A 55,504-nucleotide genomic window follows, 5' to 3' on the forward strand; every position below is an offset into this window, starting at 1 on the left:
GCACAGCATGCGGCCGGTGGCGGGATAGGCCAGCTCTCCATCGGCTTTATCGGCAGCGCCGGGTATGGCTTCATGCCGGAATTGATCGGCTGTTTTCGCGGCCGGTATCCGCAGGTGCGCCTGCGGGTAGTGGAAATGACCACCCGGGACCAGCTGGAGCAGCTGAAGAGCCGTGCGCTGGATGTCGGCCTGTTGCGCACGCCCTTGCCACAGGAAGGGGCGATGATATGCACGCGGCTGCACCAATATGACCGCCTGATGGCAGCCTTGCCGATGCAACATCCGCTGGCCGGGCGCAAGCGGATCGCGTTGCGCCAGCTGGCGCGGGATTCCTTCGTGGCGTTCTCGCGCGACAAAGTGCCGGCCGCGCATGCGCAGCTGATCTCGGCGTGCGCGGCCGCCGGCTTCCAGCCCCGCATCGAGCAGGAATGCGCCCAGGTAGCCAGCGTGGTTTGCCTGGTGGCGGCGGGCCTGTCCGTCGCGCTGATCCCCGCCAATCTGGCCTCGCTTATACACCCCAAGGTGCGCTACGTGCCGCTGTCCGATAAGACGGAGTACCTGCGCCAGGAGATCTCGCTGGCGTGGCGCCGGGACGACGATAATCCGGCCCTGGCTTCTTTCCTGAATGCCGCCCTGCCGCTGTCGGCGGCGCATTCATAGGCAAGCCGGCGCGCACGCGGCCTTGCGCCATGCCCCGAAGGGGTAAGTGGTTCGCAGGAATCGCCCGGTGGGAATACGGGTTTTCCGCTGTCGGAAAAGCGGAACGCGTGCCTGGCTAACTCCACGTACCACGGCAAGGGCGGCGCGCCCTGGTTCTCATGGAGGCAGCCTTATGCAAGTGCAAGGATCCCACGACATTCCCATTGCGGATCCGGTCGCGCCTCCGCGTCCGCCCCAGCCACAGCGCGATGCGCTGGGGGGATCGATGACGGCCACGCTGGCCCCGGCCGTACAGCCTTATCGGGAGCGGCTCGTCGATATCCTCCATGTGCTCGATAGGACGCAGATAGGGCGGGAGTTGCTGCACGACATCCGCACGCTCGCGGGGCGGGGCCACTACCCGTTTGTCGACCTCGCCACGCCCCGGGAGGTGCCGCTGCGGGAGGCCTCCAAGCCCCATGGCCTGTTCCTCAGCGAAGCCACGCTGACGGCGCCGGCCTCTGAAATAGGCCTGGCACCGGAGGTCGAACATGCTCCCCCGGTCGTGCTGCGGCTGGTGCAAATCCGGAACGCCCTGGCGGCGCGCGAGCAGGGCAATCACGCCCGGCCTGTGCGGATCGAACCCATCGATGTCCCCATGGATCCCATCGCCACGGTCGTGACCTTCCGAAAGGAACTGCAGGCGTCGGGTGCGTTCGGGCCCACGCAGGGCGCCACCGATGCCGAGGACGCCCATCCTTACGAGGCGGTCACGGAACCCGGCGGGGACGCACGGCCTGCCGCCGCCGAGCCGACAACGCGGCGCGTGTTCCGCTGGACCGAGCAGAAGGTGCAGGCGTTCAGGAACTTCGTGCTTCGCCGCCGCGGCGGCGCCGACGCCCATCCCAAACCTTCCGCCCCTGCGACGCCGGACAAGCTTCCTTCGCAATGCATCGCGGACGTGTCCGGCCAGGCCGCGCCGGCGGTGAACGAATCGCGGGAGCCGGCGTCCGGCACGCCTGAGCGCCCCGTCATCAGGCAAATCGGACGACCCGGGATCCTTCGCCATCAACGTTCCCCTTCAGGCCGCTGGCCGAAGCAGGGGGAAGCGTGGAAATAGCCGCGGGACGACGAGCCTGTTCGCCCGCATGTCTGCAAGCCTTACGCACACCCAAAGGAGACGCCATGACGATTACCCCAGGCGGCATCGCCAACACCCATCCGATCCCGCAGGACACCGGCGCGCCCGCACGGCCGCCGGCGCCGGCACTGGACCCGCTGGATGGGTTCCTGGACGCGTATCTCGCGCATGCCGTCAAGCCGCACCGTGAGCGCCTTGTCGATATCCTCCGCGTGATCGAAAGCACGCCCACGGGGCAGACACTGCTGGATCATTTCCGGGATCGCGCACGGCAAGGCAATGCGCTGGTTGTGAATCTGCTGGCGCCGGGAACGCCGCTGCCCGAAGGCGCGGCCGCGCAAGACCTGTGGCTGAACGAAGCGGACCTGGCCTCGCATGCGCAGCAGATCGGCGTTCCGCCGGAGGTCCAGTATGCGCCATCGGTTTTCCAGAGCCTGTCGATGGCCCGCCTGGCCTCGCTGGACGCACAGCATGTCGATTCCGCCCCGCTGCATTACGACGATCCCGCCATGCAAGCGCTTCAGGAGCGTTTCCGGCAGGAAATGTCCGTTCACGACAATACGCTGTCCGGGCGCATGGATCGCGCGCAAACCTTGCAGGCGATGCAAAGCGCCGGATCGATCTCGGACGTGGCGATGCGGATGCCGCGCATCGGGTCGGCGCCGCCCTCGTTGGGCGCGGATCCGGCAACGAACTCCCGCAAGTCGTCGGTCACGTCCCGAGACTTTTTACCCCTCCCCGCTGCGCCCGCCGCGTCCAATGACCAGGACAACCCGATCGATACCGCTTCCGCCGCCAAGTCGCGGAAGCCGCGCCGCCGCCTGACCCAATGGGTAAGCAAGCGCTTCTCGGGGCTGATCGACGCCGTGGCCAGGTTGCGCCGCGACCGCCAGGCCGCCAGAATGGCGCCCGTGCCGCAATCGGACGTCTATCGCGGCAGCTCGGCCAGCAGTGTGTCGCAGACGTCCACCGGCCTGCAAGACATGGCCGCGCAGGCCGACGCGCAGAGCGGGACGCCCAAGGCCGACGACGGCATCGGGCGCCGCGCCTCGGCAGCGGGCCAGGCCCAGTCGTAAGGCAGCACCTCGCTGTTGACCATTTGCCCGGCGTCGCACGGCCGGGCGAACGGCCCAGCGGCAGTCCGGCCCGTTTGGCCACCGCGTGAAGCGGGCCGGTTAGGCGGGCCGATCCGCATGCGACCGCAGGCGTGCGCCAAAGGTATTGATCAACAATCCTGCCATCACCATCAGGGCACCGCCGATTTGCGGCGCCGTAGGGATTTCGCCCAGCAATGCCGCCGCGGCCGCCAGGCCGATAACCGGGATCAGCAACGAGAACGGCGCCACCTGGGCCGCCGGATGGCGCGACATCAGCCACGCCCATAAGCCGTAGCCCACCAGCGTCGCGATGAAGGACAGATAGAGCACTGCGAACACCGACGACCCGTCGATCGATGCGAGTGCTCCCTGGATGCGATCGGGTCCCTCCAGCCACCAGGACAACGCGAAAAACGGGATGGGCGGGATCAGGCTTCCCCAGACCACCAATCCCAGCATGTCCGCCTTGCCGGCCTTTTTGGTGGCGATATTTCCCAGGCCCCACATCAGCGCCGCGCACAGCGTCAGGATGAAGCCCATCAGCGTCATGCCGGCGCCACCTTGTTCGCCGATCAATGCCAGGCCGCAGGCCGCGACGACCAGGCCCACGGCATTATGGGCGTGGAAACGCTCATGCAGCAGCAGCGCGCCCAGCGCCACCGTGAAGAACGCCTGGGCTTGCAGCACCACCGACGCCAGGCCCGCCGGCATACCCACGGCCATGGCGGTGAAGAGAAAAGCGAATTGGCCCAGGGAGATGGTGGCGCCGTAAGCCACCAGCCAGCGCAGCGCGATGGCGGGCCGCTTGACGAAAAAGATGGCAGGAATCGCCGCCAGCGTAAAGCGCAGCCCGCCCAGCAGCATGGGAGGGATGCCATGCAGGCCGACCTTGATAACGACGAAGTTCATTCCCCAGGCCAGAATGACGACGAAGGCCAGGGCCAGATCGCGGAGTGGCATCGCGGCTTCCTGATGGATGACGGACATGAAAGGCAGACGCGATTGTCCTATATTCCGGCAACATGGGCCCGCCACGGCCGTCCGCCGCGGCCGCCGCGGACAGTTCAAGGGAAAACGTATGCGCGATACCGAATCGTTCGAATACCACGGCCATCTGGTCACTATCGAAATTCGCCAGCCTTCGGCGGAGTCGGATACCGGTGTCTATATGACGACGATTACGATCGCCGCTCCGGCCGCGGGCGGCTCGTTCGCGCCGCCCGAATACCTTTGCAAGCGCTCGCAGTATGTATTTCTTGACGATGCCGCCGCCCGCGAGGCCGCTGTTACGCGCGCCAAGGGTTTCATCGACGACCGGCTGGCGCGGTGACATGGCTCTGTGCCAGTGGCGAGGCTGCGTGGTTGTGCCGTGGCAGGGCTCGGTTACGGAGATGATGCGGTAGGGCTAAGTGGCCGCATGGCTTGGCTTGGCATAGCGTTTGCGGAAAGGCCAATTCATACGGAAACAAGGAAACCGCCATGACGCTTGCCTCCCCCATCGACCCGGTACAACCGGTTCGCCCCATCGGACCGATCGACCCTGGCCTGCCCGAAAACCCCGATATCCCGCCCAAGGACCCCGTGCCGGGGCCGGGCAAGCCGCCTTCCGATACGCCCGCGCCAGGCAAAGGAAGGGACGAGGGACTGCCGATGCCGGGCCCTAACGCCCCCGACGGCGGCTGGGTGGCCTGACCCAGGCTGCTATTTGCCCAACAGTTCTCCGAGGGCGCCGCCCAGCCCCTTGACCGCCGAGCCCACGCCTTCGGCCACGCCCTCGACGCTGACGCCCAGGGCCTTGGCAAAGCCGCCGACGATGCGGGTGGACAGGTCGTCGGTCAAGGAGAACTTCGGATCCTTCAGGCTGCCCTGCAGGGTGAAGTCGAAATTGACTTCGCCCTTGCGATTTTCCAGGGCAGCCATGACGGCCTTGCGCGGCAAGGCGCCGAGACCGCCGCTATTGCTGAACTCCACGTCGCGCAGCTTGGCCTTGCCCTGGGCGGAAAGCTGCTGGTCGCGTATGTGGGTGGTCATGTCCAGGTCCATCTGGCCGGCTGCCAGGATCGACGGCGCGTGCCTTTGCAGATAGGGCGACAGCAGGCTGACGTCGGCGCCGGAGACCGTGTTGCGGATATCCGCGTCGTGGCTGGGCAGCGCGAGCCAGCCATCCACGGTGACGGTGCCTCGCCGCTGCTTGCCTACCATCTGGCCGCGCAGCTGGATCTGGGTGTGCTCGTCGTTGGCGGGCGCATGCAGCGGGCCTATCTCCGCGTGCACGTTCTCGAACGGCACCCGATAAGGGGTTTTGGCGATGCGGCCGTCGAAGAAGTCCAGGCGGCCCTTGTCCAGCACGACCTTGCCGACCGAGGTTTCGCGCTTGGAACGGCCTTGTTCGTCGGTGTCTTCGCCGCGCGCCTGGGCGCGCTCGCGGGCGCGCTGGCGCAGCGTGGGCAGGATCTGCAGGCTGCCGTCTGCCGACCGCAGGACGGAAAGGTAGAAATCGGTGATTTCCACGTGGCGGATATCGAGGCGGTCCGAAAGCAGGGAGCGCCAGTCCGGTTCCAGCGTCACGCGCGCGGCGCGCAGGGTCTGGCGCGAGGGCCAGTCCGGCGGGGCGCCGATTTCCACGTCCTGCAGCACGATGCGCGTCCAGCCCACATCGATATGCGCGGCGTGGCCTTTGTCGCCCATCATGTCCTGGATACGGCTGACGACGAGACGCGAAGCAATATGCAATCCCCCGACGACGATCACGGCCAGCAGGACAAGGGCGAGGATGGCGATTTTGGCGGGTTTTCTCATGGGGCGGGCTTCTATCTATCTGTTCTATCCATCTATATATAGGCGGACTATAGGCGGACCTGCGGAACGACTCCGGGGCGGCCGCGGCCTTGGCCTCATGGCATCGATGGTGGCCTGATACGGCAAGGACGGCAAGCCTATCCCGATGGCCGATGCGGTATGGGGACCCGCGATGCGCAGACCCGGCAGCAGGGGGCGGAAAACGCACGTGCTAGCATGCGCCGCCTGGATAGGCGGACAATCGACGCAAGACCGCTACACCACCACGCACGTTCCGCCCGGTCGCCATCGCCGGCCGGGGAAGTCACCGCATACCGAGGCATAGTCATGGACACCGACGAAAAACTGGCTCTTATCGCACAAACCATCGCTCATCAGGGCGGCCAGATCAGCGCATTGACCGCGTCGCTGCTGTGCGTGCTGCATATCGCGCGTGGCACACCGGGCCTGCGCGAGGCCGTGGAAAGCCGCCTGGAGCAGAACTATGCGGGCTTGCTCGCACGCTCCGAGAGCCAGCAATACGTCGCGGGTTTCGAGTCGATGCGCGATGCCGTGCTGGCCGCCTTGAAGTCTTGACAGCGAAGGGCCGAGTGTACGGCCGCGGCGCCGGCGCCATCAGGGGCGCCTCCGCGGGCGGCCGCGCATAACCGGCCCGTGCTTATTCTCCCTTCAGCTGGCCGGCCGCGTGCGCGCCGTTCTGCAGTTTCGACGGCCCGGCCGCGGGCGCCCCGGTTTCCCGATTCGACCCTCCGGCCGCGGGCGAGCCGGTCCCTTGTTCTTCCGCCTGCCGCGCGCCTTCGCCGGGCAGGATCGCATCGACAATGGCGTCGCCCAGGCCCTCGCCCAAGCCCAGCGCGTTCCGGCCCTGGGGCGTGACGGCCAGATTTCCCTGTTCCCGGGCAACCAGCCCGCGTTCCAGCAAGTCTTCCGTCCCCGGGGCATTCCCCGCCAGTTCGCCTGCGTGAATTTGTTTAAGCAGTTGTAGTTGTTGCTCGGTCAACATGGCCGCCTCCGCGTGGCCGGCACTGATGTGCACGGCGCTTTTCGACCCATATATCTGCAAGTCGCATTCCCGATCGGTGCACCGGCGGACCCGTTTTCGCCCCTTTGGCGGGAAAACCCGGGTTAACTTTTTGTCATTTGGTGGTTACAAAACATTCCGCGACATGTCATGCGCCGGCGGTATGCTGCGCTGTGCAGCTTCGTACAGGGGAGAACGTGTGCATCGAAATAACGACGTCTACAAGGGTTACCGTTTGACCGCCAAGGTGGCACGGGATCTGCCGCCGCCCATGGATGGCGGGGCGCCGGTGTTCCGCGCGGTGGTGTGCGTGGCGCCCGCTTCGTTGCAGCCCACGGATGGCGACGAATATCCCATTCCACGCTTTATGGATGGCGGCTTCGTTTACAGCCCCGCCGAGGCCGTCCATGCGGCCGTGGCCTATGGACGCGAAATCGTCGATGGCCTGTGTGGAGCGCGCCTGGCCGCGTCATGACCGGCTTTGCCCAGTCCACACTGGGACGGCTACGCGCCCTGGTGGGGCCACGGCCTTTGCTGTGCCCATGCGTGCGGGTCGTATTGGAGCGGGCCGATGGGGCCATCCTGTTGCACGCGCGCGCCGACTTCGCCGGTATGTGGGGATTGCCGGGCGGACACATTGAAGTGGGCGAATCCGCGGCGCAGGCCGCGCGCCGCGAAGTGCGGGAAGAGACCGGGCTGGCGGTTGGGGACCTGCATCCTTTCGGGCATGCGTCGGACCCGGCAGTAGAGATCGTGACCCTGCCCAATGGCGATGTCTGCCACTACCATGCCGTGCTGTTCCACTGCACCGGATTCCAGGGGGAGATGCGCGGGGACCCGCTGGAAACGCCGGACCTGCGCTGGGTAGACCCGGCTGCCGCGCCTTTGCCGATGATGCCGCATGTGCGTGCCACCGTCGATGCCTTCCGGCGCTATCGCGCCGGCGCCGGGTTCCAGTTGCTGTAGACGGGCGCCCCACGGGCCGCGCAAGCGGCCATCCGTGGACGGCGTGCCCGCCGCCGGCGGGAGGCGGCCATCGCCTGCTAGAGTGCCTGCGCGCTGAAGGTATCGCACTGCCGCGGGTCGCCGCTGGCCAGGCCGCGCTTGAACCAGCGCACGCGCTGCGCCGACGATCCGTGCGTGAAGGCGTCGGGAACGACATAGCCCTGGCTTTGCTTTTGCAGCCTGTCGTCGCCGATGGCGCTGGCTGCGTTCAATGCTTCTTCTACGTCGCCGGATTCCAGGATGTGCCTGGCGCTGTCCGCCTGCTTGGCCCATAAACCCGCGTAGCAGTCGGCCTGCAGCTCCAGCCGCACCGACAGGGCGTTGGCCTGGCGCGGGTTTTCCTGCTGCAGCGAAGCCACGCGCTGCGAAATGCCCAGCAGGTTCTGTACATGGTGGCCGACTTCATGTGCGATGACGTAGGCTTGCGCGAAATCGCCGGGCGCCTGGAAGCGTCGCTTCATATCGTCGAAGAAGCTCAAATCCAGGTAGACCTTGCTGTCGGCCGGGCAGTAGAAGGGGCCCATGGCGGCGCGTCCCGTCCCGCAGGCGGTGCTGGTCGCGCCGCTGTACAGCACCAGCTTGGGCGGTACGTAAGACCGTTTGGCATGATCGCGGAAAATGACCTGCCAGGTATCCTCGGTTTCGCCCAGCACCTTCGCCACGAAGCGACGCTGCGGGTCGTTGGCGGCGGGAGCCGTGGCGGCCGGCGGCGCCTGCTGGCCGGCGGGTTCCTGCAGCATCTGCAGCACCACGGTGGGATCCACGCCGAAGTACATGGCGACCAGGGCCAGGATGATGGCGCCTATGCCCAGGCTGCCGCCGCCGACGCGCATGCCCATGCCTCGCCGATCTTCCACATTTTCACTTTCACGCGAATCGTCCAAGCGCATGAGTTTCTCCTTCGCGCCGCCCGGCGGCGTTGTCTTCTTGCAAGATGTTAGGATAGCCGCATGGCGCAATTCTTCACCGTACATCCCGCGAATCCACAGCCGCGTTTATTGAAGCAGGCTGCGCTATTGCTGCGCGACGGCGGTTTGGCCGCCGTGCCCACCGATTCCAGCTACGCCGTCATCGCGCGGCTGGATGACAAGGCCGCGGCGGATGGGCTGCGCCGGCTGCGCGGCCTGGACGAACGCCACCATCTGACGCTGATCTGCCGGGACCTCGCCCAACTGGGCCATTTCGCCCGCGTGGATAACCGCCAGTATCGTATGCTGAAGGCCGCCACCCCCGGGTCTTTCACCTTTATCCTGGAAGCCACGCGCGAAGTACCCCGGCGCGTTTCCCATCCTTCCCGCAAGACGATAGGCCTGCGCGTGCCCGACCACCCCGTCACGCTGGGCCTGCTGGAACAGTTCGGCGAACCTTTGCTTTCCACGACGCTGATCCCGGCCGGCGAAACCGAGGCCTTGAACGACGCACAGGAAATTCGCGAGCGCTACGAACACGTGCTGGCCGCGGTCGTGGACAGCGGCGCCTGCCCCAAGGAACCCACCACCGTCGTCGACCTGACCGGCGATGACGCGCAACTCATCCGGGTGGGGCGAGGCGACCCCGCCCAGCTCGGAATCGCCTGATCCATGGACGACATCATCCAGTCGATCGCGATATACGCGATCCCCGTTATTTTCGCCATTACGCTGCACGAGGCGGCGCATGGCTATGTCGCGCGCATGTTCGGCGATCCCACCGCGTACCAGATGGGTCGGGTCAGCCTGAATCCCGCCCGGCATATCGATCCGGTCGGCACCCTGCTGGTGCCGCTGCTTATCCTGCTGGCGTCCAAGCTGCTGGGCAGCCCCGGCATCCTGTTCGGCTGGGCCAAGCCCGTGCCGGTGGATTTCGGACGTCTGCGGCGTCCGAAGCAGGACATGCTGTGGGTGGCGCCCGCCGGGCCCGCGTCCAATCTGGTGATGGCCATCCTGTGGGGCATCATGCTCAAGCTGCTTTTCCAGAGCGGCGGCGCCGACGGCTACTGGTTCCAGATGGCCGTGGCCGGTGTGCAGATCAACCTGGTCCTGATGGCGCTGAACCTGTTGCCGCTGCTGCCGCTGGATGGGGGACGGATGCTCTATAGCCTGCTGCCCCACCGCCTGGCGTATCAATACTCGCGGATCGAACCTTACGGCATGATGATCGTGCTGCTGCTTCTCTTCAGCGGCGGGCTCTGGGTCTTCCTCCGACCGATTTTCGCGCTGGGGAATACCGTGGTCAGCTGGTTTCTATAGGTTTTTTCGCGCTATCCGGTAAACTCGCGGGATTTCCTGTTCAAGTCCCCCGCTGGCGCGCGTCGGCGGGCTCCGGAGCCCCTCTCACATGGCATCCTCGGCATCCGCCGCTGGCGTTACTTTTCAAGGCAGCATGGTGGCCCTCGTCACTCCCATGCACCCCGACGGCACCCTCGATTACGCGGCTTACCGCGCGCTGATCGACTGGCATGTGGCCGAAGGCACCGACGCCCTGGTGGTGGTCGGCACGACGGGCGAATCGCCCACCGTATCGATGGAAGAACATGCCGAGCTGATACGCGTGGCGGTGGAACATGCGGCGGGCCGCGTCCCCGTGATCGCGGGGGTTGGCGCCAATTCCACCGACGAAGCCATCCACCTGGCCCGCCACGCCAAGTCGGTGGGCGCGCAGGCCGGACTGTCCGTCGTTCCTTATTACAACAAGCCTTCGCAGGAAGGCCTGTACCAGCATTTCCGCCGCATCGCCGAAGCCGTGGACCTGCCCACCGTCCTGTACAACGTGCCGGGACGAACCGTGGCGGACATGTCCAACGAAACCGTGCTGCGACTGGCGCAGGTGCCGGGCATCGTCGGCATCAAGGACGCGACGGGCGATATCGGTCGCGGTGCCTTGCTGCTGCGCGAAGCGCCCGCCGATTTCCAGATTTTCAGCGGCGACGACCCTACGGCCGCCGCCCTGATGCTGCTGGGCGGCCGGGGAAATATTTCCGTAACCGCCAACGTCGCTCCACGGCTCATGCACGAACTGTGTGCCGCGGCGCTGGCCATGGACGTGCCCAGGGTGCGTGAACTCAATGCCCGGGTGGCCCGTCTGAACAAGGCTCTTTTTGTCGAAGCCAACCCGATTCCGGTCAAATGGGCCCTGTCCCGAATGGGGCGCATGCCCCTGGGCTACAGGCTGCCGCTGGTGGAACTCGGCTCGCAGCACCACGCCACGGTGGAAGCCGCGTTAAGGGACGCGGGCCTGCTTTAAAGCATTCAATGAGGATACGTATGAACAAGCGCCATGCCGGTTTCGCGGCATTGCTTACCCTGGTCATGCTGGCCGGTTGCAGCGACGTCAATCAAATACTCGGCAAGGAAGAGCCGATCGACTATAAAAGTGCAAGCAGCCAGCAGGCCCAGCCGCTCAGCATTCCTCCCGACCTGACCCAGGCCGCGGCGGATCCGCGCTATAAGGCGCCCCCGGGCGGCACGACCACCTTCACGCAATACCAGGCGGAAGGCCAGCAGCAGGCGGCCGCCCAGGCCCAGGGCAATCCCAACAGCGGGGTGTTGCCGCAGCGCACCGATATGCACGTCGAACGCGACGGCGACATCCGATGGCTGGTCGTCGACCTGCCGCCGGACCAGATTTTCGGCAAGGTGGTGGATTTCTGGACCAGCAACGGCTTCACGATCCAGACCAACAACCCGACCGCCGGCCTGATCGAAACGGACTGGGCGGAAAACCGCGCCAAGATTCCGGAAAGCTGGCTGCGCCAGGCCCTGGGATTCGTCCTGGAGCAGGCCTACGATAGCGGCGAGCGGGAAAAATTCCGTACCCGTATGGAGCGCGTCAACGGGCATACCGAGATATACATCAGCCACCAGCATATGGTGGAAAAGAACGTCGGACAGCGCGACTCCGGCAACCTGCAATGGCAACCCGGTCCCGAGGATCCCGGCCTGAATGCCGCCATGCTGGCGCGCCTGATGGTCTTCCTGGGTACCAGCGTCGACCAGGCCAAGACCATGGTCGCGAGGGCGGACGCGGCACCCGCGCAGCCCAAGGTCGTGCGCGACGTGCAAGCCGACGGCGCGCGCCTGAATGTGCAGGAATCCTTCGATCGCGCCTGGCGCCGCGTCGGCGTGGCGCTGGATTCCGGCGGCTTCACCGTGGACGATCGCGACCGTTCGGCGGGCGACTTCTACGTCCGTTACCTGGATACGGATACCGGCCTGCAGCGCGACGAGCCCGGCTTCTTCAGCCGCCTCTTCGGGACCGCGCGTCCCAGTCAGGCCCCGCAATACCGCATCCACGTAGTGGGACAGGGCGCGAGCACGCAGGTCACGGTGCTGGACACCAATGGCAAGGTCGACAGCAGCCCGACGGCCCAGCGCCTGCTGAGCGTGCTGGCGGACAAGATGTCGGCCGTCCAGTAAGGCGGCATATCGGGCGGTTCGTCCCTCGCGGGGCGGCCGCCGGGATGGCGCCCCCGGCAATCGCCGGCAAAGCGCTGCTGGAAGATGCCATCAAGTCGCCGCGCATCGGGCTGAAAACCGGAAGCGCAATAAAAAAAGGAACGCGATATGCGTTCCTTTTTTTATTGCCGAAGCCGCCAAGCAGCCTCGGGAATGACGGCGGATTACTGGGTGGTGCCGCCGGTGGTACCGCCGCCGCTGCCTGCGCCGGGCGTCGTGGTGGCACCGCCGCCGCCCGCCGGAGGCGTGGTCGCCGAGCTCGACGGCGCAGGGGTGGACGGCGCGGTGGAAGGTGCCGAAGTGGAAGGCGTGGTGCTGGACGAACTGGCCGGCGTGTCGTCGTTCTTGTTGCAGGCAGTCAGCGAAACCGCCAGAACGCTCGCCAGAAGCAGTGTTTTCGTCATCATTCGATTCTCCTTTGTGATGGCATCCATGCGACCCGGCCAGCCTGCCCGCGCAGGTCCCTAGCCGGGATGACGGATTCAGGCTACAGGAGATACCCCAATGATTAAGTATGAAAATTAAAGCTGGCGAATCACAAAGGAAACAAGCCTTGCACCCATGTATAGGGTTTTTCCTAATGTGTCGATTTAGCCGGAAAAGCGTCCGAATTGTGTGGTCTGGAAACTTATCGGGGTTTTCAGGGGACGTTGACGTGGGGCATACCCGCATTGGGCGGATGCAGGACTTTTGCCCGGCTTTTCCTTGCCGTGGCTGCCGGTGCCCGGCGCCCGGCGCCCGTGGGCGGGTCCGTTGCCGTCTGGCCGGAGCCGGCGGATCAGCCGGGCCGATGGCCGAAGTGTGCGCGGGCGCGGTTCCCCTCGCCGGGGCGGGATTGCCGCGTGTCACTCGCCCGGGTCGTAGACCAGCCAGCCATCGTCCATCCATTGCGTCAGGCATTCCCGTTCTTCATCGGTCAGCCCGCGCGCCGACGGGTCCGCGCAGGCCAGCCGCCTGGCATCCGCCAGCTTGCGCAGGGCAGCGCTGGCGCCTACCGGCGCCGTCTCGCCATTGATGAACAGTTGCTTGCCTCGATACAGCATGCGGCTGCGGCGGTCCAGGCGCAGGGTGCCCGCGGCGGGCCAGTCGGCCGCGAGGTCGGGGCCATCGGCCGCCGGCGTATCGAAGACCGCGGACGCGCCCGGTTCCGTCAGCCAGCAACCCAGGAATCGATGGGCCAGCGCTTCGTCGAAACGGACGCGGCCGACGGCATCCAGCGCGGCGGCAGCCAGGCCGTCCGGCAGTTCGGCTGGCCGCGCCGTCGCGGTCTGGCCGGGATCCCGATAGCGGCCTGCCAGCCGGGGGCCAGGCAAGGCGGGCTCGCCGTAAGGTCCGCTGGGCAGGCCGGCGCGCGCCAATACCTGTTCGGCGGCGGCTTCCAGCATGCCACGCGCCAGCGTCGCCTGGTCGGGCGCGCGAAAGCCGATCGATATCGTCATGCAATCCCCTTGCGCGATACCGTCGTGCGCTACCTGCGGCGGCAGGTACAGCATGTCGCCCGGCTCCAGGACGTAGGTGGCTTCCGGCTCGAAGCGGCGCAGGATCTTCAGCGGCAGGTCCGGCTGCAGCTGCAGATCGCGCTGGCGGCCGATGCGCCATTCGCGGCGCCCCACGGCCTGCAGCAGGAAGACATCGTAGCTGTCGAAGTGCGGGCCGACCCCTCCGCCGTCGGTCGCGATGCTGATCATCACGTCGTCCAGGCGGGCATCGGGAATGAAGCGGAAGCGGTGCATCAGTTCGGCCGCCGCATCGTGATGCAGATCCACGCTTTGCACCAGCAAGGTCCAGTCAGGCTCGGAGGCCTTGGGCAGCCTGGCGAAGGGGCCTGGCTCCATCTGCCATTGCCCGTCCTCGCGCCAGATCAGGCGCGATGCGACGTCGTCGCGGCGCGCCATCCGCTTCAGCTCCGGGATGCCGACCGGCGGCTTGAACCCCGGAATGGCCTGGCGGATCAGCAGCGGCTTGCGCTGCCAGTGAGATTTCATGAACTGGGCCGGCGTGCGGCCTCCCAGCAGATCCAGCGGCTGGTTCGGATGCGGAAACGTCATGGCCGATATGCCTTGGGACGATAGGAGTTGCCCGGGAACGCCCGGGCAGGGCGGGCGGCGGCCGTCATTGCAGGTGCGCCTTCAATCGATAGAGCGTTTCCAAGGCTTCGCGCGGCGTCAGGCTGTCGGGATCGACGTCCGCCAGCGCGTCGCGCAGGGACATCAGCGTTTCGCTTTCCTGCGCAGCCGCGAATTGCGCCGCGGATTGCGCGTCCGCCTGTGCCGCCGCCGCGAACAAACCCAGTTGCGGCGTGGGCGCGCCCTGGGCTTCCAGCCGTTCGAGTTCGCGCGATGCCTGGCGAATGACGGCGGCCGGCACGCCGGCGCGCTGCGCGACCTGGATCCCATAGCTGCGGCTGGCCGGCCCGTCGCGCACCTCGTGCAGGAAGACGATGCCGCCGGCCGACTCCGCCGCCGCCAGATGGACGTTGGCGGCCGTCGGCTGTTCCGCGGGCATGCGGGTAATCTCGAAATAATGCGTCGCGAACAAGGTCAGCGCGCGGTTGTGCGTCAGCAGGCGCAGTGCGATGGCCCAGGCCAGGGCCAGGCCGTCGTAGGTGGAGGTGCCGCGGCCGATCTCGTCCATCAGTACCAGGCTGGCGGGCGTGCTGGCGGCCAGGATGGCGGCGGCCTCGGTCATTTCCATCATGAATGTGGAGCGGCCGCCCGCCAGGTCGTCCGCAGCCCCGATGCGGGTGAAAATGCGATCCAGCCTGCCGATGCGCGCGCGCGCGGCGGGCACGAAACTGCCCGTGCGGGCGAGCAGGGCGATAAGCGCGACCTGCCGCATATACGTGGATTTGCCGCCCATATTCGGGCCTGTGATCAGCAGCATGCGGCGCGTCGCGTCCAGTTTGCAGCTGTTGGGCGTGAAGCGTTCGATGGCGCGCTCCACCACCGGATGGCGGCCCGCCTCGATATCGATCTCCGCTTCATCGGAAAGCTCGGGAGCATTCCAGTCGTGGCGCCGCGCGTGTTCGGCCAGCGCCGCCAGTGTATCGAGTTCGGCCAGGGCGGACGCGCAATCCGACAGGGCGCGTACGTGGCCGCCCAGCTGTTCCAGGACCTGTTCGTACAGCCACTTCTCCCGTGCCAGCGAGCGGTCCTGGGCCGACAGCACGCGGTCTTCCCAGGTCTTGAGTTCCGGCGTGATGTAGCGTTCGGCGTTCTTCAGGGTCTGCCGGCGGCGATAGTCTTCCGGCACCTTGTCGGCCTGGCCTTTACTGACCTCGATGTAGAAGCCGTGCACACGGTTGAATTCGACGCGCAGGTTGGGGATGCCGCTGCGCTCGCGTTCGCGGGCTTCCAGCTGGACCAGGAAGTCGCCGCCGTCGGTGGCCAGCGCCCGCAGTTCGTCCAGATCGCCATCGTGGCCGCTGGCGATGACGCCACCGTCGCGGATGGCCGCGGCCGGCTCGGCGGCGATGGCGCCCGCCAGCAGGGTATGAATGGCGGGATCGGGCGACAAATGCGCGGCGAGCGCCGCGAAGCGTCCGTCCTTATCCAGCAGGCGAACCTGCTCGCACAGCGGCGGCAGTTCCGCCAGCGCGTCGCGCAGGCTGGCGAGTTCGCGCGGCCGCACGGATTTCAGCGCGACGCGCGCGGAGATGCGTTCTATATCCGGGAAACGCTTGAGCGTGTCGCGCAGCGTTTCCAGCGGCAGCGCCGCCGCCAGTCCGGCCGGCGTATCCAGCCGCGCCGCCAGCAGCGCGGCGATGGCCCGCTGGCGTTCCCGCACGGGCGTGTTGTCGCGCAAGGGGTGATGCAGCCAGCGCCGCAGCAGCCGGCTGCCCATCGGGGTACGGCAGTTGTCCAGGATGGAGAACAGCGTGGGCGATTCCTCGCCGCTGAGCGTCTGCGTGAGTTCCAGGTTGCGGCGCGTGACCGGGTCCATCAGCACGTACTGCCCGGGGCGTTCCACGCTGATGCCCTGCACGTGCGATAGCGCCTGCGATTGGGTACGCACGGCGTAGCGCAGCAGCGCGCCGGCGGCGCGTACGCCGGCCGGCATGTCTTCCACGTCGAATCCCGCCAGGGAATCGGTACGGAAATGCGCCAGCAGGTGGGCGCGCGCGCCATCGGTCTCGAAATGCCAATCGGGGACGCGGGTCTGCGCGCCCTCGATGCTGACGCGCAGCTCCGTGCCCTCCGGGTAGATGATTTCCGCGGGGGCGATGCGGTGCAATTCCGATTCGATCTGCCCGGGCGCGCATTCGGTGACGTGGAAATCGCCGCTGGCAAGGTTCAGCCAGGCCAGGCCGGCGCGGGGCGCGCGCGCGCCGCCGGGAAACACCGCGGCCAGGCTGCGGTCCGCCTTTGCGGGCAGCAGCGCATCGTCGGTCAGCGTGCCCGGCGTGACGATGCGCACGATACGGCGTTCGACCGGCCCCTTGGACGTGGCGGGGTCGCCGATCTGTTCGCAGATGGCGATCGATTCGCCCAGCGCGACCAGCTTGGCCAGGTATTGCTCCATCGCGTGGACAGGCACGCCCGCCATGGGGATGGGGCTGCCATTGGAGGCGCCGCGCTTGGTCAGGGTCAGATTGAGCAGCCGCGCGCCGCGTTCGGCGTCTTCATAGAACATCTCATAGAAGTCGCCCATGCGGTAGAACAGCAGCAGGGGGCCCGCCTCGGCTTTCAGCCGCAGGTATTGCTGCATCATCGGCGTGTGGCCGGACAGATCGCTTTTTTCCATTAACACCAGGCAAATAACGGGCGTGGCCGCGCCGGCCGCGCAAAGGTTCGATTGTATCGGGATGGATGAGCGGGCGCCGGCCCGGCGGGGCGTCATGGTGCACGCCGCGCTATCGTGGCGCACAGGGCGGTGCGCGCGCCGATTCGTGGGGCTGGCCGATAAATGCATTCGTATTTTTAATTTGTCGCCGTAGCGGGCGCTCGCTCATAGTTCATGAAAAACGTTCGCCGCGACGCTGGACGGCGGGCCTGACGATACGATCGCAAGGGGCTTGGATGCACAGATCGATACGCACGCTGCTTTCGGCGGCCGCCTGTATGGCCGTTCTTGTCGTTTCCGGTACGGCGGCGCGTGCCGCCTATCCGGATCGCCCGGTCCGGCTGATCGTCCCGTGGTCGGTGGGAGGATCGACCGATATGCTGGGCCGCGTACTGGCCGAGGGCATGGGCAAGCGACTGGGGACGGCCGTCGTCGTGGAAAACAAGCCCGGCGCCACGGGGACGATAGGTTACGCCCAGGTGGCACGGGCGGATCGGGACGGCTATACGCTGCTGCTGGGCACCAATAGCACCTTTGCCATCGCGCCGCATTTCTACCACGCGCTGCCTTACGACACGGAAAAGGACTTCGCCGCCATCGGCATGATAGGCGCGAACCAGCAGGTGCTATGCGTGCGCCCCGACGAGCCGTATAAAACGCTGTCGGACCTGGTGGCCGCCGCCAAGGCGCGGCCGGGCGCCATCAGCTATGCGTCCTCCGGCGTGGGCGGTTCCAGCCATCTTGCCACCGAGCTGCTGATGGCGATGACGAACATCGATATGCTGCATGTTCCCTATCGCGGCGGCGCCCCCGCGGTGCAGGGCATCCTGGGCGGGCAGACCCAGGTGGGCTTCGTCGACATCAGCGTGGCCGAACCCCTGATACGCGCCGGCAAGCTGCGCGCGCTGGGCACCAGCGGTACCCGGCGGGCGGATTTATTGCCCGATGTGCCCACGTTGTCGGAGGCCGGCGCGCCGGGATTCGAGTCGCTGACGACGTTCGGCCTGTTCGCGCCGGCGGGGACGCCGGCGGAACTGGTGCGGAAACTGAACGGCGTGCTGAACGATGTGCTGCGCGACCCGCAGACGCGGGCACAGCTGGCCGCGCAAGGTTTCGAGTTGAGCGGCGGGGCGCCAGAGGCTTATCGCGCCTATGCCATGACGGAGAGCCGCAAGTGGGGAACGCTGATCGAGCAGCGCGGCATCAAACTGCCCTGAGCCGCGCGGAGCCTCCGCGCGACGACATGCCCGGCGTCAGCGGACCGAACGTCAACGTACCGAGCGTCAACGTACCGAGCGTCAACGTACCGAACATCAACGTGCCGAACATCAACGTGCCGAACATCAACGTGCCAAATTCCATCGCCCGAAGCACCCATGTGGAAAACGCCGATGCGCCATATACCGCGGACACGCCGCTGCTGTTCACGCCTTATACCCTGCGTCGGCTGACGCTGCGCAACCGTGTGGTGGTTTCCCCGATGTGCCAGTACAAGTCGGACGGCGGCGCCGCCACGGACTGGCATCTGGTGCATCTGGGCAAGTTCGCCATGGGGGGCGCAGGCCTGGTGTTCTGCGAAGAAACGGCGGTCGAGGCGCGAGGACGCAAGACCTACGGTTGCGCGGGCATGTACGAAGACCGCCACGTGGCGGCTTCCCGCCGCGTGACGGATTTCATCCACGAGGCGGGCGCGGCCGCCGGCATCCAGTTGGGGCACGCCGGCCGCAAGGCCTCCTGCGGTCCGCCCTGGACGGGCTTTCGGCCCTTGACCGAAGAAGACGCGGCACGCGGCATGCCGCCCTGGCGGGGCGTGTCGGCCAGTCCGCTGCCCGCCAAGCCGGGCGCGCTGGTGCCCACGCAGATGAACGAGGACGATATCCGTCTGATGATCCAGGCCTGGCGGATCGCGGCACGCCGCAGTATCGATGCGGGTTTCGATGTCTGCGAGGTCCACGGCGCCCACGGTTATCTGATCCATCAATTCCTGTCGCCCCTGGCCAATCGGCGTACCGACGCGTGGGGCGGCGACCTGCAAGGTCGCATGCGGCTGGCATTGGAGATCTCCGAAGCGGTCAGGCAAGAGTGGCCGGCGGACAAGCCGGTGTTCTTCCGCGTTTCCGCCGTCGATGGCGAAGGCGGGGCCTGGGATATGGACGATACGGTGGCGTTGTCCCGCGCCTTGCGCGAGCGCGGCATCGATGTCGTTACGTGTTCGTCCGGCGGCATAGACGGACCCTTGAACATGGCCGTGGTCCCGCGCACGCCGGGCTACCAGGTACCGTACGCCGCGCGCGTGCGGCGCGAAGCCGGCATGCCGACGTGCGCGGTCGGCTTGATTACGGAGCCCGCGCACGCCGAGGACATCCTGCGCGAAGGCAGCGCGGACCTGATCGCATTGGCCCGCGAACTGATGGCGAATCCGAACTGGCCGGTGCAGGCGGCGCGCGCGCTGGGCGTGACCGAACCGCTGGATCTGTTGCCGACCGACTATGCCTGGTGGCTGAAGCGGCGCGAGGAGATACGGGCCTTGAATGCGCGGGCATGATGCCGCGATCGGCGATGGCCGGGCGTTCAGGCCTGCTCGATGCCCTCGGGCAGGCTGCGGTGGCGCAGGGTGTCGGCCAGCGCGGCTTGCAATCCCTGCGCCGACGAGGACAGGGCGCGCAGGCTGCGCGATACCAGGAATAGCTCCCGATGCAGCACCGGGTTTTCCAGCGGCTGGAATGGCAGGTTCTCCAGCTGATGCGTCAGTGCCGTCAGGCGGGGCAGTATGCACAGGCGGCGGCCCAGCATCAGCATGGGATACAGCGAGGTGGAGCTCGATACCTCTTCGCGATGTTCGGCCAGGTCGAAGTCCTGCAGCGTGCGGCGATGCAGGCTGCCGATCTGCGTGTCCGAGGCCAGGCCCACCAGGTCCTGCCGGTAGGGCGATACCTGCGACCAGCCTATCGAGGCGGTCGCCGTGGCCAGCGGATGATCCGGGCTGCATACGACGCCGTAGCGGTCGCGCAGCAGCAGGGTGTATTCGAGGTCGGCGTAGTCGGACAGGCGGCTGGTGATGCCGAAGTCCACTTCGCCATCGCGCACGCGGCGTTCGATTTCCGCCGAACCCGCTTCGCGCACGGATAGGGTGACGTGGGGATATTCGGCCTGGAAACGCGGCAGCGAGGGTATCAGCAGCCAGGCGACGATAGAGGGCGCGGCGGCGATGCGCAGGTGTCCATGCTGGCGCAGCGCTACCGCGCGCAGGTCGCTGACCATGGCATCGAATTGCAGCAGCAGCGCCTTGGCCTGCTGGTGCAGGTGCATCGCGGCGGGAGTCAGGGTCACGCTGCGCGTGGTGCGGTCGAACAGCTTGATGCCGACGTCTTCCTCCAGCTGGTGGATGGTCGAGCTGAGCGAGGACTGTGTCAGGAAGAGGCGTTCGGCGGCGCGCGTGAACGAACCCGTATCGGCGACGGCGACGAAGCTGCGCAGGTGGCGCAACGTGATGATGGTCGACATGGTGGGATACCGGCGGAGTTGAGTCGCTCGCACAGAATATATAGGCGGTACGAATCAATCAACCCGAATTTTTCATTTGTAGTGGTGAATGGGCGGTACTTATCATTTTTTTGCCGTCCGGCGAATGCGGAGAAGGCGAAAGGAAGCATCGATGCATCGGGCAGGACGCCGATCCGGTCGCGTCCGCCCGGGCCGGCGTGCCCTCACGGCTTGAAGGAGCGGGAACTTGGGGAAAATCGAATCGCAGTCCGGGCAGGCGGGGGCGCGGAAGCTGCGCATTGCCGTCGACATCGGCGGCACATTTACCGACGGCGTGGCGACGCGGGAATCCGACGGCTGCATCTGGGTGGGCAAGACCCTGACCACGCCGGATGATCCCGGCGTCGCGGTGTCGGCCGTCATTGCCAATCTGCTGGAGCAGGCGAGCGCCGACGGCGCCTGCGTGCTGGACGAGGTCGTGCACGGCACGACGCTGGTGACCAATACGCTGATCGAGCGCAAGGGGGTGGATACCGCGCTGGTGACGACGCAGGGCATGCGCGACGCGCTGGATATCGGCCGGGAATGGCGCTACGACCTATACGACCTGGAATTGGTTCTGCCGCGGCCGCTGATCGACGCCGGGCGGCGCGTGCAGGCCAACGAAAGGCTGAACGCTTCCGGCCAGGTGTTGGTGGCGCTGAACCAGGCGGAACTCGACCGCATCGCTGCCGATGTCCGCACGCTGGGCGTGCGCTCCGTAGCGGTATCGCTGCTGCATTCCTACCTGAACGACGAACACGAGCGGGAAACCGGCGCCTACCTGCAATCCGCGCTGCCCGGCGTGGAAGTTTCCCTGTCCGCCGATCTGGCGCGCGAAGTGAAGGAATTCGAGCGGACCTCGACCGTGGCGGCGAACGCCTACGTCAAGCCCATCGTGGCCGATTACCTGCGTCAGCTGGAATCGCGCGTGGACACGGTGCAACGCGGCGTGCCCTTGCGCATCATGGTGTCCAGCGGCGGTTTCACATCGGCGCGATCGGCCGCGCATACGCCGATCTTCCTGTTGGAGTCGGGACCGGCCGCCGGCGTGCTGTCGGCCTTGAATACCGCGCGCGCGCAGGATTTGCAGCGGGTGCTGGCCTTCGACATGGGCGGCACCACGGCCAAGGCCTGCGTGGTGGCGGAAGGAGAGCCGCCGATCGCGCACAGCTTCGAATGCGCGCGCGTGCACCGATTCAAGCGCGGCTCCGGATTGCCCATCCTGATCCCCAGCATCGACCTGATCGAAATCGGCGCGGGCGGCGGTTCCATCGCCCACCTCAATCGCATGGGCCTGCTGAACATCGGTCCGGAATCGTCGGGCTCCCAGCCCGGGCCCATCTGTTATGGCAACGGAGGTACCGAGGTCACCGTCACCGACGCGGACCTGGTGCTGGGCTACCTGAACCCGGACAATTTCCTCGGCGGTGAAATGCGCCTGCGCAAGGACCTGGCCCTGGAGGGAATGGGGCGCCTCGCGGACCGCCTGGGCATGGAGCCGCTGGATGTGGCGTGGGGCATCCACGATATGGTCAACGAAAACATGGCCAGCGCCGCGCGCATCCACATCGCGGAAAAAGGCCATGACCCGCGCGATTTTACCTTCGTCGCAACCGGCGGCGCCGGGCCCGTGCACGCCGCGGGGGTCGCGCGCAAGCTGCGCATCCCGCGGCTTCTTGCCACCATCGCCGCGGGCGCCGGATCCTGCCTGGGGATGCTGGCGGCACCGGCGCGAGCGGACCGCTCCTGGTCGCAGCCGGCATTGCTGGAGGAAATCGACTGGCGTGACGTCAACGGGCGCCTGACGCGGTTGCTGGCCGAGGCGGAGGCCGAACTGGAGGCGGCCGGCGCCCGCGCGCGGGACTTGCAATGGACGATAGGCGCGGAAATGCGCTACTACGGGCAGGGGGACAATGTGACCGTGTCGCTGCCGTGGCAGGTGTTCGGCCGGGAGGCGGGCCAGGTGCTGCGCCAGGCCTTCGAGCGGCGCTACGAAACCCTGTATGGCCATCTGGTGCCGGGCGCCCGACCGCAGGTCCTGACCTGGCGCCTGACCGGGCGCTCGCCATCGGTCGCTCGCACTTTCCATTGGGGCGACCGCCGCGGACAGGGCGCGGGTGCCGGCAAGCCGCGCCGGCGCGAGATCTATCTGCCCCTGCAGCGGGCGTTCGGGGCCGTCGATGTGTACGACCGCTATGCGCTAAGCCCCGGCACGCGCCTGGCGGGCCCGCTGGTGCTGGAGGAACGCGAGTCCACCCTGGTCGTGCCCGTGCGGGCAGAGGTCGACATCCTGCCCGATCTGACTGTCTCGGTTGCCTTGAAGGAGTTCGAATGATGCCGGCCGATGTCCATGGCGCCCTTCCCGAGACCGCAGGCCAGCCGCCGCGGCGCTTCGATCCGATCGAGCTGGAGATACTCTGGCGCAGGCTGATCAGCATCGTCGATGAAGCATCCACCGCCTTCGTGCGCACCTGCTTTTCGACGCTGGTGCGCGACGCCAACGATTTCGCCGTCGTGCTGACCGACGCGCAGGGACGTTCGCTGGCCCAATCGACGATGAGCATCCCCTCGTTCATCGGCAGCCTGCCGGCGACGGTCAAGCACTTCCTGCGCAAATATCCCGCGGACACCCTCAAGCCGGGGGACGTGCTGATCACCAACGATCCCTGGATGGGCACCGGCCACATCCACGACGTCAATACCGTCATGCCCCTCTTCTTCCGGGGCCGGCTGGTGGCCTTCGCGGCGTTGGTATCGCACCTGCCGGACATCGGCGGGCGGCTGCGCAGCAACGCCAACCGCGAGATCTACGAAGAGGGGCTGCAGATTCCGCTGCTCAAGCTGATGGACGCGGGGCGGGTCAACGAGACGCTGGTGGACATGATCAGCCAGAACATCCGCGTGCCGGAACAAGGCATGGGCGACATCTGGGCGCAGGTCAGCGCCTGCCGCATGATGGAGGAAAGGCTGCTGCCGTTGCTGGAATCCGTGGATCTGGACGCGCTGGGCGCGGCCATCCGCCTGCGCTCGGAAACGGCGATGCGCGAGGCCATCTCGGCCTTGCCGGACGGCACGTACGAATCCGAGGTGCTGCACGACGGGTTCGAGGAGCCCATACGCATCCATTGCCGGCTGACCGTGGCGGACGACACCATTGCCATCGACTACGCGGGCTCCAGCCCGCAGCAGCCGCGCGCCGTCAATGTGGTGCCCATATACGCCTTCGCCTATTCCGCGTATCCGATCAAGGCGCTGCTGTGTCCGGAAGTGCCGAACAACGAAGGCGGGTTCCTGCCGATCACCACGCAGGCGCCGCTCGGGTCCATCCTGAATCCCACCTATCCGGCGGCCTCGGGCGGGCGGGGCGCGATAGGCCACATGCTGTCGCCCGCGATTTTCCTCGCGCTGGCCGAGGTATTGCCCGAGCGGGTCTGGGCATCGGGGTCGGCGAATTCCTCCGTGACGATGTTCGGCCGCTATCGCGACCGGCCCTTCAACGTGGTCAATTTCATCAATGGCGGCCAGGGCGCGACGGCCTCCCGCGACGGCTTGTCCGCCATTTCCTTTCCGGCCAATCTGGGCAATACGCCGGTGGAAATGATGGAGAGCCTGGCTCCCATCCTGGTGCATCGGCGCGAGATACGCCGCGGCAGCGGCGGCGAAGGGCAGCAGCGCGGGGGCGACGGCCTGACTTTCGAGTTCGAAATCACGCCGGAGGCCTCCAGCGTGGCGACCTCGTTCCTGATGACGCGCCTGAAGCACCCGCCGCCCGGGCTGCACGGCGGCCAGCCGGGGCAGCGCGGACGGCTGGTGATCAACGGAGCGGAAACGGACCCGACGGAGCAGCGCGTGCTCAAGCCCGGCGACCGGGTGTTGATGGAGTCCGCCGGGGGCGGCGGATTCGGCTCGCGCCGGCGGCCTGCTTAAAACTGCCGCGCCTGCACGCTTGCCGCGGGCGTGCCGCGGTCGGTCAGGCCCATCTTGGCAATCAGCATGTCGAACACATAGCGGGTAAGCGGGTTGATCGAGTCGCCCCGCATCCACAGGAAGTAATTGGCGTCGGGCAGCGGCGGCAAGCCGTCCTTTTCCCCCAGCACCCGCATATCCGGTCCCAGGAACTCGATGCTGCGCGCCGTAACGCCCAGGCCCGCGCGCACCGCCGCGCGGATGCCCACCAGGTTCGGCGCGACGTAGTTCGTCTGCCAGGGCACGCGCGCCTGTTCGAGCGCATTCAGCGCCAGGCGGCGAAAGAGGCTGGGTTCGTCGGCCAGTACCAGCGGCACCGGCGCGCCGGCATCGTGCACATAGGCCGCGGAGGCGATCCAGGCCGTGGGCGAGGTGCGCAGCACCACCCCTTCGTAGGCCGGATCGAAGCGCGTCGATATGCACAGGTCCAGCTCTCCCGCGCGCAATGCGTTCATCAGGAATGGGCTGCGGTCCACGCGTATTTCCAGCCTGACACGCGGCGACCAGCGCGTGATGTGCGTCAGCACGGTGGGCAGGATCGTATCGGCCACGTCATGCGGCGAGCCCAGGCGCAGTTCGCCTTCCAGCTGGCCGTCCTGCATGGCGCGCATCGCCTCGTCGTTGATGGCCAGCATGTGCCGCGCATAGTCCACCAGCTTGCGTCCATGGGGCGACAGCAGCTTGTTGCGTCCTTGTTTCTCGAACAGCGGCAGCCCGACCAGGTTTTCCAGGCGCTGCATCTGCTGGGTGATGGCGGATTGGGTCTTGTGCAGACGCTCGGCCGCGCCCGAAAAGGTCTGGGCCTGATCGATCGCCGCCAGGGTGCGGAGCAGGTCGAGATCCAGATTCCGCATACGGTCTCCTACATATTACGCATGCTAATGAGTTATTAAGGCAATTTAATTTGTCACGAAGCGTGCATGGCCGTAGAGTACCAACGAAATCGCTTCATTACAGGAGTTTTTCCGCATGGGCAGCCCGCATCCGCATGACCAGGACATCACGCTGGCGATTGAAAACATAAAGAATACTGTACGAACCCAGGGGCTGAACCGCGACAGCCTGGATGACATCCTGCGCACGGTGATCGGTCTGGCCAGCCATCGCGACTGGTGGGATGCGGACCGCTATCCGGCGCCGGAGGGCGACGAACGCCAGGCGCGCTACCTGATCAGCGAAACGCCCGACAAGGAATATGCCCTGTACCTTAACGTGATGCGCCCAGGCAAGAAAATCGTCCCGCACGACCATACGACCTGGGCATGCATCGCGGCCGTCGAAGGCGTCGAATACAACTACGTCTACGACAGGCTGGACGATGGCAAGGAGCCCGGCGTGGGACGCCTGGCGAAGAAAGACACCGTAGTGGTCGAGCCCGGTTCCGGCATCGCCCTGATGCCCGAAGACATCCACGCCGTGGAAATCCGCGGCGACAGCGTGATCCGCCATCTGCACATGTATGGCCGCGCGCTGGAAACGCTGACGGAACGCTTGTCCTTCGACCTGGAGGCCGGGACCTGCCAGGTGATGCCGATCGGCGTCCAGACGCGCCGCTGACGGGAACCGGGGCCATGGAAGAACAATACAAGCCGGGCACGCGCCTGCTGCGTGCCGGGCGGCCGCATCGCGGCTGGATCAACACGCCCGTGACGCGCGCCAGCACGTATGTTTTCGACAGCGTGGGGCAGTGGCGCGACACGCGCGCCCGCCGCGACCAGGAACGGCTGCTGTCCTACGGTGCACGCGGCACGGACAGCACGTATGCGCTGGAAGACGCGCTGGTCGAGCTGGAAGGCGGGTATCGCGCCAAGATGTATCCCACGGGGCAGGCCGCCATCGCGGTGGTGATGCTGGCCTATCTGAAGGCGGGCGATCACGTCCTGATCACCGATGCGGTGTACGAGCCGGTGCGCCGGTTCTGCGCGGACCAGTTGTCGCGCTGGGGAATCGAGTTCAGCTATTACCGGCCCGACGGCAGCGATCTGCCGGACCGGATCCGTCCCAACACCCGCATGATCTACGCGGAATGTCCCGGTTCCCTGGTCTACGAGATGATGGATCTGCCGGCGGTCGCGGAATTGGCGCATCGCCACGATTGCTGGCTGGCCGTGGACAACACCTGGGGTTCGGGCCTGTTGTACCGGCCCCTGGCCCTGGGCGCCGATATTTCCGTTACCGCCGCGACCAAATACCTGGGCGGCCACGCGGACGTGATGATGGGCACGGTCGTCACGACCGAACGCGCCTGGGCGCCGCTGGAGCGGACCACCGTGGACATGGGCCAGACCGTGGGCGCCGACGATGCGTACCTGGTGCTGCGCGGCATGCGGTCCATGGCGGCGCGGCTGGCGATGCACGCCCGCCATGCGTTGCGCGTCGCCGAATGGCTGCAGGGACGCGCCGAAGTGGCGCGCGTGTTGTGTCCGGCCCTGCCCGACGATCCCGGCCATGCTCTCTGGAAGCGCGATTGCAGCGGGACCAACGGCCTGCTGTCCATCGAGTTCGCGCGCGGCATCGATGACGCCGACGTCGAACGCATGATCGACGCCTTCCGTTTGTTCGGGCTGGGCGCGTCCTGGGGCGGCTTCGAAAGCCTGTGCGTGCCCGTCAATATGGCGCGCGCGCGGACCGTTTCGGACTGGTCGGGGCGCGGGGCGATCCTGCGCCTGCATATTGGCCTGGAAGATCCCGAAGACCTGATCGCCGATCTGGAGCAGGCCATGACCGCGCTCCGGCGCTAGGCCCCGGCGCCACGCGCGCCGCGCTACGACTACCCATCCCGGCACGCCGCGTCCGCGCGGCGTGAGGGGGATGCTTTTTCCTCGATTTCTTGCAGAGCCCCATGACGCAGCTTCCTACCGATATTTCGTCCATACCGAGCATCGATGCGCCGACGCTCAAGCGCTGGCTGCATGACGGCGCCGAAATCGGCCTGCTGGACGTCCGCGAACATGGTCAATACGGGGAAGGGCATCCCTTCCTGGCGGTGTCGCTGCCGTACAGCCGGCTGGAGGCCGAAGCACCGCGCCTGCTGCCGCGCCGCGGTGCCCGCCTGGTGGCCTTCGATGCCGGCGACGGCGTGGCGCCACGCGCGGCGGCGGCCCTGCGTGCGCTGGGCTATACGGATGTCCATGTCCTGCAAGGCGGTGCGCCGGCCTGGCGCGCCGCGGGCTATACCCTGTTCGCCGGGGTCAACCTGCCCAGCAAGACCTTCGGCGAGCTGGCGGAACACATGCACCACACGCCACGTATCAGCGCCACCGAGCTGGCCGACCGGCAGCGCGGCGGCGACAAGCTGGTCGTGCTGGACGGCCGGCCCTACACCGAGTACCGGAAGATGAACATTCCGGGCGGCATTTGCTGCCCCAACGGCGAACTCGCATTGCGCGTCCAGGACCTGGTGCCCGACGCCGATACGACGATCGTCGTCAACTGCGCGGGTCGCACGCGCAGCATCATCGGCGCGCAGACGCTGATCGACCTGGGCGTGCCGAACCCGGTGCTGGCGCTGGAAAACGGCACCCAGGGGTGGTACCTGGCGGACCTGCCGCTGGAACACGGTTCGCAGCGCAAGTACGCCGACGCGATTTCGGGCGATGCGCTGCCGGTGCTGCGCGAGCGTGCGCAAGCCCTGGCACAGCGGCATGGCGTCGCCACCGTCGATGCCGCGCAGGTGCGCGAGTGGCTGGCCGATGCCGGCCGCACCACCTATCTGTGCGACGTCCGGACGGAAGAAGAATACGCGGCCGGCACGCTGGCCGGCGCGCAGCATACCCCGGGCGGACAACTGATCCAGTCCACGGACCAGTACATCGGCGTGCGCAATGCGCGCGTGGTGGTGGCCGACGACGAAGGCGTGCGCGCGCCCGTGGTGGCGAGCTGGCTGCGCCAGATGGGCTGGGACGTCTATGTGCTGGCGGAGGGCGTGGCGGCGGATGTGGCGGCGCCGGTGCCGCAGGTCCGCTTGCCCGCGCCGCCGGCGATCGCGACCGCCGATCTGGCCGCCGCCCTGCGCGACGGCGCCGTGTTCCTGGACGTGCGTCCCGGCATGGCCTACAGGAAGGCGCATATCGCCGGCGCGCGCTGGACGATACGGCCGCGCATGGATGCCCTGGACCTGCCGGCGGACGCACGGATCGTCCTGTTGGCCGCCGATCCGCCGGTGGCGGCGCTGGCGGCGCGCGAGTTGGCCGGCATGGGGTTCGCCCAGGTGCCGGCGAACCTGGACGGGCCGCAGGCATGGCGCGGCGCCGGCCTGCCGATGGAGGCGGGCGACGACGTGCCGGCCGACGAAGACTGCATCGACTACCTGTTCTTCGTGCACGACCGCCACGACGGCAACAAGGCCGCCGCGCGCCAGTATCTGGCGTGGGAAACCAACCTCATTCACCAGATCGACGAACAGGAGCGGTCGATCTTCCGTTTTCCAGTCCATCCGGACCAGGACTGAAACGCACCGCCGGCCGGTCCGGCGCCAATCACCGAGGGGAAGCAACGATGAAAACTACTCTGTACCTGTTCGCCGCGGCCGCCACGCTGGGCGCCACACTCGCCCACGCCGACGCGCTGGACGAGGTCAAGGCGCGCGGCAAGCTGATCTGCGGCACGCAGAGCGCGAGCGTGCCCTACGCGTACCAGGACACCGCCACGCGCAGCTTCGTCGGCTACGACGTCGACATGTGCGCGGCGCTCGCCAAGGGACTGGGCGTGGCGCTGGAGCACAAGCCGCTGTCGACCGAGGCGCGTATTCCGGAGCTGAAGATGAACCGTGTCGACGTGGTCGCCGGTTCCATGGCCTACCTGCCGGAGCGGGCGCAGCAGGTCGACTACAGCCTGCAATACCTGCAGGGCAGCATCAAGGTGCTGGTGCGCAAGGACTCCGGGATCTCGTCGTTGAAGGATCTGGCCGGCCACAAGATTTGCGCCTCCAAGGGGTCCAGCGCGGCGGCCATCGCCGCGCGGGTGCTGCCGAATTCGCAGGTGCTGTCCTTCCAGGACGTGGCGTCCTGCTACCTGGGACTGCAGAACCAGAAAGTGGACGGCTTCACGGCGGGAGAGCTGATATTGAAGCGCTTCGAGCTGGATTCGCAGAAGGCCGGCACGCCGGCGGTACTGCTGCCCGAAGCCACCTACGTCGAACATATCGGCGTCGTCGTCAACAAGGGCAATCCCAAGCTGCTGGCCGCCGTGAATAAGGTGATCCGGGATATGGACAAGGACGGCAGGCTGGATGCCATGTACGACAAGTGGCTGGGCACGGGCTCGATCTACAAGCTGACCCGCACCTTCAAGGTCGAGCCGGTCGACGCCGAGTAGGGCGGCCTGGAAGCGTCATGCATTTCGATTTCGCTTTCCTGACCGGCGGCAACTACGGCGCCACGCTGCTGGCGGGCGCCCTCACCACGGTGCGCCTGTTCGCGGGCGCATGGGTGCTGGGGCTCCTGATCGCGCTGCTGCTGGTCGTGCTGCGCGCGGTTCCCTGGCGCCCGCTGCAGCTGGCGGTCACGGCCTTCGTCGAATACCACCGCAACGTGCCCACCGTGGTGCAGATCATGGTTTGGTACTTCGGCATGCCGCAGATCCTGCCGGAAGGCTTGCGCCTGTGGATCAATCGCGGCGATACGGAGTTCCTGTTCGGCCTGATCGCCCTGAGCCTGAACGTCAGCGGCTTCATGTCAGAGGATATCCGCGCGGGGCTGCGCGCCATCCCCGGGACGCAGGTGGAAGCGGCCCGTTCCGTCGGCCTGAGCGGCTGGGGCGCGCTGCGCCACGTCATGCTGCCGCAGGCAGTCCGCATCGCGGTGCCGCCCTTGATCAACCGTTCGCTGATCCTGTTCAAGGACACCAGCCTGGCGATGGTGATCGGCGTGGGCGAACTGACCTACCAGGTAAAGGCGATCGAGAACGCGACCTTCCGCTCCTTCGAGGTGTTCGCCGTGTCGACCGCTTTGTATCTGGCCGCCTCGCTGGCACTCATGGGCCTGGGCGCTTGGTTCGGCAGGCGTTATCCGCCCGCTTTCAGGAGATGAGCCATGTGGCAGATCCTGCATGACTATGGCCTGATGTTCCTGGTGGGCGCGTGGCCGCGAGGACCGCTGGGCGGCTTCGCCGCGACGCTGATCCTGGCGGGCGCCGGCCTGGCGATCTCCTTTCCGCTGGCGATTTGCCTGGGGCTGGCCCGCACCAGCGGCGTGCGCGTCCTGCGCTGGCCCGCCACCGCGTGGGTATACGCCTTCCGCGGCGTGCCGCTGATCATGATCATCTTCTGGGCGTATTTCGTCCTGCCGGTGCTGACCGGCGCGACCGTGCCGGCCTTCGCTACCGCGCTGTGCGCCATCGTGCTGTACGAATCGGCCTTTCTGGGAGAGATCGTGCGCGCCGGCCTGGAGGGGTTGCCGCCGGGCCAGACCGAGGCCGCGCGGGCGGTCGGCCTGAACTACGCGAAATCCATGCGCCACGTCATCCTGCCGCAGGCGCTGGCCAACATGATCCCTTCGCTGGTCAACCAATTCGTGTCGACCATCAAGGCCACGTCCATCGTGTACGTGATCGGCGTCCAGGAAGTGACCTTCGCCGCCCAGCAGGTCAACAGTATGGAAACCGCGTATACGCTGCAGACATTCCTGGTGCTGGCCGCCTTGTATTTCGTGCCGTGCTTTATTTTGTCGCGCCTGGCGGGCCGGCTGGAGCGCGGATTGGCGCGCAAGCGCCTGCGCGCGGCCTGACGGTGCGCCGTCGCCTTGGAGATTGCCGTGATAGAACTCGACAACGTACAGAAATGGTATGGAAGCTACCACGCGCTGGACAACGTTTGCGGACGCGTGGAGCAGGGACAGGTGGTGGTGGTGTGCGGGCCTTCGGGATCCGGCAAGTCCACGATGATACGCACCCTGAACCGCCTGGAACCGATACAGGGCGGCACGATCCGCGTGGCCGGGCAGGATATCCACGCGCCGGGACGCGATATCAACGCGCTGCGCGCGGGGATCGGTTTCGTCTTCCAGCAGTTCAACCTGTTCCCGCATCTATCGGTCGCCGAGAACATCATGCTGTCGCCCGTGCGGGTCGCGGGCATGCCGCGCCAGCGTGCCGCCGGGCTGGCGCGCGAACTGCTGGCCAAGGTGGGGCTGGAACACAAATTCGACGCCATGCCGGCCAGCCTGTCGGGCGGCCAGCAGCAGCGCGTGGCGATCGCCCGCGCGCTGGCGCAGCATCCGCCGCTGATCCTGTTCGACGAGCCCACCAGCGCGCTCGATCCGGAAATGGTCGGCGAGGTCCTGGCCGTCATGAAACGCCTGGCCTCGGAGGGCATGACCATGGTCGTGGACACGCACGAGATGGGGTTCGCCCGCGAAGTCGCCGACCGCATCTGGTTCATGGACGAGGGACGCATCCTGGAGGATTCCACGCCGGACCGGTTCTTCGCCGACCCGGAGCATCCGCGCGCCCGCAAGTTCCTGTCCGATATCCTGCGTCCCGGGGTGCCGCTGGGCGTGGCGGCCGGGGTGCCGGACGTGTCGTCGCGGCACGCCGGCTCGGCCGCGCCAGCCTAGGGGGCGCGGCTCCATCCGGCATCGAAAGCCCAAGGGGAAGCGTCCATCGCGCCCGTATTCGTCAACGAAGTCGTTTTATCAACACGGCCGTCAAGTAGCCATATCGCGGCCGACAAGGGGAAGTACCATGCAACTCAGGAAAATCGCCGCCTTCGGCGCCGCCGCGCTGTGCGCGCTGTCTGTCTCCGCCGCCCAGGCGGCCTATCCGGAACCCGGCACGCCGGTCCGCATCGTCGTCGGGTTTCCACCTGGCGGCGGTGCCGATGTGCTGGCGCGGGCAGCCGCGCTGGGCGTCTCCAAGGCCCTGAATACCAACGTCATGGTCGAGAACCGGCCCGGCGCCAGCGGCATTATCGCGACCGACTACGTGTCGCGCGCGAAGCCCGACGGCTACACGCTGTATATCGCCACGCCGGGCTCGCTCACCATCCTGCCCAGCCTGCAGAAAGTGCCCTACGATCCCGCCAAGGATTTCACGCCGATCTCGCTGCTGGTCACCATGCCCAACGTGCTCGTCACCAGTCCGAAGTCCGGCATCAACAGCATCGCGGACCTGATCGCGCGCGCCAAGACCAAGGACGTCACCTACGCATCGGGCGGCAACGGCACCATCGGCCAGATGGCGGCCGAGCAGTTCAACATGATGGCCGGCGTGCACATGCGCCACATCCCCTACAAGGGCACCACGCCGGCGCTGACCGATGTGGCGGGCGGCCTGGTGGAAGTGACGTTCTCCGACCCCTCCGTCAAGTCGCTGGTCCAGTCCGGCAAGCTGAAGGCGCTGGGCGTCACCACCGTGACGCCGTCCGCCGAGTTTCCCGGCGCCCCGCCCATCGGCCAGGCCGGCATTCCCGGCTACGAACTGACCAACTGGTACGGTGTCATCGCGCCGGCCGGCGTGCCGCGCGATATCGTCGATACGCTGAACCGCGCCTTCGCGCAGGCCATGAAGAACCCGGACATCGTCAAGCAACTGGCGGCGTCGGGCATGACCGCGACCTCGGATACGCCGGCCGAGTTCGGCGCGCTGATGGACAAGGAGCGCGCGAAATGGGCGGATCTCGTTAAGAAGGCCAACATCCGGCTGGATTGATGAACGGACTTGGCGGCGGCGCATGCCGCCGCGGGAGCTGCCCATGACATCCATTCCGTCGACCGAGCGACGTTATCCGCAGCTGGCGCATTGGGGCGCGTTCACCGCCGTCGTGCGCGATGGCCGGCTGCATGCCTGCGAGCCCTTCGAGCACGACCCGGCACCGTCCCGGATGCTGGAGGCCATCGCGCCCATGGTGTATTCGCCGCGCCGCATCGCGCGGCCGGCGGTGCGCAAGTCCTGGCTCGCCACGCGCGGCGCGGCGGGCGGGGCCCTGCGCGGCCGCGACGAATTCGTCGAGATCGGCTGGGACCAGGCGCTGGACCTGGTGGCGGGCGAGATCGCCCGCACGCGGGAGGAACGGGGACCCGGCGGGATCTTCTGCGGTTCCTACGGCTGGTCGTCCGCCGGGCGGCTGCATCATGCCCGTTCGCTGATCCGCCGTTTCTACTTCGCCGGCGGTGGCGGCGTCGACCAGGTCGGCAACTATAGCTGGGGCACCGCACAGTTCCTGCTGCCGCATGTGATCGGCACCTATACGCCATTGACCGGGCGCGTCACGTCCTGGCCCAGCATCGTCGAGCACACCGACGTTTTCCTGGCCTTCGGCGGCCTGGCCCTGAAGAACGGCCAGGTGTCGTCAGGCGGGGCAGCGGAGCATACGCAGGAATATTGGCTGCGCCGGCTGGCCGCCAACGGCGCGCGCGTCATCAACGTCAGCCCGACGCGCGACGATTGCCCCGCTTTCCTGGACGCGGAATGGATCCCGATACGGCCGAATACCGACGTCGCGCTGATGCTGGCGCTGGCGCATGAACTGCGGCGTATCGGCGCGCACGACAGCGCTTTCCTGGCCAGCCACTGCGTCGGCTATGAGGCCCTGGAGTCGTATTTCATGGGAACGGCGGACGGCGTGGCCAAGGATGCCGAGTGGGCCGCGCCCATCACCGGCATCCCGGCGCCCTGTATCCGGACGCTGGCGCACGCCCTGTCCGGCAAGCGCAGCTATCTGACGTGTTCCTTCGCCGTGCAACGCGCGCAGCATGGCGAGCAGCCGTACTGGATGGCGATTGCGCTGGCCGCGATGCTGGGGCAGATCGGCCTGCCGGGCGGCGGCTTCGGCTTCGGCCACGGGTCCATGAACGGCGTGGGCAACCCGCGCATCGCGACGCCGGGACCGGAAATGCCCGTGGGGCGCAATCCCGCGGACATCTCGATACCGGTGGCGCGCCTGACCGAGATGCTGGAAAAGCCGGGCCAGCCTTATCCCTTCCAGGGGGAGACCCGGCATTATCCGGACATCGATTTCATTCATTGGGCGGGCGGCAATCCCTTTCACCACCATCAGCAGTTGAACCGCCTGCTGGCGGCGTGGCGCGCCAAGCCCCGCACCATCGTGGTCAACGAGATATGGTGGACCCCGGTGGCCCGGCATGCCGATATCGTGCTGCCCATCACCACATCGCTGGAGCGCAACGATATCGGCGGCTCGTCGCGCGACCGCTATGCGCTGGCCATGCATCGCGCCATCGATCCGGTCGGGCTGGCCCGCAACGACCTGGACGTATTCGCCGATCTGGCCCACCGCCTGGGCTATGGCGAACGCTATACCGAAGGCCGCGGCGAGATGGCGTGGATACGGCATATCTACGAACGGTTCGCGCACTCGCACGAGCAGGCCGGCGTGCCCTTGCCGGATTTCGAAACGTTCTGGCGCCAGGGCCACGTCACGCTGCCGCCGCCCGGTCGCGATTTCATCCTCTTCGAGGACTTCCGCGCCGATCCGGCCGCGCACCCGCTGCGCACGCCCAGCGGGCGCATCGAACTCTACAGCGCGACGCTGGCCGCCTATGGCTGTGCCGATTGCGGACCGCATCCGCGCTGGATGCCGCCACGGGAATGGCTGGGCGCGGACAGCGTGCGCGAGTATCCGCTGCACTTGTTGACGGTGCAGCCGGCCGATCGGCTGCACAGCCAGATGGACGCCGCGCCGCTGGCGCAGTCCAACAAGGTGGCCGGACACGAAGCCGTGCGCATCCATCCGGATGACGCGCGCGCGCGCGGCCTGCGCGACGGCGACGTCGTGCGGCTGTTCAACGCGCGCGGCGCATGCCTGGCCGGGGCGCGCCTCGACGACGGGTTGCTGCCGGGTACCGTGGTCATGTCCACGGGCGCCTGGTTCGCGCCCGGCACGCGCGAGGACGCACCGGAAACGGCGGGAACCGCGAATGTGCTGACGCTGGACGTGGGTACCTCCACGCTGACGCAGGGACCCAACGCCATGAGCTGCCTGGTACAGGCGGAGCCCTGGCGGGAATAGACAATCGATTCAAGCAAGGAGCATCAATATGGGCATGATCGGAGAATTCCTGGCGGGCCGCGAGGGCGGCGCCCGCCGTCACGGCGCGATCGCCGTCGGGTCGATGTCGTCGGGCATGGCGATCGAATTGCCATACGTCGCCGTGCGCGGTGCGCGGCCGGGCAAGACGCTGTGGCTGCACGGACAGGTGCATGGCGACGAAATCAACGGCATGGTCGCCGCGCTGCGATTCGCCGCGCGCCTGGACCCCGCATCCATGCGCGGCAACGTCGTGGTGACCCCGACCGGCAATCCGCATGCGCTGGACAGCCGGCGCAAGCGCAATCCCTACGACGACCTGGACCTGGACCAGTGCTACCCCGGCAACCCGCGGGGCCTGATTTCCGAAAGGCTGGCGCATGCGCTGATCGAGGAGATACGTGGCACGGCAGACCTGGTGATCAATCTGCACACGATGAATGCGCTGTTCGACTCCAAGCCCTATGCGGTGTACAAGCTGCATCCGGATAGCGGCGTCTCCGAACGCGATCTGCTGCGCGCCATCGCACTGTTCGAACCGCACGTCGCCTGCCGGATGGATGTCGGAGGCAAGGGCGAGCTGCCCGGCAATATCGCCGGCGCGCTGGATTACCAATGCCTCGCGGCGCGCATTCCCGCGTTCATGTTGGAACTGGGCGGTGGCAGCCGTTTCGAAGCCGCCTATGCGGCCCTGGCGGAGCGCGGATTCGAACGGCTGGCGGTGCAGATGGGCATCCTGGACGGCGCGGCGGATACGCCGGCCTCGGTGCGGCGCGTGACGCGCCGCGGCTGGATAACCTTCGATCGCGGCGGACTGTTCGTGCCGGAAGTCCAGGCCGGCGACACGCTGTCGTCCGGCGACAAACTGGGCGCGTCCATGGATATACACGGCAAGCCGCTGGAAGACATCCGCCTGCCCGCCGATGGCATCGTCATCGGCTTGCGCCGCGACCCTGTCGTCCATACCGGCGAGCGCGCGGCGTTCGTCGGCTACGAATGGGATGCCTACCGGCTGGAGTAACGCGGCGACGGGCTGCCCAGGCCCGTCGCCGGCTCGCCGGCCGGCGCGGGCGCGATCAGCCCTCGATACCCAGCGCCTTGGCGACGCCGGCCGCATAGGCGGGGTCGGCGTTGGCGAAATGCCCCAGCTGGCGTCGCACGATCGGCTCGGGCACGCCCTGCATGGCGGCGGCGATATTGCCGAAAAGCTGCCGTTTCTGGCTTTCGTTCATCAGCCGGAACAGGTCGCCCGCCTGCGTGTAGTCGTCGTTGCCTTCGCGGTGATCGTAGCGATCGGCATCGCCCGTCAGCGTCAGCGGCGGTTCCTGTACCGATTTGTCCTGAACCGGCCCGCCGAAGGAGTTCGGTTCGTAGTTGACGCTGCCGCCGCCATTGCCGTCGAAACGCATCTCGCCGTCGCGCGCGTAATTGTGCACGGGACAGCGCGGTCGGTTCACCGGCAACTGGTCGTGGTTGACGCCCAGGCGATAACGCGCCGCGTCGGCATACGAAAAAATACGGAACTGCAGCATCTTGTCCGGGCTATGGCCGATGCCCGGCACGACATTGGCAGGCGAAAAACTGGACTGTTCGACTTCCGCGAAATAGTTTTCCGGGTTGCGGTTCAGCTCCAGCACGCCCACTTCGATCAGCGGGTAATCCTTGTGCGGCCATACCTTGGTCAGATCGAAAGGGTTGTACGGCGTTTTATCCGCATCGGATTCGGGCATGATCTGCACACACATCGTCCAGCGCGGGAAGTCCTTGCGCTCGATGGCATCGTACAGGTCGCGCTGGTGCGACTCGCGATCCTCGCCGATGACCTTGGCCGCGTGCTCGTTGGTCCAGTTCTCGATACCCTGCTGGCTCTTCAGGTGGAATTTGACCCAGAAGCGCTCGTTGCGCGCGTTGATGAAGCTATAGGTATGGCTGCCGAAGCCATGCATTTTGCGCAGGGACGAGGGCAGCCCACGGTCGCTCATCAGGATGGTGACCTGGTGCAGGGACTCCGGCGACAGCGACCAGAAATCCCACATCGCGGTGGCGCTGCGCATATTGGTGCGCGGGTCGCGTTTCTGGGTATGGATGAAATCCGGGAATTTGTAGGGGTCGCGTACGAAGAAGACGGGTGTGTTGTTGCCGACCAGGTCCCAGTTGCCTTCTTCCGTATAGAACTTGATGGCGAAACCGCGCACGTCGCGCTCGGCATCGGCCGCGCCGCGTTCGCCTGCCACGGTGGAAAAGCGCAGCAGCAGGGGCGTCTGGCTGCCTTTGCGCAGGGCCTTGGCCTTGGTGTATTGGCTGATGTCGTGCGTGACCCTCAGCGTGCCGTAGGCGGCGGAACCCTTGGCGTGCACCACGCGTTCGGGAATTCGCTCGCGGTTGAAATGCGCATGTTTTTCGAACAGCTGGAAATCCTGTACCAGCAACGGGCCGCGCGGGCCGGCGGTCAGGGCGTTCTGGTTGTCGGGGACGGGGGCTCCCGCATCGGTGGTCAGGGTTTTGCGATCATCGGTCATGGTGTAGGGCGCCTGTGTAACGGTGTCGGGCTCGACGGAGCCGCCGACGTAGCAGCAATGTATGCGCCTTTCGCCGCCGAAGAAACTCAATTTTTGTGAACGGGCATATAGGCATCGCCTATGAGGCGCCCGTGCGCCCCATGTCCACGCCGACTCGGCGCCGCGCGCCGGCCCCGCTAGCCCCGGCCCGATGCCTTGCGTCTTAGCAGATCCTGGAATGCCGCGAAAATGCGCCGCATGTAGGCGGGTTTGTACGGATATAGGTCTTCCGGATCCATCGCATGGATGATGCCGCAGGTATCGCCCTCGAACACGAGCAGTTGTCCGTCCGGTGTTTCGGCGCAATCCATGACGAAGTATTCGAGGCCGACCCGCCGATGGATGTCGGCGAAGGCAGCGGCGTGGCGGCCGCCGAAGCCGGCGGCGAAGTCCCGCATCTGTTCGGCTTCTTCCGCGCGGTTGGCCGCGTTTTCCGCCATGTCGGCATTCAGGTAGTGCACCATCCAGCGCGGCGAAATACCCAGATGGCCCAGATAGGGCTGGCCTTCGATCAGCACGACGCGGTATTTGCGATAGCGGCCATCCGCGTTGCGGTACTCGACGAATCGCGATAGATAGAAATCGTTCGCCTCGCTGCCGGCCAGGTATTGCGCCATGTCGGCCGCGCGATCGATCCTGGCCAGTCCGTTGCCGGCGTGCGAATCGACCGGGCGTACCAGCACGGGATAGTCCACGCCGGGCAGGATATCGGCCGGCGCGGCATCGCCTTGCGCGATGGCGGCAATCGCCGCGCGCTCGACCCGCGCGATGTCCGGAACGACGATCCCCGCCGCGCCGCGCAGGACGGCGGACAGCCCGTCCCGCGAGGTATTCAGGACGTGCTCGGGTTGGTTCACCACGGGCGTGTGCCATTGCCCCACCGGCCCGGCCAATGCCTGGAGCAGCGGACGGTTGACGCCGGACTCGCCGATGGCCACCATCAGGACGTCGTGCTCGGGCAGCGCGGCCGGTGGCGGTACGCCTTCGCCCACGTACAGGATGTCCAGCGAAATATCGGAATCGGCGATCAGGAATTCCAGCGGCGTGTTGGCAAGGAAATCGCCGCAGGACACCAGGGCCAGCAGTCGCAACGTCGCGGGCCGCGCGGCGGGCAGGTGATACAGCGGTTGCGCTTGTACCGCATGCCGCTGCAATGCCAGCGCGGTGTCGCGTTGACCCATCAGCAGCAGGGTCATGGAAAGATCCAGCGCGGCGTTGGCGTCGCCGGGGTCCTGTTCGGCGCGCGCCAGCAACTGCCGGCGCATTCCTTCCAGGTCGCCCTGCTGGAATGCCAGGGTGATCAGGCGCGCCTTGCCGATCAGCGCGGGGCGTTCGGTATTGCCGGCGGTGGGGGGGATGATGTCGTTCATGGTATGGGGTGGGGTTCGCGCTCGGACGCGCTGGCGAGTCCGGCGCCGATACGCAGTACCGCGTCGCACAGGCGATCGACGTCGGCGGCGGAGGTGCGGTGGTTGACGATGGCCGCGCGGATGGCCAGCTTCCCATGCACGCGCGTGGTGGATGGCGCGGCGATGCCGGATTCCTGCACGGCCAGCACGATGTCCGCATTCAGCCGGTCGCCGTCGCCGGCGTTGCCGGCCGGACGATAGCGGAAGCAGACGATGTTCAGCGCGACGGGCGCCAGCAATTCGAGTTCGGGTTCGGCGCGCACGCGGCGCGCCAGATGGCGCGCGACCTCGCAGGTACGCGCGATCGCCGCGCCCAGCCTGTCGGCGCCGTACACCGTCAGCGTGAACCAGGTCTTCAAGGCGCGAAAGCCGCGCGACAGGTCGGGACCGTAGTCGCACGGCCACGGCGAATCCGCCGCCAGGCCGCGGGTCTCCCGGCTCAGGTAGGCGACGCTGGCGTCGAACGCGGCGCGGTGGGTCTCGCCGTCCCGCACCAGGATGAAACCCGCGTCGTAGGGCACCTGCCCCCACTTGTGAAAATCGAAGGCGATCGAATCGGCGCGCTCGATGCCGGCCAGCAACGGAACCAGGGCGGGCGACAGCATCGCCAGCGCGCCGAATGCGCCGTCCACATGGAACCACAGGCCTTCGTCGGCGGCGACCTCCGCCAGCGCGTCCAGCGGATCCACGGCTCCGACATCGACGGTGCCCGCGGTCCCGGCGATCAGGAAAGGCCGCAGGCCGGCCCGCCGGTCCGCGGCGATCGCCGCCCGCAAGGCCGCGACGTCCATGCGGAATTCATCGTTTACCGGTATCAGGCGCAATGCGTCGGATCCCAGGCCGGTGATGTCCATGGCCTGCGCGATGCAGTTGTGCGCGCAGGCCGACGTATAGGCGACCAGACGTGCCTCTTGCGCGGCCACGCCGGCGCGCCGTATCGCGCGTCCCATTGCCGCCGCGCGCGCGACCAGCACGCCGACGAGATTGGCCATCGAGGTACCCGTGACGAACAGGCCGCTGGCGGTCTCGGGAAAGCCGAACAGCTCGCGCATCCAGCGCGTGATCTGCCGTTCCACCTCGACCGGGATCTGGTTGCGGCCGCCCAGGTTGGCGTTCAGGCCCGCCGCCAGGGTTTCGGCCAGCATGCCGACGACAGTGCCGCCACCATGCACCCAACCCATGAAGCCTGGATGGGCGTTGCCTACGGCATAGGGAAGGATGTCGCGCATGAAACGCCCGTGCGCCGCCTCCAGGCTGGACGAGGCGCGCGGCAAGGGGGCGTGGAAGCCGGCGCGTACCTCGGCCGGCGCCGCCTGCCAGACGGGCCGCTCGCGCAGGGTTTCCAGGTAATCGAACATGTCGTCGAGCATCCTGTGGCCCTGGGCGCGCAGGGCGGTCCAGTCGTCGGGGTCCAGTGAACCGTCGGGCGAGGGCGGCGCGGCGGGGGAGTAAGTCATGCGTATCTGCTGGGTAGTGGCGCCAAGGCTGTGCCCGCATGGGACGGGGCCGCAGGCATGTTGCCACCGGCCGCCCTCACCGGGACACCCGATCAGCGGGCGACTACCGGGCCATTTTGGCCTTTTGCGGGCGGCGGGCCGGCACGGGCGGTTGTATTTACAATTTCGGCCGGTCAGTACCGCCGCGCCGCGCCATCCCCGGTGCATCGGCGCGGCACCACGCAGGAGACGCCGTGAGTATCGCGAAGGACGAGGAGGCCGCCGGACGGGCGGAGACACCGGCAAACGGACCGGAACCTGGGGGCGGCCGGGGGGTCGCCTGGCTGGTGGCCGGAGCCTTCTTCATGGAAATGCTGGATGCCACGGTCATCACCACGGCGTTGCCGGAAATGGCGCACAGCTTCGGCGTGCGGCCGGCGGATATGTCCATCGGCATGAGCGCCTACCTGCTGGCGCTGGCGGTTTTCATTCCGGTCAGCGGCTGGGTCGCGGACCGCTACGGGCCGCGACGCGTATTCGGGTCCGCGCTGGCGCTGTTCACCGTGGCTTCGGTGCTGTGCGGCCTATCGCAGTCTTTGGCCCAATTCACGGCGGCCCGCATCCTGCAGGGCCTGGGCGGCGCGATGATGGTGCCGGTCGGACGCCTGGCGGTATTGCGCGTCACGCCCAGGCAGGACCTGGTGAAGGCGATCGCCATCATCACCTGGCCGGGGTTAGCGGCCCCGGTGATCGGGCCGCTGGTGGGCGGGATCGTAACCACCGCCCTCAGCTGGCACTGGATTTTTTTCCTCAACGTGCCCTTGGGCCTGGCCGCGCTGCTCGCCAACGCCCGCCTGGTGCGCGGCGCCGCGGGCGGGCCGCGGCCCTTCGATGTCCCGGGCTTCGTGCTGGCCGGCGTGGGCTGCAGCGTGCTGATGTACGCGGTGGACCTGTGCGGCAAGCTGGACGTCGACCTGGGCACCGTCCTGGGCCTGCTGCTGCTGGCTGTGGTGTCGCTGGTCCTGGCGGCGCGCCACCTGCGCCGCGCGCCGCACCCGCTGGTGGACCTGTCGCCCATGCGGTACCAGACCTTCGCAGTCACGATGTACGGCGGCTCGCTGTTCCGCATCGCCATCGGCAGCGCGCCTTTCCTGTTGCCCTTGATGTTCCAGGTGGGCTTCGGCCTGTCGCCGGTGCAGGCAGGTTCGCTGATGCTGGCCCTGTTCGCGGGCAATCTGGCGATGAAGCCCGCCACCGGCTGGGTGATGCGAACCTATGGCTTTCGGCGCGTGCTGGTGGTCAATGGGCTGCTGGTGGCGGCGGGTTTCGCGCTGTGCGCCACCCTGGCCCCCGGCTCCCCGGTCTGGTGGACGTCGGCCCTGCTGTTCTGCAGCGGCATGAGCCGCTCCATGCAGTTCACGGCCCTGAATACCCTGGGGTTCGCCGACATTCCCAAGCCCGCCATGACGGGGGCGACAACGCTGTTCAGCGCCTGCCAGCAGCTCAATGCCGGGCTGGGTATCGCTTTCGGCGCGGTGGCGTTGCGGGCCGCCGAATGGATGTCCGGCAACGGATCGGCGCCGCCGGGGCCCTTGCAGTTCCGGATTGCCCTGTTGCTGTCCGCGGCCTTGGCCGCGGCGGCGATCATCGATAGCGTGCGTTTGCCGGCCAATGCCGGCGCGGATATCAGCGGGCATCGGCGGCCGGCATGAGCCGGCCGCCAGCCGGTACCCGCCGCGCTAATCGCCGTCTTCGCTGGCCGTGGCGTGGTCCTGTCCGGCTTCCAGGAAGCGCTTCAACCTGAGCAGGTCGTCGCGCGCCTGTACGCCCGGGGTGTCGCCCCAGAGCTTGGCCACGATACGCCCCAGTTCGCCGGCCGGCGGCTCGTAGGCGATGACGGCCTGGACCTCCGTGCCCAGGCCTACCACGTCGCTGAAGCTCAACGATCCGGTATGCCGTATCGGCGATTCCGGCATGGATTCCCAGGCAATGCGGACGTTGGGAACGTCTTCGGTCACGACCGTATCCCATTCCAGCGTCTGGCCCAGCGGCGCTTCGATGGTCCAGTGGCTGTGGCGGTCGTCCACCACGTCCACCCGCTTGATATGCTGCATGAACTGCGCCAGGTTCTGGAATTGGCGGCAGAATGCGTAGACCTCTTCGATAGGGCGCTGGACCACGATGCGTTGCGAGGATGCCGCCGCCGTCCGCCAGCCGTATTCGGCCGCGACGGTGCGCTCGTGCGGCGTCTTGGCCAGGCGGGCCTTGACCGCGCAGCGGCCGGACAGCCCCCGGCTTACCAGCGCGCCGCCCGCCAGGGCGGACAGCACGCCGAGGATGCCGCCCCGCCTCAGCCCGGCCAGCACCAGGGCGCCGCCGCCGACGCCGGACAGCCAGCGTTCCTTTTCGTTAAGGTTCACCGGCCCGATCTCCGGCTTGGCGGACAGGAACGCCAGCAACTGCGACACATTCTTGGACGTTGGGGATGCCATGTGTACCTCCGCGCGGACTCAATGGGCGTGCTGGGCATGCCGGTTGGCCGCGCGCGTGCGCGCCGCCTTGCGGGCGGCGGCGGAGCGGCCCGCTGCGCCCTTGGTCTGCGCCGCCTTGCGCGCCGCCGCCGAACGATCGGCTGCCGTGCGTTTGCGTGCCGCGCTCTTGGCCTGGCCCGATAACGCGCGCCCCGATGCGCCGGCCGTGCTTTCGCGCTTCAGGGCCCGGGTGGTGGCCGCGGAGCGCTTGGCCGATTTGGCGCCGCCTTTGTGCGCCTTCGCTTCATCCTGGCTGGCTTTTTTCTTGGTCGCCTTGGACGCGGTCGACTTGGTGGGCACCTTGACGCCGGCACGGCGCGCCTCGGACAGGCCGATGGCCACCGCCTGCTTGGCCGATCGCACGCCGTGCTTGCCTTCGCGGACATGTTCGACTTGCTCGCGGACGAATTCGCCGGCCTGGGTCGACGCCGACTTGCCTTGCTTCTTGTCGCGCTCCGCGCGAGCGAGGGTTTTGCGTTCGGGCATGATCGCCTCCATCTGAAACCGGGCTCGGGATGGGCCCCACGGGTGTGATGTACGTGCAGCAAACCCCATGCCGGTCGGCGGCGCGCCCGATATGGCCGCGCGCACGACATGGACGCATGGACCGCCTGCCGCGACATGGCCGTGCACGACATTTGCGGACGAGGTGCGCCGGGCCCGTCCGGCCCCGGCGCACCCGCCGCGCGCGGCACTCAAGGAGACTTCACATGGGCAATCACGTGTACAAGCAGATCGAGCTGGTAGGCTCGTCGACCAGCTCCAGCGACGATGCGATTTCCCGCGCCATCGAACGGGCATCCTCGACCCTGCGCAATATCGAATGGTTCGAGGTGACGAACGTGCGCGGGCACATCGAGCAGGGCAAGGTGGCGCACTGGCAGGTTTGCCTGAAGATCGGCATGCGTATCGAGGACGCGGACTGACCGGGGCGGGCCTCGCCCCGCATGCCTACGCCAATTTTTCGACCCACGCGACATACCGGTCCACCCAACCCTGCAAAAAGGCGCGGGTGTCGGTATTCGCGATGGCGCCGTCGCCGTCGAAGAAACCGTCTTTCATCTGCAGGAACACTTCGGGAAGCGTCAGCGCCATCGAGCCTTCCGCCGCCAGGATGTTGCGCAGATGCTGCTGGGCCAGCGCGGTGCCCGCATTGCTGGGCGAGATGCCGACGATGCCGCTGGGCTTGCCGGTCCAGACGTTCTGGCCGTAGGGGCGCGAGCCCCAGTCGATGGCGTTCTTCAGCGCGGCCGGGATGGAGCGGTTGTGTTCCGGGGTGACGAACAGCAAACCCTGCGATCGGCGAATCTGGTCCTTCAGCGCCAGCGGCGCGGCGGGCATGGCCTGGTCCAGATCCTGGTTGTACAAGGGCAGGTCCAGGTTGGCGTGGGTCAGCTTGAAATGCGGCGGCATCAGCTTTTCCATCGCGTGGGCCAGTTGCAGGTTGAACGAAGCCTTGCGCAGGCTGCCGACAAGGACGGTGATCTGGTAGTCCATGGTTTTCGCTTCCTAGGCTGGGTTGAAGAGGCATGGCCAGTGTAGAGGCCGGGCGGGCGCCCGGCCGCAAACCGCGGTCCCGACGCCCTGCTTTATTTATGCACCGGGACGGTGCATGGCCCCAGGGTTTTCACTAGGGCGGGGAATTGTGCGGTGCAAGATGGGCGCGCTCGATCCCACCATTTGTCATAGGCAAGGGGAATTTATTGCGTCGCAAAATTGGCACGCATATTGCTCTTGGGATAACGCCAGTGCTGTATCTGGCTTGATCGAGGAGTAGTAGCCATGTCCGCCCCCGCCGTTGTAATGCCGGCCCCCGTAACCATGCTGATCACGCGACAGATCGCGCCGGAACGCTACAGCGATTTCCTGTCGTGGCTGCGCCAGGGGGAAATACTGGCTGCCGGCTTTCCGGGTTTCCTGGGGTCGGGCGTGCTGCAGCCGCCGGAAGGCGGAGACCAATACCAGATCGTATTGCGCTTCCATGACGAACAGAGCCTGTCGCGCTGGGAGAACTCCCTGCCGCGACGGATGTGGCTGGAGCGCGGACGGGAGCTGGTGCGCGAAAGCCGCGTGCACCGGGCGACCGGGATGGACGCCTGGTTCGGCCCGCAAAAGAGCGCGCCGCCGCGCTGGAAGCAGGCCTTCAGCATCTGGGTGGTCTATTGCCCGTCGCTGCTGCTGTTCAACGTCCTGTTCCAGGAGCCATTGGCGTCGCTCTCGCTGTTCTGGCGCGTGCTGGTGACGACGTCCACCATGAGTCCCATCCTGTCGTTTTTCCTGATCCCCTTCATCAGCCGTGTCCTGCATCGCTGGCTGCATCCGGGCACGGTGCGTCCTTCCGCGCGCAATGCGTTGAAAGCGTAGAAAGCGTAGAAAGCGTAGAAAGCGGCCCGCTCCTGGACTGCGCGGCCTCGTTGCCGGCCGGGGCGGGATGCCGCCTCGGCGGCGCGGCAGGATAGGGCCATGCTCATCTGATAAAGTCCGGCAGGTTTGCGGCGGCGGTCGCCGCCTGCCAGCGATACACAGGAGCTACGGAATGGTCACCAATTTCTCCGGCCTCGGGGCCGTTCTTTCTCCCATGGTCGATATCGGCCTGCAGCTGATCTGGGGCGTGGTGATACTCGGGCTGGGCTGGTGGGCCGCCGGCCTGCTTGGCCGCTGGGTGCGCCGCCTGGCGCAGCGATCCGACCGGGTCGATCCCACGGTGGTGCCGATGTTCTGCACGACGGTGGTATGGTCGGTACGCATATTCACGGTAATCGCAGTGCTGGCGCAGTTCGGCGTGCAAACCGCCAGCATCATCGCGGTACTTGGCGCCGCCGGCCTGGCGGTCGGGCTGGCCTTGCAGGGCACGCTGCAGAACATCGCGGCGGGCATCATGTTGCTGATGCTGCGGCCTATCCGAGCCGGCGAATATATCGCGCTGAGTTCCGGGAGCGAAGGCACCGTGGAGGAAGTCGGGCTGTTCCTGACGCGGCTGGTGCAGGGGGACGGCATTCACGTCACGCTGCCCAACAGCACGATCTGGAACGCCACCATCACCAATTACAGCCGCAACGCGACGCGTCGTTTCGACATGGCGGTGGGCATCCGCTACGGCGACGACCTCGACCTTGCCATCGCCACGCTGCGCGACACGGTCAATGCCCACCCGCTGGCGCTGCAATCGCCCGCGCCGGACGTGCGGGTGTTCGAATACCGTGACAACGTCGTTGTCGTAAACACCCGGGTATGGGCGGAGACCGCACGTTATTGGGAATTCCGCTGGGATCTGCTGCACAAGACCCGCCTGGCGCTGGACGCCGCCGGTCTGCGTCCGCCGGTGCCGGTGCGCGAAGTGACCTACGCGAATGCCGGGCAGGAAACCGCGCCGGCGCGGCAATCTGCCGTCAGTGCTGCTGCAGACGCGCCAGTTCGGCCTTGATCCAGCCGGCGATTTCCCTTTGCCGTTGCGCCGGCATGCGGTCGATGATGGCGGTCACGCTGATGGCCAGCACCGGCAGCCCCTGCGCATCGAGCAGGGCGCATCCCACGCCCAACGCCCCGCGCACGGCGTGATTGCCCACCACCGAATAGCCGCGCGCGCGGGTGTTTTCGATCAGGCGCAGCATTTCATGCGGAGTCATGCCGCCGTATTCGTCCAGGTGCGCGGCATTGCGCTCCACGATGCTGCGGCCTTCGTCGTCGGGAAGGGCGGCCAGTAGCGCCATGCCGCCGGAGCCCACTCCCAGCGGCTGGCGCTTGCCGGCATAGGTGGCGAGGATCTGGACCGGATAGCCGCCGATTTCGCGATGCAGGCTCACCGATTCGTCGCCCTCGCGCACCACGAGGAAGACGGCGTCGCCCGTCCGTTGCGCCAGCCGCCGGAGGGCTGGCAGCGTCTGCCGCAGCCTGGGATCGGCCTCCGGTACCCCCATTTCCTGCGTCAGTTGGGCGCGGTAGCGCTTGGTCCCGAGCACGGGCTGGGCCAGGCCGGCTTCCATCAACGCGGCCATCAACCGGTATATCGTCGGCCGCTGGATGCCGGTACAGCGCGCGAGGTCGGTGACGCACAATCCATCCGCGCCATGGTCGCGCAGCGCAGCCAGGACTTGCAGGCCGCGGCGCAAGGTGCGCGGGCCGGCGGCCTGGGGCGAGGCGTCTTCCGCGGAAGCCGGCAGGGGACGGCCGACAGAAGGGGGGAGAGAAAGCTCAGGCATAAAGGCAAAAAATCAAACGTCCGCGTGACGGACGAACTGGGCCATAGTTGTTGCAGCATGTTGCGCTAACGCGGACAATCCGCACAAAAATCATTTTAAGCGTCCACCAACCGGACGGCCTAATCGAAACGTCCATCACCTGGACATATTGGAGTGAGACAGATGAGTCAAAAGCTTGCCCTGTTCCGTCGTACCGCCGCCACGCTCGCGAGCGCGGCCGCCCTCTTTACCGCCACCGCCCCCGCGCAGGCCGCCTACCCGGATAAGCCCGTGCGCATCGTCGTCGGCTTCAGCGCCGGCGGGACCACCGATGTGATCGCCCGCATCATGGCCAAGGAGCTGACGGAATCCCTGCACCAGTCCTTCGTGATCGAAAACAAGCCCGGTGCCGGCAGCAATATCGGGACGGAATACGTGGCGCGCGCCACACCGGACGGCTACACCTTGTACTTCGTCGCCGTCACCAGTGCCATCAACCAGACCCTGTATTCCAAGCTGAACTTCGATCTGGTGAAGGACTTCGCGCCCATCGCGCTGGCCGCCAAGGTGCCCAATGTGCTGGTGGTGAATCCGCAATTGCCGGTCAAATCCGTCAAGGAGCTTGTCGACTACGCCAAGGCCCATCCCGGCAAGCTGGCCTTCGCGTCTTCCGGTAGCGGCACTTCCATCCACATGGCCGGCGAACTCTTCAAACTGCAGGCCGGTGTCGATGTGCTGCATGTGCCCTACAAGGGCAGCGCGCCGGCGCTGACCGACCTGATCGGCGGCCAGGTGCAGTTCATGTTCGACAACATGCCCTCATCGTGGCCCCATGTCCAGTCCGGCAAGCTGCGCGCACTGGCCGTGACGACCAAGGACCGCTCGCCGACGGCGCCGAATCTGCCCACCATGGCGGAATCGGGGTTCCCCACCTTCGACGTCTCGTCGTGGTTCGGACTGATCGCGCCCAAGGGTACCCCCCCGGAGGTGATCAAGACGCTGAACGCGGCGATGGAGAAGGCGCTGGACAAGCCTGAAGTGAAGGATGCGTTCGACAAATTGGGCGCCGTGCCGTCCAAGACCACGCCCGAGCAGTTCAGCCAGTTCATCCAGTCGGAGGTCAAGACCTGGGCGACCGTGGTCAAGGCGTCGGGGGCGCGCGTCGACTGACAGGTATTCCCTGCTGGCCGGTGGCGCCGCGTACGCGGCAGTCCCGGCCCGGCGGAATCAATCGCTGCGACGGGCGCCGGCTGCCTTCAGCATGGCGGTACATACCCCACGCAGCATATCGACTTCATCCCGGGTCAGGGCGCTGCGGCTGAACAGATGGCGCATGCGCGGCATCAGCTTCTTGGGATGCCTGGGGTCCAGGAACTTCACGGCCACCAGGGCTTCTTCCCAATGCGTGAGCAGTGCGTGCACGGCTTCGACCGGCGCGGGTTCCGCGCCGGGATCGGGCGCCTGCGCCGTCGTGGCGGGCAGCAGGCTGCCTCCCTGCGCCGAGATCAAGGCATAGCGCAGCTCCCATGCCGCCAACTGCAGGGCCTGCGCGACGTTCAGCGAACTGTATTCGGGGTTGGCGGGGATATGGCAAATGCGGTGGCAGGCGGCGATCTGCGCGTTGGTCAGCCCGGCCCGTTCCGTGCCCAGCACGATGGCCACGCTGCCGGCCTCGTGGCCGGCCAGATGCTCGCGCGCCAGCACCGCGGCCTGACGGATGTCGCAGGGCGGCGGACCCAGGTCGCGCACCCGCGCCGTCAGCGCGAAGGCCAAAGTGACCGGCGCCAATGCGGATTCCAGCGTATCGTGCACGGTGGCGGCGGCCAGCACGTCGCCGGCCCCGCTGGCCAGCGCAACCGCCTCTGGCTGCGCCACCATGTCTTCCAGCCGCGGCGCGACCAGCGCCAGGTCGGAAAAACCCATGGTTTTGATGGCCCGCGCGGCGGACCCCACATTGCCCGGATGGCTGGGCTCGACCATCACGAAACGTACCCGCGCGAATGCCCGCTGGGGTGTTGATGCCTGAGTCATTTAAAATGTCACGTTTGGCGCAGCGGAACCGGCCGTCCGGCAGGCTTCCGACCGCGCATTAGCGAAATCGTACGGAATTTTATGCACCCGATGCTCAACATCGCCATCAAGGCGGCCCGGCGTGCCGGCACCATCATCAATCGTGCCAGCCTCGACCTGGAAAGACTGAACGTGGCTCGAAAGGGGCCGCGGGATTATGTCACGGAAGTCGACCAGGCCGCCGAGACCTCCATCGTGGAAACGCTGCGCGCGGCCTACCCCGACCACGCCGTGGTGGGAGAGGAATACGGGTTGCAGGGCGACGAGCATGCTGAATTCCGCTGGATCATCGATCCCCTGGACGGCACCACCAATTTCATCCACGGCCTGCCCAACTATGCCGTATCGATCGCGCTGATGCAGCGCGGCCTGGCGGTGCAGGCGGTGATCTACGACCCCTCGCGCAACGAGATGTTCACCGCCAGCCGGGGCGGTGGCGCGTTCCTGAACGATCGCCGCGTCCGGGTCTCCGGCCGCACGCGATACCACGAGGCCTTGCTGGGCGCGCACTGGCCGGGCTCGGCCGGCCCGGACCAGGGCGGCGGCAAGTTCAAGCAGATGGCGCAGGGCAGCGCCGGCGTGCGCCGCATGGGCGCCACCGTCCTGGACCTCGCCTACGTGGCCTGCGGTCGGCTGGACGGCTTCTGCGGCGTCGCGCTCAAGCCCTGGGACATGGCCGCGGGCAGCCTGCTGGTGCAAGAGGCCGGCGGGCTGGTGGCGGACTTTACCGGCGAGCAGGGTTGGCTGGAGTCGGGCAATGTCCTGGCCGCCAGTCCCAAGATTTTCACGCAGATGCTCGGCGTGCTGCAGGGGGCCTGAACCCGCTCCCGAAGCGCCGCGCATCCCCTTCAGGCGCGACGCTGGTGTTGCGGCGGGGCCGGATTCCCGGCGTGCCCACTCGGGGTAACCGTTCCATGCGGCGCCTCGCGCGATGATCCCTGAAAATGGTCAGACCCGTCGGGCCTGGCCTTGCGCGCGCGGGGCCAACTTGTGGGTAGGCCGGGGGAGAGGGGGCCGCGGGCACTCGGGAAGGGAGCCGATCGGGTCTGTGCACGTATTTCAGCGCCCGCGCGCCGAACTTGCCATCGCCCACAAGAACTAAGGCGCGGGCCGCTTGCCGGATCGGTTCTTGCGTGACCGGCGTGTTGCGACGTTTCCATGTACGATTACCGGTCGTTAACTGCTGGAGTTGCCAATGGAGTGGCTGCTGGACCCCGCTGCCTGGGTCGGCTTGCTTACCCTCGTCATCCTCGAAATCGTTCTCGGGATCGACAACCTTATCTTCATTGCCATCCTGGCGGACAAGCTGCCGCCCGCGCAACGGGACCGCGCGCGCATCATGGGCCTGTCCATGGCGCTGATCATGCGCCTGGTGCTGCTGTCCGTCATGTCCTGGCTGGTCACGCTGACCGAGCCGCTTTTTTCGGTGGGCCCGCTGCATCCGTCGGCACGCGACCTTATCCTGATGGTGGGCGGTTTCTTCCTGCTTTTCAAGGGGACCATGGAGCTGCACGAGCGCCTGGAAGGCGGGGCGCAGGTTACCTATGGGCCGCGCGTCTATGCCAGCTTCTGGGTCATCGTCACGCAAATCGTCGTGCTGGACGCCGTCTTCTCGCTGGACTCCATCATCACCGCCGTCGGCATGGTGGATCATCTGGGCATCATGATGATGGCCGTCATCATCGCGATCGGCATTATGCTGGTGGCCTCCAAGCCGCTGACACGCTTCGTCAACGCGCATCCCACGGTCGTGGTGCTGTGCCTGGGGTTCCTGTTGATGATCGGCTTTTCGCTGGTTGCCGAGGCGTTCGGCTTCAAGGTGCCCAAGGGCTATCTGTACGCGGCCATCGGTTTCTCGGTGCTGATCGAAGCATTGAACCAGGTGGCGCGGCGCAATCTGCTCAAGCTGGACGCGCGGCGCCCGATGCGCGAACGTACGGCCGAAGGCGTGCTGCGCATGCTGGGCAAGCGTCCGCCCAAGCCCGCCATGGACGAGCCCGAGGCCGCGCAAACGCAGGAATTCCAGGATGCGCCGGCCTTTGGCGTGGAAGAACGCAACATGGTCAGCGGCGTGCTCACGCTGGCCGAGCGTTCCATCCATTCCATCATGACGCCGCGCACGGACATTTCGTGGATCGATATCGAGGATGATGCGGCCACCATGCGCGCGCAGATCGAGGCCGCCCCGCACACTTTCTTCCCGGTCTGCCGCGGCAGCCTGGACGAAGTCCTGGGCATCGGCCGCGCCAAGGAAATGATTGCCGACCTGATCACCGAAGGCAGCATACGCCGCAGCCGCCTGCGCGATCCCATCATCGTCCACGAATCCATCGGCATCCTGCGCCTGATGGATACGCTCAAGCGGGCGCGCGGCCAGCTGGTGCTGGTGGCCGACGAGTTCGGCGCCATCGAAGGCCTGGTGACGCCCATGGACCTGTTCGAGGCCATCGCGGGCGAATTCCCGGACGAGGACGAGGTGCCGGACATCGTGCACGAGGGCGACGGCAAGTGGAAGATCGACGGCGCGGCGGATCTGCGGCACGTCGAGCAGGTACTGGAAACCGACGGCCTGGTGGACGAGGCGCAGGATTACGCCACACTGGCCGGCTATCTTCTGTCGCGCTTCGGCCATTTGCCGCAGCCCGGCGACAACTGCGAATTCGTATCGCCGCATCAGCGCTACCGATTCGAAGTACTGCAATTGGACGGACGGCGTATAGCCTCCGTCGGGGTGGAGCGCCTACCCTTCGAGCTTTCGCCCGCCGACGAAGGCGCCACATCGTGATTCTTCGAGCCGCATCGTGACCGACTACACCCTGTACCTGATCAAGGCCTTCTTCCTGGGCATCATCGAGGGCCTGACCGAGTTCATTCCCGTATCCAGTACCGGGCATCTCATTCTCTTCGGCGATTGGATCAACTTCCAGTCGAGTTCCGCCAAGGTGTTCGAAGTGGTCATCCAGTTCGGGTCCATCCTGGCCGTCATGTGGATATTCCGGGAGCGTCTGTGGCGGCTGATCCACGGCACCTTCACCGGTGTGCGCAGCGAAATGATGTTCACGCGCAATCTGCTGGTGGCTTTCCTGCCGGCGGCGGTCATCGGCGCGATCTTCATCCACGCCATCAAGAGCTTGTTCTACCACCCCGGCGTGGTGGCGGTCACCCTGGTCCTGGGGGGGCTGGTCATGCTCTACGTGGAACGCCACACGCATCGCACGCGTGGGGCGGCCGCCGGGGCAGGCGGGGACGACAGCGCATCCGAGGCGCATGCCACGGCGCACCGGCTGGAAGACATTTCCTGGAAGCAGGCGCTGGGCGTGGGGGTGGCGCAATGCCTGGCGATGGTCCCGGGCGTATCGCGTTCGGGTTCCACCATCATCGGCGGCATGATCGCCGGCATCCAGCGCAAGACGGCGACGGAGTTTTCTTTCTTCCTGGCCATGCCGACGATGCTGGGCGCCGCGGTGTACGACTCCTACCGCAACATGAGCGTCCTCAGCCAGCACGACGTCGTGGGCATTGCGGTGGGCTTCATCGCGGCCTTCCTGAGCGCGCTGGTCGTCGTCCGCGCCGTGCTGCGCTTCGTGGCCAATCACACGTATCGCGTCTTCGCGTGGTATCGCATCGCGCTGGGCATCCTGGTCGCGGCGGTGCTGTTCGCCCGCTGACTTGTTTCGACGAGTCAGCGGCCGCGGTCGCCGCCGGTCATCAGGCGACTTCCAGATCGTAGAACTGCATCCCATCCCGGTCGATGGCCAGCCAGCCGCCGCGGGGAGGGCGGGCGTGGTCGCAATCCCAGTCGGGCAGGACCCAGCGTTCGCGGCGCTTGCCCGCCACTTCCAGCACATGGCGATCGGGCCGATGCGTATGGCCATGCACCAGCGTCGCCACGCCGGTTTCGCGGAACAGGGATGCGACCGCGTCCGGGTTCACATCCATGATGTCGGCCTGTTTCGCCTGCGTGGCGGCCTTGCTTTCGCCGCGCGCCTGTTGCGCCAGGGTCAAACGTTCCGGAATGGATTTGCCCAGGAATTCCTTCTGCCACGCGGGGTCGCGCACCATGGCGCGAAACGCCTGGTAGGCCTGATCGTCCAGGCACAATTCGTCGCCGTGCGTCAGCAGGACCGGGCCGTAGTCCGTGTCGAGCAGCGCGGGTTCCGGCAGCAGCCGCGCACCCACCGTTTCGGCAAGTTCGGTACCCATCAGGAAATCGCGGTTGCCGCGCCCCAGCCAGACGGGGATGGCGGCGGCCGTGGTTTTCAATGCCTGCAGGACCGACGCCAGCCAGAGCGGAGGCTGGCGGATGACATCGTCGCCTATCCACGCGTCGAAGATATCCCCGGGCAGCAGGAGCGCCGATGCTTCGCTCGCCGCGGCCTCCAGGAAGCTCAGGAAGGCTTCGGTGGTGGCCGGCGCCGCCGGCCCCAAATGCATGTCCGAAGCGACCCAGATCGTTCCGGGCAGCGTGATCTTATTCAACGACTTCGGCCTTCTCGATGATGACGTCCTGCGTGGGTACGTTCTGGTGGAAGCCGCTGTTGCCGGTCTTGACGGCCTTGATCTTGTCGATCGTGTCCGTGCCTTCGGTGACCTTGCCGAATACCGCATAGCCCCAGCCGTTGGCGGTGGGAGCGGTGAAGTTCAGGAAGTCGTTGTCGGCGACGTTGATGAAGAACTGCGCGGTCGCCGATTGGGGATCGCTGGTACGGGCCATGGCCACCGTGTACTTGTCATTCTTCAGGCCGTTGTTGGCCTCGTTTTCCACGGGGGCGTGGGTTTGCTTTTGCTTCATGCCGGGTTCGAAGCCGCCGCCCTGGATCATGAAGCCGTCGATGACGCGATGAAAGACGGTGTTGTTATAGAAGCCTTCCTTGACGTAGGTCAGGAAGTTCGCCACCGTCTTGGGGGCCTTGTCGGCATCCAGGGTGATGACAAAAGCGCCATAGTTGGTCGTCATTTTGACGCGGGGGGAAGCAGCCATGGAATGTTTACCTTCGGTGGTGTTGGTGGAGGCCGCGCCCGAGGGTGCGGCGCCGGCGGCCGCCGGCAGGATCGCGGCGAATGCCACGCCGCATGCCGCATAGCGCAGCACGCGCAGTACAGAAGCTGAAAACGTCATTGTCTGGTCGGTTCCTTCAACAGATTGTCGACGGCGCGCGCTTTGTTGCCGCTGCCGGTAACGCCGAGTTTGGCGGCTTCTCCATAGGATCGCTTGGCCTGGAGCAACTGCACGTCCGCCATGTTGGCACGCGCGGCCGCGTAATTCGGGTCGGCGACCAAGGCACTGCGCAGGGCCGTTTCGGCACGATCGATTTCGCCGCGCTTGGCGTAGATCACGGCCATGTTGTTCCAGGGTTCCGGCAGCTCCGGATAGCGTGAAGTCATGTGTTCATAAATATCCAGCGCTTCCTGTTCGCGGCCCAGGGCGGCCAGGACGCGCGCATGCTGGAATTCCAGCTGGACATCGGTGCCGCCCGGCGGGGGCGGGTTGGCGGTGTCGGCCAGGCGCTTTTCTATCATCGCCAGTGCCTGCTCGTTGCGGCCGGCGGTGATCAATTGCTCGATCTTGTCGGTGATCTGCGACGGCGTGGGTTGCAGGCGCGTGTCGACTCCGGGCTTGGCCGCTTCCAGCAGTCGTGCCAGCGCGTCCCAGCCGCCTTCGGGCGGCGGCTCGTCCAGCGTCGTTGCATTGCTGTTGCGGCCCGGGCCGCTCATGCCGCCGGGCATGCCCTGGGCCTGCGCCGAGCTTATGGGCAGCCACAATAGGACGGTGGCCAGCAGGGCCGGAAGGAGTCGTGTCTTGATGGTCACTAGGGTTTCCAGTGTAAGCCAGTCCACGCGTCATGCGCGCGCGCTCAGGCCGCTTGCTATACTTGACGACCGCCATTTTAGCCTTGGTTCAGTTTCTGGGCGGCAACCGCCGGTAAACG

The 55,504-nt window shown here is 66.8% G+C and carries 54 protein-coding genes (1 of these 54 cut by a window edge); 35 read left to right on the forward strand and 19 right to left on the reverse strand.

Annotated features, from left to right (window positions below; genetic code table 11):
* From ACO1P8_RS01705 to ACO1P8_RS01715, 3 genes are all read left to right on the forward strand, one after another.
* A protein-coding gene (locus ACO1P8_RS01705) for a LysR family transcriptional regulator (protein ID WP_486294204.1) crosses the window boundary here: on the forward strand, positions 1 to 660 show its 3' portion. The gene continues 246 nt to the left of window position 1, outside the view; 660 of the gene's 906 nt are visible here — the last part of the coding sequence; the start codon falls outside the window, past its left edge; it ends in the stop codon at positions 658 to 660.
* 172 nt (positions 661 to 832) lie between these two features.
* A complete protein-coding gene (locus ACO1P8_RS01710; protein ID WP_486294205.1) occupies positions 833 to 1,759 on the forward strand; it encodes a hypothetical protein in 927 nt (308 codons plus the stop codon).
* 65 nt (positions 1,760 to 1,824) lie between these two features.
* On the forward strand, positions 1,825 to 2,856 hold the full coding sequence (locus ACO1P8_RS01715; RefSeq protein ID WP_486294206.1) for a hypothetical protein: 1,032 nt from the start codon (positions 1,825 to 1,827) through the stop codon (positions 2,854 to 2,856).
* 99 nt (positions 2,857 to 2,955) lie between these two features.
* On the opposite strand, the gene ACO1P8_RS01720 is transcribed toward ACO1P8_RS01715, so the two are convergent.
* On the reverse strand, positions 2,956 to 3,837 hold the full coding sequence (locus ACO1P8_RS01720) for an EamA family transporter (protein WP_486294207.1): 882 nt from the start codon (positions 3,835 to 3,837) through the stop codon (positions 2,956 to 2,958).
* A gap of 118 nt (positions 3,838 to 3,955) precedes the next feature.
* Here ACO1P8_RS01720 and ACO1P8_RS01725 point away from each other — a divergent pair, with 118 nt between their 5' ends.
* Positions 3,956 to 4,207: a hypothetical protein gene (locus tag ACO1P8_RS01725; protein WP_486294208.1), complete on the forward strand. Its 252-nt coding sequence runs from the start codon at positions 3,956 to 3,958 to the stop codon at positions 4,205 to 4,207.
* Between the two features lie 149 nt (positions 4,208 to 4,356).
* Complete coding sequence (locus ACO1P8_RS01730; RefSeq protein ID WP_486294209.1) at positions 4,357 to 4,569, forward strand: hypothetical protein; 213 nt, start codon at positions 4,357 to 4,359, stop codon at positions 4,567 to 4,569.
* A 9-nt stretch (positions 4,570 to 4,578) separates the two neighbouring features.
* Here ACO1P8_RS01730 and ACO1P8_RS01735 read toward each other — a convergent pair whose 3' ends face one another.
* Positions 4,579 to 5,676 (reverse strand): DUF748 domain-containing protein, encoded by a 1,098-nt coding sequence (locus ACO1P8_RS01735; RefSeq protein WP_486294210.1) that lies wholly within the window; start codon positions 5,674 to 5,676, stop codon positions 4,579 to 4,581.
* A 327-nt stretch (positions 5,677 to 6,003) separates the two neighbouring features.
* Between ACO1P8_RS01735 and ACO1P8_RS01740 the strand changes: the two genes are divergently transcribed.
* The gene (locus ACO1P8_RS01740) at positions 6,004 to 6,252 is read left to right on the forward strand and encodes a hypothetical protein (RefSeq protein WP_486294211.1); all 249 of its coding nucleotides are present in this window, start codon (positions 6,004 to 6,006) and stop codon (positions 6,250 to 6,252) included.
* 82 nt (positions 6,253 to 6,334) lie between these two features.
* Here the strand turns inward: ACO1P8_RS01740 and ACO1P8_RS01745 are convergent, their stop codons facing one another.
* Positions 6,335 to 6,679: a hypothetical protein gene (locus ACO1P8_RS01745; RefSeq protein WP_486294212.1), complete on the reverse strand. Its 345-nt coding sequence runs from the start codon at positions 6,677 to 6,679 to the stop codon at positions 6,335 to 6,337.
* 217 nt (positions 6,680 to 6,896) lie between these two features.
* Between ACO1P8_RS01745 and ACO1P8_RS01750 the strand changes: the two genes are divergently transcribed.
* Both ACO1P8_RS01750 and ACO1P8_RS01755 read left to right on the forward strand, forming a co-directional pair.
* Positions 6,897 to 7,172: a hypothetical protein gene (locus ACO1P8_RS01750; RefSeq protein WP_486294213.1), complete on the forward strand. Its 276-nt coding sequence runs from the start codon at positions 6,897 to 6,899 to the stop codon at positions 7,170 to 7,172.
* Positions 7,169 to 7,663: an NUDIX domain-containing protein gene (locus ACO1P8_RS01755; RefSeq protein WP_486294214.1), complete on the forward strand. Its 495-nt coding sequence runs from the start codon at positions 7,169 to 7,171 to the stop codon at positions 7,661 to 7,663. The genes ACO1P8_RS01750 and ACO1P8_RS01755 overlap by 4 nt, the downstream gene beginning before the upstream one ends.
* 77 nt (positions 7,664 to 7,740) lie before the next feature.
* Here ACO1P8_RS01755 and ypfJ read toward each other — a convergent pair whose 3' ends face one another.
* Complete coding sequence (ypfJ, locus tag ACO1P8_RS01760; protein WP_486294215.1) at positions 7,741 to 8,592, reverse strand: KPN_02809 family neutral zinc metallopeptidase; 852 nt, start codon at positions 8,590 to 8,592, stop codon at positions 7,741 to 7,743.
* Positions 8,593 to 8,652: 60 nt separating this feature from the next.
* Here ypfJ and ACO1P8_RS01765 point away from each other — a divergent pair, with 60 nt between their 5' ends.
* The 5 genes from ACO1P8_RS01765 (at position 8,653) to ACO1P8_RS01785 (ending at position 12,603) form a co-directional block, all read left to right on the forward strand.
* Positions 8,653 to 9,279: an L-threonylcarbamoyladenylate synthase gene (locus ACO1P8_RS01765; RefSeq protein ID WP_486294216.1), complete on the forward strand. Its 627-nt coding sequence runs from the start codon at positions 8,653 to 8,655 to the stop codon at positions 9,277 to 9,279.
* A 3-nt stretch (positions 9,280 to 9,282) separates the two neighbouring features.
* Positions 9,283 to 9,930 (forward strand): site-2 protease family protein, encoded by a 648-nt coding sequence (locus ACO1P8_RS01770; protein ID WP_486294217.1) that lies wholly within the window; start codon positions 9,283 to 9,285, stop codon positions 9,928 to 9,930.
* An 88-nt stretch (positions 9,931 to 10,018) separates the two neighbouring features.
* Positions 10,019 to 10,924, forward strand: a complete 906-nt coding sequence (gene dapA, locus ACO1P8_RS01775; protein ID WP_486294218.1) for a 4-hydroxy-tetrahydrodipicolinate synthase — start codon at positions 10,019 to 10,021, stop codon at positions 10,922 to 10,924.
* Positions 10,925 to 10,944: 20 nt separating this feature from the next.
* Positions 10,945 to 12,096 (forward strand): outer membrane protein assembly factor BamC, encoded by a 1,152-nt coding sequence (bamC, locus tag ACO1P8_RS01780; RefSeq protein WP_486294219.1) that lies wholly within the window; start codon positions 10,945 to 10,947, stop codon positions 12,094 to 12,096.
* 147 nt (positions 12,097 to 12,243) lie between these two features.
* Positions 12,244 to 12,603 (forward strand): hypothetical protein, encoded by a 360-nt coding sequence (locus tag ACO1P8_RS01785; protein WP_486294220.1) that lies wholly within the window; start codon positions 12,244 to 12,246, stop codon positions 12,601 to 12,603.
* A gap of 377 nt (positions 12,604 to 12,980) precedes the next feature.
* Here ACO1P8_RS01785 and ACO1P8_RS01790 read toward each other — a convergent pair whose 3' ends face one another.
* On the reverse strand, positions 12,981 to 14,183 hold the full coding sequence (locus ACO1P8_RS01790; protein ID WP_486294221.1) for a ribosomal protein uL16 3-hydroxylase: 1,203 nt from the start codon (positions 14,181 to 14,183) through the stop codon (positions 12,981 to 12,983).
* Positions 14,184 to 14,247: 64 nt separating this feature from the next.
* Positions 14,248 to 16,878 carry a DNA mismatch repair protein MutS gene (gene mutS, locus ACO1P8_RS01795; RefSeq protein ID WP_486294222.1) on the reverse strand — a complete coding sequence of 877 codons (2,631 nt, stop codon included), beginning with the start codon at positions 16,876 to 16,878 and terminating at the stop codon, positions 14,248 to 14,250.
* Between the two features lie 275 nt (positions 16,879 to 17,153).
* Here mutS and ACO1P8_RS01800 point away from each other — a divergent pair, with 275 nt between their 5' ends.
* Both ACO1P8_RS01800 and ACO1P8_RS01805 read left to right on the forward strand, forming a co-directional pair.
* A complete protein-coding gene (locus tag ACO1P8_RS01800) occupies positions 17,154 to 18,134 on the forward strand; it encodes a Bug family tripartite tricarboxylate transporter substrate binding protein (protein WP_486294223.1) in 981 nt (326 codons plus the stop codon).
* A gap of 26 nt (positions 18,135 to 18,160) precedes the next feature.
* Complete coding sequence (locus ACO1P8_RS01805; RefSeq protein ID WP_486294224.1) at positions 18,161 to 19,462, forward strand: NADH:flavin oxidoreductase/NADH oxidase; 1,302 nt, start codon at positions 18,161 to 18,163, stop codon at positions 19,460 to 19,462.
* A gap of 26 nt (positions 19,463 to 19,488) precedes the next feature.
* On the opposite strand, the gene ACO1P8_RS01810 is transcribed toward ACO1P8_RS01805, so the two are convergent.
* Positions 19,489 to 20,421, reverse strand: coding sequence for a LysR family transcriptional regulator (locus tag ACO1P8_RS01810; RefSeq protein ID WP_486294225.1), 933 nt, complete (start codon positions 20,419 to 20,421; stop codon positions 19,489 to 19,491).
* Positions 20,422 to 20,647: 226 nt separating this feature from the next.
* Here ACO1P8_RS01810 and ACO1P8_RS01815 point away from each other — a divergent pair, with 226 nt between their 5' ends.
* Together ACO1P8_RS01815 and ACO1P8_RS01820 are read left to right on the forward strand one after the other, a co-directional pair.
* Positions 20,648 to 22,777, forward strand: a complete 2,130-nt coding sequence (locus ACO1P8_RS01815) for a hydantoinase/oxoprolinase family protein (RefSeq protein ID WP_486294226.1) — start codon at positions 20,648 to 20,650, stop codon at positions 22,775 to 22,777.
* A complete protein-coding gene (locus ACO1P8_RS01820) occupies positions 22,774 to 24,369 on the forward strand; it encodes a hydantoinase B/oxoprolinase family protein (protein ID WP_486294227.1) in 1,596 nt (531 codons plus the stop codon). The genes ACO1P8_RS01815 and ACO1P8_RS01820 overlap by 4 nt, the downstream gene beginning before the upstream one ends.
* Here ACO1P8_RS01820 and ACO1P8_RS01825 read toward each other — a convergent pair.
* Positions 24,366 to 25,262: a LysR substrate-binding domain-containing protein gene (locus ACO1P8_RS01825; protein ID WP_486294228.1), complete on the reverse strand. Its 897-nt coding sequence runs from the start codon at positions 25,260 to 25,262 to the stop codon at positions 24,366 to 24,368. The two genes, ACO1P8_RS01820 and ACO1P8_RS01825, sit on opposite strands and share 4 nt — an antisense overlap.
* Positions 25,263 to 25,377: 115 nt before the next feature.
* Between ACO1P8_RS01825 and ACO1P8_RS01830 the strand changes: the two genes are divergently transcribed.
* From ACO1P8_RS01830 to ACO1P8_RS01875, 10 genes are all read left to right on the forward strand, one after another.
* Positions 25,378 to 25,965, forward strand: coding sequence for a cysteine dioxygenase family protein (locus tag ACO1P8_RS01830; protein ID WP_486294229.1), 588 nt, complete (start codon positions 25,378 to 25,380; stop codon positions 25,963 to 25,965).
* Between the two features lie 14 nt (positions 25,966 to 25,979).
* The gene (gene metC, locus ACO1P8_RS01835; protein WP_486294230.1) at positions 25,980 to 27,149 is read left to right on the forward strand and encodes a cystathionine beta-lyase; all 1,170 of its coding nucleotides are present in this window, start codon (positions 25,980 to 25,982) and stop codon (positions 27,147 to 27,149) included.
* A gap of 101 nt (positions 27,150 to 27,250) precedes the next feature.
* Complete coding sequence (locus ACO1P8_RS01840) at positions 27,251 to 28,858, forward strand: rhodanese-like domain-containing protein (RefSeq protein WP_486294231.1); 1,608 nt, start codon at positions 27,251 to 27,253, stop codon at positions 28,856 to 28,858.
* Between the two features lie 47 nt (positions 28,859 to 28,905).
* Positions 28,906 to 29,724 (forward strand): ABC transporter substrate-binding protein, encoded by an 819-nt coding sequence (locus tag ACO1P8_RS01845; RefSeq protein WP_486294232.1) that lies wholly within the window; start codon positions 28,906 to 28,908, stop codon positions 29,722 to 29,724.
* Between the two features lie 17 nt (positions 29,725 to 29,741).
* The gene (locus ACO1P8_RS01850; protein WP_486294233.1) at positions 29,742 to 30,437 is read left to right on the forward strand and encodes an amino acid ABC transporter permease; all 696 of its coding nucleotides are present in this window, start codon (positions 29,742 to 29,744) and stop codon (positions 30,435 to 30,437) included.
* Between the two features lie 3 nt (positions 30,438 to 30,440).
* On the forward strand, positions 30,441 to 31,133 hold the full coding sequence (locus ACO1P8_RS01855; RefSeq protein ID WP_486294234.1) for an amino acid ABC transporter permease: 693 nt from the start codon (positions 30,441 to 30,443) through the stop codon (positions 31,131 to 31,133).
* A gap of 27 nt (positions 31,134 to 31,160) precedes the next feature.
* A complete protein-coding gene (locus ACO1P8_RS01860) occupies positions 31,161 to 31,961 on the forward strand; it encodes an amino acid ABC transporter ATP-binding protein (protein WP_486294235.1) in 801 nt (266 codons plus the stop codon).
* 127 nt (positions 31,962 to 32,088) lie between these two features.
* A complete protein-coding gene (locus ACO1P8_RS01865; protein ID WP_486294236.1) occupies positions 32,089 to 33,054 on the forward strand; it encodes a Bug family tripartite tricarboxylate transporter substrate binding protein in 966 nt (321 codons plus the stop codon).
* A 43-nt stretch (positions 33,055 to 33,097) separates the two neighbouring features.
* Positions 33,098 to 35,374: a molybdopterin-dependent oxidoreductase gene (locus ACO1P8_RS01870; protein WP_486294237.1), complete on the forward strand. Its 2,277-nt coding sequence runs from the start codon at positions 33,098 to 33,100 to the stop codon at positions 35,372 to 35,374.
* A gap of 28 nt (positions 35,375 to 35,402) precedes the next feature.
* A complete protein-coding gene (locus tag ACO1P8_RS01875; RefSeq protein WP_486294238.1) occupies positions 35,403 to 36,413 on the forward strand; it encodes a M14 family metallopeptidase in 1,011 nt (336 codons plus the stop codon).
* 55 nt (positions 36,414 to 36,468) lie between these two features.
* On the opposite strand, the gene ACO1P8_RS01880 is transcribed toward ACO1P8_RS01875, so the two are convergent.
* The 3 genes from ACO1P8_RS01880 to ACO1P8_RS01890 form a co-directional block, all read right to left on the reverse strand.
* The gene (locus ACO1P8_RS01880) at positions 36,469 to 37,911 is read right to left on the reverse strand and encodes a catalase (protein ID WP_486294239.1); all 1,443 of its coding nucleotides are present in this window, start codon (positions 37,909 to 37,911) and stop codon (positions 36,469 to 36,471) included.
* Positions 37,912 to 38,087: 176 nt separating this feature from the next.
* Entirely contained in the window at positions 38,088 to 39,320 is a 1,233-nt protein-coding gene (locus ACO1P8_RS01885) for an ATP-grasp domain-containing protein (RefSeq protein WP_486294240.1), read from the reverse strand.
* Complete coding sequence (locus tag ACO1P8_RS01890) at positions 39,317 to 40,816, reverse strand: pyridoxal phosphate-dependent decarboxylase family protein (RefSeq protein WP_486294241.1); 1,500 nt, start codon at positions 40,814 to 40,816, stop codon at positions 39,317 to 39,319. Before ACO1P8_RS01890 ends, ACO1P8_RS01885 begins: the two co-directional genes overlap by 4 nt.
* 233 nt (positions 40,817 to 41,049) lie before the next feature.
* Here ACO1P8_RS01890 and ACO1P8_RS01895 point away from each other — a divergent pair, with 233 nt between their 5' ends.
* Entirely contained in the window at positions 41,050 to 42,507 is a 1,458-nt protein-coding gene (locus ACO1P8_RS01895) for an MFS transporter (RefSeq protein ID WP_486294242.1), read from the forward strand.
* 27 nt (positions 42,508 to 42,534) lie between these two features.
* On the opposite strand, the gene ACO1P8_RS01900 is transcribed toward ACO1P8_RS01895, so the two are convergent.
* Together ACO1P8_RS01900 and ACO1P8_RS01905 are read right to left on the reverse strand one after the other, a co-directional pair.
* Complete coding sequence (locus tag ACO1P8_RS01900) at positions 42,535 to 43,287, reverse strand: SRPBCC family protein (RefSeq protein ID WP_486294243.1); 753 nt, start codon at positions 43,285 to 43,287, stop codon at positions 42,535 to 42,537.
* An 18-nt stretch (positions 43,288 to 43,305) separates the two neighbouring features.
* Positions 43,306 to 43,812, reverse strand: a complete 507-nt coding sequence (locus ACO1P8_RS01905) for a DUF6496 domain-containing protein (RefSeq protein ID WP_486294244.1) — start codon at positions 43,810 to 43,812, stop codon at positions 43,306 to 43,308.
* Between the two features lie 224 nt (positions 43,813 to 44,036).
* Between ACO1P8_RS01905 and ACO1P8_RS01910 the strand changes: the two genes are divergently transcribed.
* Positions 44,037 to 44,252, forward strand: a complete 216-nt coding sequence (locus ACO1P8_RS01910; protein ID WP_486294245.1) for a dodecin — start codon at positions 44,037 to 44,039, stop codon at positions 44,250 to 44,252.
* A 25-nt stretch (positions 44,253 to 44,277) separates the two neighbouring features.
* Here the strand turns inward: ACO1P8_RS01910 and ACO1P8_RS01915 are convergent, their stop codons facing one another.
* Entirely contained in the window at positions 44,278 to 44,823 is a 546-nt protein-coding gene (locus ACO1P8_RS01915) for an NADPH-dependent FMN reductase (protein WP_486294246.1), read from the reverse strand.
* Positions 44,824 to 45,108: 285 nt separating this feature from the next.
* Between ACO1P8_RS01915 and ACO1P8_RS01920 the strand changes: the two genes are divergently transcribed.
* Both ACO1P8_RS01920 and ACO1P8_RS01925 read left to right on the forward strand, forming a co-directional pair.
* The gene (locus ACO1P8_RS01920) at positions 45,109 to 45,690 is read left to right on the forward strand and encodes an antibiotic biosynthesis monooxygenase (protein WP_486294247.1); all 582 of its coding nucleotides are present in this window, start codon (positions 45,109 to 45,111) and stop codon (positions 45,688 to 45,690) included.
* A 172-nt stretch (positions 45,691 to 45,862) separates the two neighbouring features.
* Positions 45,863 to 46,750 (forward strand): mechanosensitive ion channel family protein, encoded by an 888-nt coding sequence (locus ACO1P8_RS01925; protein ID WP_486294248.1) that lies wholly within the window; start codon positions 45,863 to 45,865, stop codon positions 46,748 to 46,750.
* Here the strand turns inward: ACO1P8_RS01925 and ACO1P8_RS01930 are convergent.
* Positions 46,716 to 47,525, reverse strand: a complete 810-nt coding sequence (locus ACO1P8_RS01930) for an IclR family transcriptional regulator (RefSeq protein ID WP_486294249.1) — start codon at positions 47,523 to 47,525, stop codon at positions 46,716 to 46,718. The genes ACO1P8_RS01925 and ACO1P8_RS01930 overlap by 35 nt on opposite strands.
* A 162-nt stretch (positions 47,526 to 47,687) precedes the next feature.
* Between ACO1P8_RS01930 and ACO1P8_RS01935 the strand changes: the two genes are divergently transcribed.
* Positions 47,688 to 48,674 carry a Bug family tripartite tricarboxylate transporter substrate binding protein gene (locus ACO1P8_RS01935; protein WP_486294250.1) on the forward strand — a complete coding sequence of 329 codons (987 nt, stop codon included), beginning with the start codon at positions 47,688 to 47,690 and terminating at the stop codon, positions 48,672 to 48,674.
* A gap of 57 nt (positions 48,675 to 48,731) precedes the next feature.
* Here ACO1P8_RS01935 and ACO1P8_RS01940 read toward each other — a convergent pair whose 3' ends face one another.
* A complete protein-coding gene (locus ACO1P8_RS01940; protein ID WP_486294341.1) occupies positions 48,732 to 49,484 on the reverse strand; it encodes an RNA methyltransferase in 753 nt (250 codons plus the stop codon).
* A 132-nt stretch (positions 49,485 to 49,616) separates the two neighbouring features.
* On the opposite strand from ACO1P8_RS01940, the gene ACO1P8_RS01945 reads away from it, so the two are divergent.
* The 3 genes from ACO1P8_RS01945 (at position 49,617) to ACO1P8_RS01955 (ending at position 53,242) form a co-directional block, all read left to right on the forward strand.
* Positions 49,617 to 50,393: an inositol monophosphatase family protein gene (locus ACO1P8_RS01945; protein WP_094840956.1), complete on the forward strand. Its 777-nt coding sequence runs from the start codon at positions 49,617 to 49,619 to the stop codon at positions 50,391 to 50,393.
* Positions 50,394 to 50,769: 376 nt separating this feature from the next.
* Positions 50,770 to 52,359: a TerC family protein gene (locus tag ACO1P8_RS01950; RefSeq protein WP_486294251.1), complete on the forward strand. Its 1,590-nt coding sequence runs from the start codon at positions 50,770 to 50,772 to the stop codon at positions 52,357 to 52,359.
* A 16-nt stretch (positions 52,360 to 52,375) separates the two neighbouring features.
* A complete protein-coding gene (locus ACO1P8_RS01955; RefSeq protein WP_486294252.1) occupies positions 52,376 to 53,242 on the forward strand; it encodes an undecaprenyl-diphosphate phosphatase in 867 nt (288 codons plus the stop codon).
* 40 nt (positions 53,243 to 53,282) lie between these two features.
* Here the strand turns inward: ACO1P8_RS01955 and ACO1P8_RS01960 are convergent, their stop codons facing one another.
* From ACO1P8_RS01960 to ACO1P8_RS01970, 3 genes are all read right to left on the reverse strand, one after another.
* Entirely contained in the window at positions 53,283 to 54,053 is a 771-nt protein-coding gene (locus tag ACO1P8_RS01960; protein WP_486294253.1) for a UDP-2,3-diacylglucosamine diphosphatase, read from the reverse strand.
* Complete coding sequence (locus ACO1P8_RS01965) at positions 54,046 to 54,555, reverse strand: peptidylprolyl isomerase (RefSeq protein WP_486294342.1); 510 nt, start codon at positions 54,553 to 54,555, stop codon at positions 54,046 to 54,048. The genes ACO1P8_RS01960 and ACO1P8_RS01965 overlap by 8 nt, the downstream gene beginning before the upstream one ends.
* A gap of 134 nt (positions 54,556 to 54,689) precedes the next feature.
* Positions 54,690 to 55,385: a tetratricopeptide repeat protein gene (locus ACO1P8_RS01970; protein ID WP_486294343.1), complete on the reverse strand. Its 696-nt coding sequence runs from the start codon at positions 55,383 to 55,385 to the stop codon at positions 54,690 to 54,692.
* Positions 55,386 to 55,504: the final 119 nt, after the last annotated feature.

It is taken from the genome of Bordetella sp., from assembly GCF_057362025.1.

Bases quoted from the DNA above. Each gene is read 5' to 3' on its own strand.
- ACO1P8_RS01710 (WP_486294205.1), top strand. From the start codon at position 833: ATGCAAGTGCAAGGATCCCACGACATTCCCATTGCGGATCCGGTCGCG.
- ACO1P8_RS01715 (WP_486294206.1), top strand. From the start codon at position 1,825: ATGACGATTACCCCAGGCGGCATCGCCAACACCCATCCGATCCCGCAG.
- ACO1P8_RS01720 (WP_486294207.1), bottom strand. From the start codon at position 3,837: ATGCCACTCCGCGATCTGGCCCTGGCCTTCGTCGTCATTCTGGCCTGG.
- ACO1P8_RS01725 (WP_486294208.1), top strand. From the start codon at position 3,956: ATGCGCGATACCGAATCGTTCGAATACCACGGCCATCTGGTCACTATC.
- ACO1P8_RS01730 (WP_486294209.1), top strand. From the start codon at position 4,357: ATGACGCTTGCCTCCCCCATCGACCCGGTACAACCGGTTCGCCCCATC.
- ACO1P8_RS01735 (WP_486294210.1), bottom strand. From the start codon at position 5,676: ATGAGAAAACCCGCCAAAATCGCCATCCTCGCCCTTGTCCTGCTGGCC.
- ACO1P8_RS01740 (WP_486294211.1), top strand. From the start codon at position 6,004: ATGGACACCGACGAAAAACTGGCTCTTATCGCACAAACCATCGCTCAT.
- ACO1P8_RS01745 (WP_486294212.1), bottom strand. From the start codon at position 6,679: ATGTTGACCGAGCAACAACTACAACTGCTTAAACAAATTCACGCAGGC.
- ACO1P8_RS01755 (WP_486294214.1), top strand. From the start codon at position 7,169: ATGACCGGCTTTGCCCAGTCCACACTGGGACGGCTACGCGCCCTGGTG.
- ypfJ (WP_486294215.1), bottom strand. From the start codon at position 8,592: ATGCGCTTGGACGATTCGCGTGAAAGTGAAAATGTGGAAGATCGGCGA.
- ACO1P8_RS01765 (WP_486294216.1), top strand. From the start codon at position 8,653: ATGGCGCAATTCTTCACCGTACATCCCGCGAATCCACAGCCGCGTTTA.
- ACO1P8_RS01770 (WP_486294217.1), top strand. From the start codon at position 9,283: ATGGACGACATCATCCAGTCGATCGCGATATACGCGATCCCCGTTATT.
- dapA (WP_486294218.1), top strand. From the start codon at position 10,019: ATGGCATCCTCGGCATCCGCCGCTGGCGTTACTTTTCAAGGCAGCATG.
- bamC (WP_486294219.1), top strand. From the start codon at position 10,945: ATGAACAAGCGCCATGCCGGTTTCGCGGCATTGCTTACCCTGGTCATG.
- ACO1P8_RS01785 (WP_486294220.1), top strand. From the start codon at position 12,244: ATGCGTTCCTTTTTTTATTGCCGAAGCCGCCAAGCAGCCTCGGGAATG.
- ACO1P8_RS01790 (WP_486294221.1), bottom strand. From the start codon at position 14,183: ATGACGTTTCCGCATCCGAACCAGCCGCTGGATCTGCTGGGAGGCCGC.
- mutS (WP_486294222.1), bottom strand. From the start codon at position 16,878: ATGGAAAAAAGCGATCTGTCCGGCCACACGCCGATGATGCAGCAATAC.
- ACO1P8_RS01800 (WP_486294223.1), top strand. From the start codon at position 17,154: ATGCACAGATCGATACGCACGCTGCTTTCGGCGGCCGCCTGTATGGCC.
- ACO1P8_RS01805 (WP_486294224.1), top strand. From the start codon at position 18,161: ATGCCCGGCGTCAGCGGACCGAACGTCAACGTACCGAGCGTCAACGTA.
- ACO1P8_RS01810 (WP_486294225.1), bottom strand. From the start codon at position 20,421: ATGTCGACCATCATCACGTTGCGCCACCTGCGCAGCTTCGTCGCCGTC.
- ACO1P8_RS01820 (WP_486294227.1), top strand. From the start codon at position 22,774: ATGATGCCGGCCGATGTCCATGGCGCCCTTCCCGAGACCGCAGGCCAG.
- ACO1P8_RS01825 (WP_486294228.1), bottom strand. From the start codon at position 25,262: ATGCGGAATCTGGATCTCGACCTGCTCCGCACCCTGGCGGCGATCGAT.
- ACO1P8_RS01830 (WP_486294229.1), top strand. From the start codon at position 25,378: ATGGGCAGCCCGCATCCGCATGACCAGGACATCACGCTGGCGATTGAA.
- metC (WP_486294230.1), top strand. From the start codon at position 25,980: ATGGAAGAACAATACAAGCCGGGCACGCGCCTGCTGCGTGCCGGGCGG.
- ACO1P8_RS01840 (WP_486294231.1), top strand. From the start codon at position 27,251: ATGACGCAGCTTCCTACCGATATTTCGTCCATACCGAGCATCGATGCG.
- ACO1P8_RS01845 (WP_486294232.1), top strand. From the start codon at position 28,906: ATGAAAACTACTCTGTACCTGTTCGCCGCGGCCGCCACGCTGGGCGCC.
- ACO1P8_RS01850 (WP_486294233.1), top strand. From the start codon at position 29,742: ATGCATTTCGATTTCGCTTTCCTGACCGGCGGCAACTACGGCGCCACG.
- ACO1P8_RS01855 (WP_486294234.1), top strand. From the start codon at position 30,441: ATGTGGCAGATCCTGCATGACTATGGCCTGATGTTCCTGGTGGGCGCG.
- ACO1P8_RS01865 (WP_486294236.1), top strand. From the start codon at position 32,089: ATGCAACTCAGGAAAATCGCCGCCTTCGGCGCCGCCGCGCTGTGCGCG.
- ACO1P8_RS01870 (WP_486294237.1), top strand. From the start codon at position 33,098: ATGACATCCATTCCGTCGACCGAGCGACGTTATCCGCAGCTGGCGCAT.
- ACO1P8_RS01875 (WP_486294238.1), top strand. From the start codon at position 35,403: ATGGGCATGATCGGAGAATTCCTGGCGGGCCGCGAGGGCGGCGCCCGC.
- ACO1P8_RS01880 (WP_486294239.1), bottom strand. From the start codon at position 37,911: ATGACCGATGATCGCAAAACCCTGACCACCGATGCGGGAGCCCCCGTC.
- ACO1P8_RS01885 (WP_486294240.1), bottom strand. From the start codon at position 39,320: ATGAACGACATCATCCCCCCCACCGCCGGCAATACCGAACGCCCCGCG.
- ACO1P8_RS01890 (WP_486294241.1), bottom strand. From the start codon at position 40,816: ATGACTTACTCCCCCGCCGCGCCGCCCTCGCCCGACGGTTCACTGGAC.
- ACO1P8_RS01900 (WP_486294243.1), bottom strand. From the start codon at position 43,287: ATGGCATCCCCAACGTCCAAGAATGTGTCGCAGTTGCTGGCGTTCCTG.
- ACO1P8_RS01905 (WP_486294244.1), bottom strand. From the start codon at position 43,812: ATGCCCGAACGCAAAACCCTCGCTCGCGCGGAGCGCGACAAGAAGCAA.
- ACO1P8_RS01910 (WP_486294245.1), top strand. From the start codon at position 44,037: ATGGGCAATCACGTGTACAAGCAGATCGAGCTGGTAGGCTCGTCGACC.
- ACO1P8_RS01915 (WP_486294246.1), bottom strand. From the start codon at position 44,823: ATGGACTACCAGATCACCGTCCTTGTCGGCAGCCTGCGCAAGGCTTCG.
- ACO1P8_RS01920 (WP_486294247.1), top strand. From the start codon at position 45,109: ATGTCCGCCCCCGCCGTTGTAATGCCGGCCCCCGTAACCATGCTGATC.
- ACO1P8_RS01925 (WP_486294248.1), top strand. From the start codon at position 45,863: ATGGTCACCAATTTCTCCGGCCTCGGGGCCGTTCTTTCTCCCATGGTC.
- ACO1P8_RS01930 (WP_486294249.1), bottom strand. From the start codon at position 47,525: ATGCCTGAGCTTTCTCTCCCCCCTTCTGTCGGCCGTCCCCTGCCGGCT.
- ACO1P8_RS01935 (WP_486294250.1), top strand. From the start codon at position 47,688: ATGAGTCAAAAGCTTGCCCTGTTCCGTCGTACCGCCGCCACGCTCGCG.
- ACO1P8_RS01940 (WP_486294341.1), bottom strand. From the start codon at position 49,484: ATGGTCGAGCCCAGCCATCCGGGCAATGTGGGGTCCGCCGCGCGGGCC.
- ACO1P8_RS01945 (WP_094840956.1), top strand. From the start codon at position 49,617: ATGCACCCGATGCTCAACATCGCCATCAAGGCGGCCCGGCGTGCCGGC.
- ACO1P8_RS01950 (WP_486294251.1), top strand. From the start codon at position 50,770: ATGGAGTGGCTGCTGGACCCCGCTGCCTGGGTCGGCTTGCTTACCCTC.
- ACO1P8_RS01965 (WP_486294342.1), bottom strand. From the start codon at position 54,555: ATGGCTGCTTCCCCCCGCGTCAAAATGACGACCAACTATGGCGCTTTT.